Here is a 57,671-nt window from a genome sequence, read left to right on the forward strand (position 1 = left end):
CGCTAGAGCTTGCTGATAGCAATAACACTGAGGTCGACTTACCTGCTGACGAGACTGCGCTAGAGCTTGCTGATAGCAATAACACTGAGGTCGACTTACCTGCTGACGAGACTGCGCTAGAGCTTGCTGATAGCGATAACACTGGGATCGACTTACCTGCTGCCGATGAAATCGCCGAAGAACTTACCGATAATGACGATTCCGCAGATGATTTACCTGTCGATGAGACAATTGAGGAATTTACTGACAGCGACGTTACTACGGACGTTTTACCTACCGAAGATACAGCTAATAACCTGACTGCTATTGATATCTCTGTTGAAAACCCAACTACCGTTGATTTTACTGAGGATCTAACAGATATTGATAACATCGAAGACTTACCTAACCTCGAGATGACTGACGTTCATCCTACCCTTGACAGCACTGATAACGACTTACCGAGCCATATTATAACTGACGAACACACTCCTACTGATATTTCCGAAAACGAATCCTTCAATACATTAGCTGAAGAGCTGCCTGCAAATGATGATTTAGAAGATGATAAGTAACCCGCTAAAAAACCCCCTACTCCCTTTTATTCAAGAATAGTGTGTTAAGGCAAGAGCCTCGGACATATATTCTATAGACATCATCGTTACAATTCAGGGAGGCGGTTCAACTATGCAATGGTATATTAAGGTGTTAAAAAATTATGTAGGTTTTCAAGGCCGAGCAACACGTCAGGAATATTGGATGTTTATTCTAATGAACTTTATTGCTGCCTGTATTCTTTCCATTGTGGAGTTAGTTCTTGGCATTCCTGGTGTTTTGACAGGAATATATGGCTTGGCAGTTTTCCTACCTTCGTTAGCCGTTCTTGTTCGAAGATTACATGATATCGGAAAAAGTGGCTGGTGGTTCTTGATTTCCTTCATTCCATTTATCGGTACCATTGTATTGATCGTATTTGCCTGCCTGGAAAGCCAGCCTGGAGAAAATCAGTATGGACTGAATCCAAAGCATTCCTATTAATTATCTTCTTACGACTATACCGCCTGAACTAGAGGCGGTTTTTTTATGCAGCAAAAAGGCTTACAGTTTAGCCTGCAAGCCTGCTCAAGCGATTAGCTTCTTAGTATGATATTACTTAAATCCTTCTCCAAGGATACTGGCATCTTTTCTCTCAGCTGAGCCAATTAGTTTTTGTTTAAAAATATTTTCCTTTTGCTCAATTAGTGCATCCCGCTTACCTCTGTACACATACTTCTTTTTTAGAATCTGTTTTTTCTGATTATAGAATAGAACAAATCGCTTCAATGGTAGATTTGGATTTGTATTAATCCAATTAATTTTAAATGTGGATGCACCTTCCCATTCTTCTACTGAAAGCATATGGGCCAGAATCCGTAGTTGTTTTAAATTAAACTCAGGAGTCAACCGCACTTCCCTTTCAAGCAAAAGAGTTGGATCTTCAAGTTCAAGCGGCTGTTTCAATATGACATCCTCATCCTTAATCTTTTGTTCTAATTGTGAAAATTCGATTTTTGGATACAATTTTCCAATCAACTCCTCATAACATTTAGCCTAATAGCGTAAAGGGTTATAATCAACTATTCAAAATGGATAAATAATTTTATTATGATAATCGTTCATAAATGCAACTTTCATTACATTCTTTGTATCATCCAATGGACTAATAGTTGTCATATTTATTATCATAATATACTTTATAGAAGTTACCAACTCTAATGCATCAGATTAATACGTATTGTTTATTTATTTACACTTCACGATTGTACACTGTTTATTATTCATATAGCAATATTTCAAACGAATGATTTATGAAAAAAAATAAGATTAAAAGATCAACCCTTATGTTAACCCGATTTATTAAAGATTTACTTAACTAAGACAATTAGAAAAGGCAGTACAATAAAAGAAATAAGCGTTGTCCAAAGAATACTTTTCGTTACAATTTTAGGAGAAGCATCAAACTTTGCGGCTAATATACCTGCATTCACGGCAACCGGCATACATGCCAAAATGAGTAAGACCGAAAATAAAAGTCCTTGAATTTTAAGTATAGATAGACAAATCAAAGCGATTCCAGGTGCAATAAGTAATCTCATCCCCATACCCAACCAATAGGCTGTATGTGTTTTTCTATCCAGCTGCTCCGTTTTCACATTCATCATCTGAGCACCTAAAATAGCCAAAACAATGGGTGAATAGGCATCAGCAATCATCGAAAATCCGCTCGCAATACCACTGGGTAACGGAAGCTCAAAACTACGAAATAATAATGCCAGCATAGCTGCATAAATGGCGGGTAACGAAAATACGGATTTAATGGCATTTTTTATTGAAAAGTGCGAACGGGCGGCGAAGTAAATTCCTACCGTATTCACAATAATCATTTGCAGGACAATAAAAACCGATGCCTTGTCGAGCCCTAATTGGCCAAAGCCAAGTAATATCAAAGGTATTCCATAGTTGACACAGTTGGTAAATGCCGAAATAAGTGTAAGACCAGCAATATCATTTTGTGATAGCGCAAGCAGCTTCCCTAAACCATTAGCTGTTCCCCATAGTAATAAAAGATTTAACAGCGAGAATGCAAAGGTTAGGTAAATGTCCTGATGAGACACTTCCGCATTCATTAACGTATCAAAGATCACAACAGGAGTAAAATAATATAGAACTAAGACTAAAAGTGGTTTAATATCAAGCTGCTTGAACTTACTAAGTAATGCCCCGGCAATTACTGGTATCGCAAGCGGAACAAGCACGTGAAAAAGGGTAAAAAAAACATTTTGAATCATGATCAATAATTCCTCTCTAACCAGAAAATATAAGTGTAAAAGGGCAATAAGTTGAAATGGAGTTCTATATTCACCATTTTTTACTATATTTCAACATTATACTACAGTTTTCTATAATAATAAGAAATTGTAAGATACTAGCCTACCGAAATTTGATAGAACGACCAATTACATAAAAAACAAATAAAAGACAGTCTCTAAATTGAGACTGTCTTCTATATAAAATAATTATCCTACATTCCATCGAATTAACTGTCCTGCATGTGTTAAACCACCGCCGAAGCCGTATAACAATAGAATGTCCCCATTCTTGACCTTACCTTCACGAACACCCATATCAAGTGATAAGGGAATCGTTGCTGCAGATGTATTTCCGTACTCAACAAGGCTATATAATGTTTTTTCAATCGGGAACCCACTTTTATGGCAGATGGATTCAATCATCCTTAAATTGGCACTATGCGGTATAAACCAATTAACATCACTTAATGGCATTGAGGCTTTCTCCAGAACCTCTTTCATTCCTCTGGGTACTGTTGTAACAGCCCATTTGTAAACCTCACGTCCATTTTGTACAAATTTATTACTCTTCATAAGGTCTTCCTCAAACATGCGAGTTGATAAATCAGAGCAATACAGATTTTTTCCTTTTTTTCCTTCTGTTCCTAAATGGTAGGAAAGGAAGCTAGGCTGTTCCTCATCATACTCTACAAGTACTGCTCCACCGCCATCACCAAATAGAATACAGGTAGACCGATCTTCATAATCCGTAATTTTTGAAAGGGTTTCTGCTCCAATAACGAGAATTTTCTTATGTAAACCGGATGTAATAAGACCGTTTGCAACATGCAGCCCGTATGCAAATCCTGAACAAGCGGCATTAACATCAATGGAGCCGGTTTGTTTGATTCCTAGTTTTGCTTGAACTAGTGAAGCAACGCTTGGGGTTTTGAAATCAGGAGTCATTGTGCAGGCAATAATCATATCAATATCTTCAAGAGATTTATCGTATCTTTCGACCAAATTCAATGCTGCTTTATAACCGATATCACTTGTATGCTCATCTTCTGTTGCAATTCTTCGCGCTTTAATACCTGTACGTTTTACAATCCATTCATCATTTGTTTCAACTAATTTTTCTAAATCATCATTCGTAAGTCTCTTTTCAGGGACATATGCACCTATTGCCGTAATACGAGCTTTTGATAAAATCATTGTATACCCCCTTTAATTCTGAGTTTTCAACTTTTACTCATTTTACCACTTATTACTAAGACTAGATACTAATTTGATGTCAAAATAGAAAAAAAGAGCTGTTTTCTCCATTCATGCTTCCCTATTCATACCTGTTGTAATCAAGTACTATTATTGATTTTGTTTTAGATAGCCCTTACATTTACTCAAACATAAAAAGCCAGGAACGTTATTCCCAGCTTAGTCGATAAAACCATTTTCTTTTAACTGCTCAAAGGCTGCATTTTGATTTTCTTCTTTAATCTGATATTCAAGGTTTCCATCCACAATTTTTGCGCAGCGTCCTCCAAATGGCTTTAAGGTTTCTTTAATGGCTTTAATATCATGGGTCCCTTTTAACTGATAATTAACTTTCACTTTTATCACCTCCATAGATTACTATAAAGAAGTGATAAAAGAATTTCTGTGATAAAACTAACAACAAAAAATTAATTATCGTGCTGGATTATTTAATGATCCTATCATTCAACAGTCTTCTTCATATCCTCAATAAATTCCTGAACCGCCTCTTCTTTAGTTGCCCATGAGGTAACCAAACGAATCGCTGAAGTATCCTGATCTACTTTTTCCCAAATTAAAAAAGAGTACTTCTTTTGGAGCTCGGAGATTAAGGAATTCGGTAAAATCGGGAAGATTTGATTTGATGGTGAATGGCTAAGAAAAGTATGCCCCGCTTTCGTTATTTCCTTTCTCAGCCTATCTGCCATTCTATTGGCATGCATCGCCAATTCATAGAACAAATTATCCCCGAACAGTTCTACAAACTGAATTCCCAATAGTCTCCCTTTAGCAAGGAGTGCTCCCTTTTGCTTCAAATGGAAGCGGAATTCCTCTTTAAGATGGTGATGACTAATAACCAGTGCCTCTCCAAGCAAGGCTCCATTCTTTGTACCGCCAATATAAAAGGCATCGACTAGATTTGGAAGATCACTTAGCTGGAGATCATTTTCTGCAGAACATAAAGCAGATCCTAATCTTGCTCCATCCATATATAAGATGAGGTTGTTTTCCTTACAGAAATGACTTAACTGCTCCAACTCCTCCTTATTATAGATTGAACCGATTTCAGTTGAATTCGATAGGTACACAAGCTTTGGCTTGACCATATGCTCATCGGTATGAAAAATAAGTACATCCCGTAAATGCTTTGTCGTTAGCTTTCCATCAGTGGTTTCAACAGCTATCACTTTGTGCCCTGTTGCTTCAATTGCACCTGTTTCATGAGTAAAAATATGACCAGTACTCGCTGCGATTGCCGCTTCGTGAGGTCTTAAGAAAGCTGAAATTGCGATTAAATTTGTTTGAGTTCCGCCTGATAAAAAGTGAATATCTACGTTTGCCTGGTCTAATCTTTGCTTAATTAATTCGATTGCTTTCTCTGAGTAGCGATCTTCACCATAGCCATTTTCCTGCACAAAGTTTGATTCCATTAGTGCAGTTAAGATTCTTGGATGTGCACCTTCGCTGTAATCATTTTTAAAACTATACATAAGTTAGCTCCCTATTATTGTTTTTTCATTATCGTAACATAATAAATACTCAATTTCCTTCTCATTCTGCTGATGAACTATAATTTCAGTACTCTTTCCTTCTCGAATTCAATAGGATTGTCTTTTAAATATCGATCAAAAAATTGCAGGATGACTTCATTTGTCGTTTCAATACATTCGCGTGCGTCGACTGCTCCTGTTCCCAGCAAATTTGATAAAATAGGTGAAACGATTGGTAAATCGGTAAAATTCATATGCTCTGAATTCCTTATGATTACCTGATAGGAATGATTACTGTTTTTGTGTACAGCATTATTTGGATAATCTGGATTCCCCTTAGTCTCATCTTCATAATGAGATTCATTATAGAAATTTAGAATAGGCTTTGGATATGGCTCATCTGTCAAGAGCTCTTTTCCGTTCATAAAACCGATGACTTCCCCTAGCATTGTTCCATCAAGAACAATCACCGCATCCACAGTTTCATCTATTCTGCCAATTTTTGCAGCCGTTGCTCCACCCAGTGAGTGACCCATAACACCAATACGCTCAAGGTCAATTAGCTGAAATATATTTTCAGTTTCACTACCAGTCATTTTTTTGATTTTATCAATAACAAAGGTCATATCCTCTGTTCTAAGCTTCATCCATGCTTGTTCCATGACAAACAATTCCTTACCCTGTATTTCCCCATTTGTTGCTTTTATCGCATCATTCATAAAATCCATATTGGTTATCACCCTTTTTCCGTCCACCTGCTCTGTCAAAAAAGCATGAAAGGTATGATCAATACTAGCAACTACATATCCATTGCTGGCCAATTCTTGATAAGTAGAATAGTTGCTGGTGCGAAGCCCAAATGCACCGTGAGAAAAAACCACAAGAGGAAACTTTTTATCTGCTTGCTTTGAAGGATACCAAAACTGAACCGTTACTTTTCGATTATCATCAGCTTCCTCTGTGAAAAGCTCTTTTCTTGATTGATCGGTCCAAGTAAAACTTTTTGTACTCACTGAATTTTCACCTGTTGTCTTGATTGGCTCATAAGGAGGGAAAAGCAGGAGAGGAAAAATAGCTAAGGCATAAAGAATAACACGGCCCAAAAAGCCAAGTATCATTTTCGACTTCTTTAATGGTTTATTCCCTATATGTCGGAGAAGTGTCACAAGTCCAAGCAGTGCCTGTACCCCCAAAAGGATGCCAAGCATCATCCAGTTCAATCCCCAATCAATAATAGGACTGATTACCAGCAGTAAAAAAATTGAAAAAAGTACAATACTGAGAATAGATTTACCCCTTTTTACATTTGATTTTTTCAATATGCTTACTACAATCATCCCGATTTCAATTGAAATGAATAGAAGAAACACCATATTTCCTAGCATACTATCGCCTCCCACTTCTACTTCAAACATCGTGGATTCCTTCACAAGGCAAACTTTGGGAAACTTTCATCGAATGACATTTTCATGATTTGAAGAAGTGCTATGCTTAAATTGTTCTCTATTCATTATAGCACCCTAATATGGAAAATAATGTGACTGTCTCTTGAATTTTCCAATTATCTTTACCACAAAAAACCAAATCACATTTCTTTGATTTGGTTTAGGCATACTATGATTTTATTAATGATTAAGAGAAAATTCTTCCTTGTAAATAGAGAAAGTGTTTTTACCTTTTAATTTTGCCTGGTACATAGCTATGTCTGCTTTTTTAATTAATTTATCAATAGCATCCCCATCATTATTATAAAAGGCAATTCCAATACTAGTTGATACAAGAATATCCTGTTGATTTATGATAAAAGGCTGATTGATTTCGCTAAGGATCGTTTCCACTAGCTTAATTGCACTGTGCTTATCTATGTTCGGAAAGAAGCCAATAAACTCGTCTCCTCCTAATCGAGTAATCGTATCGTTTTTTCGTATACAACGTAAAAGACGATTGGCGACCTCCTTTAACAGGAGATCCCCTATTTCATGGCCAAAGGAATCATTCACTGCCTTGAATCCATCTAAATCCATAAAAATAATGGATGCTAACGTTCTGGGAGTATCTGAAAATTGAGGGGATAGGGTACGATGAAAATTCTCCTCAAACTGCCTCCGATTCGGAAGACCTGTTAGCATATCCTTAAACGCTAAATCACGCAGAAGTATTTCACTTCTTTTTCGTTCTGTAATATCCAACATGGAGCCGATGATTTGTGCTTGGCCATCTTTTAGGATGATTGTTCCGTAAATTTCTATATCATACATACTTTGATCCTTTTTAATGCCTCTCACTTCAATTCTCGATGTTTTATCTTCCCTATCCAGTTTTCGTCTGATCGACTCCATTACGACAGGCAAATCATCAGGATGGACTAAGTCTAAAATAGACATTCCAATTAGTTCCTCTTTTGCATACCCAGTCATTTCAATAAATTGCTGATTAGCATACTTGATTTTTCCATCTATTAACGTATAAGTTCCAATTAAGGAGCTTTCTGCTAATACAATATATTTATCATTAACCTGTTTTAGCTTTTTCTGCTGCCTACTCACAATAATCGTGAAAGGAGTTAATATCATCAGTAATACAATACTGTCAATCAGCATTTCTTGACCAGAACTATTTATATTAAAATACCGATTCAATATATCTTGGAGTACAAGCATCTCTGCTTCTTTTATGATAAGTACACCTATAATGATCAAGATGGACTGAAAAAGCCCTCTTCTGTATTTTTTTCTTCGAAAATCCATGATGTCTCTCCTAAAAAAACATATGTCTATACATCCTATTGTATTTCTTCAATCACACCCATACAAGAAAAATATTATAATAATATGGCAGGAAGTTATAGGGCCATCCTCAGTAACCAAAAGTCTTGATTCAGAAACAAGTTCACGCGATAATGAGTTAATTAAGGAATTTCGTAAGGAGTTTAAAAATGAAAAGAATTATTCAAAATTTTATTAAGGGACTTTTAACCATTGTCCCAATTATTTTAGTTGTTTTTGTCGTCTTTAAGATTTTTATGTTTTTAGATGGCCTGCTAGGAAATTATTTAAAACCCTATTTAAAAGAGGATTACATACCTGGGATTGGATTACTTTTCACCTTTATCCTGATTACCATTTTAGGCTGGCTGTCTACAAAGTTTTTTACAGGTACACTATTCCGGGTTATTGACAGATTGCTAGAAAGGATTCCTTTAATAAAAACCATCTATTCGGTTATCAAGGATACGTTTTATTCCTTTCTTGGAGAGAAAAAATCGTTTTCAAAGGTGGCAATTGTAACAATTCCTGGAACAGAAGTGAAGACCATTGGATTTATTACGACAGAAGATCTGGAAGACTTTTATACTCCATTAAAAGATCATGTGGCTGTATATGTTCAACAAACCTTTCAAATAGCCGGTGTTACCCTTTTAATCCCAAAAGACCAGGTTGAAGTGATTGACGTAAAGCCTGAGGATGCAATGAAATTTATTCTTTCTGGCGGAATGACCTCAAATCACGGACAACCCTATAGGAATCAATAACTGAATCCTCTATTAATAGTGAAATCTAAAGAACGCACTTAAATAATAAAGCAAGTGCGTTTTTTAGATTTCATACTTCCTTTTGAATTTCTCCCCTTTTCCACGATATCTTACATGAAGCTTCTTTGATAGCAAAATAGAAATATGCTGTTTAATAATCGTGAAGCTGTACAACCTAGAATTAATATCCTATCCAATACCTTTTTGTAATAGTAATCAAGCTGTGATTGGGATCATTCAAGCTTATAATTTCTATGATAATTTTCTCTTAAGAAGGTGATTATATTGGTATTTCGTGGAGATGCTCATAAGCTGTATAGTAAACTAAACAAAATACAAAGTATTGAATTCATCCAAACGAAGGAATTATCTGAGGTTCAGGAAATTCGATCCTTTTATCGTACAGTTAGTACTGATTTATTAAAATTGGTTTATTATCGTATGATTAAGGAAAAAAACGGTTCTGGAATAATCCCCATTTTTGTCACTGCCATTCCTTGGTTTATTTTTCTCTTTTCAAGTAAGCTACAGGAATTTCTTTTTCGAGAAGGCGGTTTGCTTTGGCTTCCCTTTAGTATTATTTATATTTGTATTCTCATCATCAGTGTTGTGCTGCATTTTCGTGAAAAAGCCTGGGCAGGTCTGCATATTGAGATCATTCAGGATGTAATTGCAGAACGAAATGCTGAAGCATCTCCATAAAACATACTTAATGAACAGTATAATTAACCCTCTGTGTTAAAAAACATCCAATATTCATATATTTAAACTAACCATTATTGGATGGTGACTCTCATCATAGGGGGTATGATGTTGTCCAGAAAAATTGCTGTGGCGATCATTCATGGAATTGGAACCCAAAAGGAAGATTTTGCGTTGAGGATGGAGAAGAAATTAAGGAAGCGGTTTATCAAACAATTAAAGAAATTGAAGCCTAATGTCCAGGAGCCTGAATCACAATTAGTCATTAAGCCCATTTGCTGGGCCGATACCTTTGCAGAACCGGAGAATATACTATGGGAAAAATTTCAATCAGAAAAACTAGATTATAAGCTTTTGAGAAATGCCATGATCCATGTACTAGCAGATGCCATCGCCTATCAAAGATCCCCTTCTCAAAAAAACTTCTATAAAAAAATCCACATGAGAATAGATGAAAAGTTAAATGAATTGGCTTGTGAAACGGGAGACGTGGAGGCACCTTTATGTGTCATTGCTCATAGTCTGGGTACGGTGATCACCAGCGACCATTTTTATGATCTACAGCAAGGAAAAAGGATAGCGGATCCACTTGATAACCCTCTCGTGAAAGGAGAGACCCTTACCCTGTTCTATACAATGGGGAGCCCTATTGCCCTATGGAGTATCAGCTATGACGAATTTGACAAGCCGATTGAAGTCCCGGCAAAAAGGATCAAAGAGTATTATCCAAATACAGGAGAATGGATTAATTTTTACGACAAGGATGATATCATCGCCTACCCCCTCGAGCCATTATATGGAAGTCAATATGTAAAAGATCGTCAAGCAGCTGTCGGCGGACTCTTGACCGGGTGGAACCCACTCTCACACAGTCAATACTGGACAGCCAATCAAGTCATTACACCAATTGTCAACGGACTCATCAAAACTTGGCTGGAGGTAAATAAATAATGAAGCATGGGGACGGTTCTTCTGCTTCCAGTTGGAAGCAAAAGAACCGTCCCCATGCTTTCTCCAGTTTTATAGTAGTCCCACCATTTGAAGACCGTGGTAAATTCCATCCTCTTCTACGGATTTTGTGACAAATTTAGCTGCTTTTTTTACTGTCTCTTCTGCGTTCCCCATGGCAATACTGTTTTTAACGGCTGTAAGCATTTCAATATCATTTAGTCCATCACCAAAAGCATATTGACGCTCCGCTGGAAAACCTAGCTGAGCTATGATTTTCTGAATACCCTGTGCTTTAGATCCACCTTTTGGCAGAACATCCACTGAAACAGGATGCCATCGAACAAAGTCAAAATCATGAAATTCCTGTTCATATTGTTTTTCTTCCCCTTCTGTACAAAAAAGAAGAGTCTGATATAGTTCACGTTCTTTATAATAATACGGATCATGCTCAGGAAAACGGTCTATCTTTAAGGTAGCAATACTTTCCTTTATATAGCTATGCTCTGGAACATTCGCTTTCATATCTTCATGGTCCATAAAGACAACGGGATGATTGTTTTCAAGAGCTGTTTCAGATAATTCCACCAGTGATGGAATTTTCAGAGGATTCGTATCTAAAACCTCTCCATTTAACACGACAAATTGTCCGTTATAACTAACATATGTATCAATATCTAATTCCTTTCGCAAATCCTCAAACATAAAAGGAGCTCGTCCTGTTGCAATAGCAACCACATGTCCAGCATCCTTCAGTTGAAATACTGCTTCTTTTGCAGTTTGAGGTAATTTCTTATCATGATTAAGCAAGGTTCCATCTATATCAAAAAAAATAACACTCTGTTCAGTCATTATTTGTCCTACCTTCCGAATAAGATTTAAAATCATCTGATTGTTACAAGTGTAACTTATGAAACCCGTTTCAAGTCAACTCTTTTGTAACAATTCTCACTTAACTAGTTTTTTATAACAGCAGTTAAGCGAATCATGGGGACGGTTCTCCTGCTTCATGGAAGCAAGAGAGCCGTCCCCAAATCTTAATTATTATCGTTCTTTTGACTAGGATTTGGGTTTGATTTATCAATAATTTGTTTTATTTCTCCCTCGTCCCCTTTTGCGTTGATGATTTCCATTATTTGATTGAGGCCCTCACTCGTTTGGTCAGTGTTATTTTTCATGGATAATCCTTCCTTCCTTTTTCTACTATTATTTTCATTATTATCAAATATTATCAACTGCAAAAGTGTGGGAGCTTTCTCAAATACTACCGTTACGTAAAAAATGTGAGATTAGCAGTCATTACAGGACAATGAACCGGCTTCTTTTCTTATTGGTTATCATTGTTTTTATTGGTCTGAAACATATTTTTTGACACAGCATTCAGCTTGTTGACAAATCGATTGAAACCGAACCCAACGAAGAAAGCGATACTTATTTGAGCATATGGAGTATCTCCATAATCAATAAATTCGATAAGTAATAAACCGCTGTCAATTAAAAAAACGGATATGACGGCGGTACCAGTTGCAAAGATGGGATAAAAAATATACATGATCCACTCACGATAGTTTGTTAATTCACCTTTCATGTAGTGGGAGCAAAACATATAAAGATGGCGTAAGGAACCTCCAATCGCCCCTGCAAAAAAATAATACAAAAAAATCTTGATATGAGAAATAAAAGGCAGTGACTTTTCCAAAGTTCCCACCCATAATGTACCCCCAGCAATAAAACTGCCGAAAAACAACAGGGAAAGATAAGCCAGTATAAATACTTTCAACGACTTCTTCACACAACATCACCCCCGCTTTGAATAATTTATCCTATGAGTCTTGGGCGACGTTCGTTCCATATGTAAACGGAGGGACAGTTCTATTGCTTTCTGGAAGCAACAGAACTGTCCCTCTGATTTTTGCAAAATAATTATCCAACTTGAATGTCTTTTGTTTGCTTTTTGTCTTTTTGAAAATCTACTGCTTTTTTACCATGTACTAAATAATACAGTAGGATTCCAATAAAGACGATGACTGCCATACAGAAATACAAGCTGCGAAATCCTATTAATGGCAGAATAAATCCTAATATGAAAGGACCGACGCCAATTCCAAAATCATAAAATACAAAGAAGGTAGATGTGGCTAAGCCCGTTCGAGTCTTCGGAGCTAGGTTGACTGCAACGGTCTGAGCACTAGATTGAAACGTTCCAAATCCGATACCAATCACAGCACCTGCAATTAGCAGGGTAATTGCGTGTTGGGCCTGGCTTAAAATAATCAACCCTGCACCAAATAGAAAAATTGATGGATAAATAATCATATTTTCTCCTTTTATATCAAACCATTTTCCTGTAAATGGTCTTGACACCAAGAGAAACGCTGCGTACATCACAAAGAAAAAGCTTGCTGCATTTACTAAATTAATTTCTTCAGCGTACGAACTTAAAAAGGATAAAATACTGGAGTAAACAAATCCAAAAACAGCCACAAGAATAGCGATTGGTATCGTACTTTTTTCAAAATAATCGCCAAGATGAAACCCACTCTTCGTTTGAAATGTTTTTGCTTCAATGCTCGTCTTTGGTATAGCTAAAAAGAGCGATGTGACGATTGCTACAACTGCAAATACAGTTGTGACGAGAAAGATAACAAAGTGATCGAAGTTTTGACTGATAAATAATCCGATAAAGGGACCCACTGCCATTGCCAAATTCATACTCGTTGCAAAATATCCCATTCCCTCTCCTCGTCGTGACATTGGAATGATATCGGCCGCAATTGTCCCGGTTGCCGTGGTGGCAATTCCAAAAGCAAACCCATGAAGAAAACGAATGAGAAATAATAACGGTAAGCTATTAACCGGAAAATACAATAACATGATAATAAGAAATAAACTTAGCCCTAGAAGCAACAGCCTCTTTTTGCCTACCCGTTCAATCATTTTCCCCGCTATTGGTCTTACGATAACCGCCCCGAGGACAAAGATACTAGAAGCAAGCCCCGCTTTACTTTGGGATGCATGAAACTTATCAATTGAATAAACGGCTAATGTGACCATTAATATGTAAAATGAGATAAATAATAAAAAGTTCGAAACAGAAACCATAATAAAGTCTTTTGTCCATAATTTATGTTCTTGATTCATCTGTTCTCCTTCCCTCTTACCTTAATTTCTCCTTTAAAACCTGAATCGTACGTAACGTTGTTTCTAAATCCTTTATGGCAATTTCATCGAGTAACCGATATTCGAATTCTTCAACAACCTTTATTGCCTCCTGAAAGGCAAGATCCCCCTTGTCAGTTAGTTGAATCCTCCGTTCCCGTTTATCTTTACTCGGAACCTTCTCAATCAGTTGTCTCTCTTCCAATCGATTCACCGTACGTGTAATAGTCGGCTTTTCAACATCTACATATTGGCTGATCTCAACCAATGTAGAGGCACCGAATTGCTTTAAATAGTACACAATAATCCATTGGGAATGATATAAACCAACACTCCCTAACTGTTCATTTAATTTTTTAATAAAAGACCTGGAAAACTGTAAATGCTGGTGAAAAAATGAAAGTGCCAAAATAAACCCTCCGGCCAAATTTAGTTATCTAGGTAACTAATATACTCTTATTTTCACAATTTGTCCATAAATAGAGGTCAAATCAATTACTCCGTTAAGAGCAATTGATTTGACCCCTGATTTCTTATCCAATGAAATTCATATATAATCCATTCATCTTAACTTCTATGTTAATGGTTCAAAATTAGTCACTTTACTTAGTTTATGGGCAATTAAATAAATGATCACATAGATGGGGAAAGAATAATAGATATGCCAATCTGTCATGACATAAAAACCAAACCATAAAAATAAAGGCTCCCCTATCCATGTATTCACACCTGCAAAAATCAAACTCTTTAGGAACGGAGATAATCTAGGTTTTATTTGAATTAATGTCATGACAAAAACAGGAAGTATAAACCAATCCCACGGTACATAGGAAGGGATAGTAGGAATTACTTTTCCAGTATAATACCACTTACCAAGTTGCACCCCTAAAAAATCAAGCCATGAAGAAATAATAAAAACAAACATCCCTGAGAATAACAGGCGATTCGAACTTTCTTTTTTTCGAAACCTAATCCAGAATATGATTGGCAGTAATGTAAATAAAAGGGATACCCAAAAATCCCAGTGAAATAAAGTATCTTCCTTCCAAATTTTAAAATATTCTTGATTTGCTGTCGAAACCTTATCATATATTTCATTAACCTCTTCTATCTTTTGTTTTGATTGTATTGGTTTCAACTTTATCGTTCCTTACTATTTTTTTATTAGTATTTGATAATGAAGTATAGTTATTCAACCAACCATTCATAAAAAATAACAAATACAGCTTGTTGTAAAAGCTTGTATAACAGAAATATATTTAGGGGGATAATAGGTTGTGAAAATTTCAAAGTTAGGAGGCTAATCGAATTGAAATCAAACAAAGAGCAAAAAAATACTAAACTAAATCGTAAGGAAAAGGGATCAAATAAATACAATGACAATCAAATGGACGAGAATGTTCCTGCTCAAAAAGATGGCTTTCGCTATGACTATAATGACAATATCTAAAGAGGATGCACATCGTTGCAATATAAAAAGAGAGGCACAGAACATGCTTGTGCTTCTCTTTCACCAATTTTAAAACCATTTTTACCACATAATAAAATCTATATAATTTCCCGTTCCTTTAATGATGGAAATTCCTTTATTTTGTAATTCTTGCCATATAGTTCGGTCAAGTTCAAATGGATCTTTCTTTTGGAGGGTTTCCAGCATAATTTCAGAAAAATTCATTTCATAATACTCCTCATGAATTTTGACGACAAATTCATAGTTTTCCAGCTTCATGACTATCACTTCGTAATCAGGATTCCATTCCTGCAGCTGCTTCTCAATATCCGTTGCTACCTGGATTAGGAACTCCTCCGATGACATAGCATCGGCCATACTCCTTCTTTCAGGTCTATTAATTTCCATGAATACTCTCTCCTTTTATAAAATTCAGACTATTAAAATTATGATAAATTTATTTTATATAGGGATAAATTAGGGATTATAGTAGGTATATAAGACTAAATTATATGATTAATTATACAACTTCAACGTCCATTATAATAGTATAATATATTAAAATTGTTTTAAATTTTGGAAATAAAATTCCTCTAAAAAAAATGGGACCGTTCTATCGTTTAATAGAACCAGTCCCGTTTTTATTTTAAAGAATAGCACCTGTCGTCATTACCGCTAATCCAGCAGCAAGTAATACACCAATTCCTGTAAAAATAAATTTCATCCTTTCCATTGTTTCCATCGATAGACCACCTTTTTATCATTATTGCTTAAAATATATTCGAAATATGGAAATTTTATGAAAATGATTCAAAATATATTGACAGGATTTTCTTTTACGCTAAAAAAGCGTGCCCCCTATACCTTTAATTATGGGTATAGGAGCCACGCTTTCTTACATTTGAGAACTTTGATTAATACACATCACGCTGATAACGGCCTTGCTTCTGCATATCCGTTAAATAGGCTTCAGCTTCTTCACGGGACATGGAACCTTCTTTTTCAATTACATCAATCAGTGCTGTGTGAACATCCTTCGCCATTCTCTGCTTATCGCCGCAAATATAGAAGTATGCACCATTGTTGATCCAATCAAACAACTCTTTACTGTTTTCGAGCATTTTATTTTGCACGTAAACCTTTTTCTCCGTATCACGAGACCATGCAGTATCTAACTTTGTCAATACTCCATCTTTTTGATAGGCTTCTAATTCTTCTTTGTAAATGAAATCAGTAGCTTCATGTTGGTCTCCAAAGAATAACCATGTTTTTCCTGATGCTTGATTCACTGCACGCTCCTCGATAAAGCTACGGAATGGTGCAATGCCTGTCCCAGGACCAACCATGATAATGTCTTTTTCTTGATCTTCAGGAAGGTGGAAATGCTTATTTGGCTGTACAAATACTGGCACTGTATCTCCTTCTTGAAGACGCTCAGCTACTTGTACAGAGCAAACACCCTTGCGATCGCGGCCATGAGCCGTGTAGCGTACAGCACCGATTGTGAGGTGAACTTCACCTGGATGTGCTGCAATACTGCTTGCGATTGAATACAGACGTGGTGTCATTTTTCTTAATAGAGATACAACATCCTGTGCAGTTGCATTCCATGGCCCGAAGTCACGAAGCATATCAAGTAAATCACGTCCGTTTGTATACTCTTTTAGTTGATCTGCATTTTCTGCCAAGATTAATGTTTTCAATTCTTCATTTTCTGTTAATGCCGCTGCTTGTAGCAATATTTTTTTCGATAACAACGTAATTTCAAAGTAAGTTGTCAACGCTTCCTTCAATGATAGTGTTTCTCCCTGCTTACCAACGACAACATCAGCTGCTGCATCCCATTTCATTTCCTCTATAATGGCCGAAACCAACTCTGGATCATTTGATGGAACAACACCAAGTGCATATCCAGGAGCATAAGTTAAACCTGAGCCTTCTAATGATAACTCAATATGTCTTATTTCTTTCGCAGAGCCCTCACCATTTAAATTTATATTTTTAAGAACCTTTGCAGGAAATGGATTAGTTCTAGAATAAGCCATTTGCGTTTTTGTATTTTCAGCGTTTACTACTGTGTTTTGCATGATCTTCACCTCAAAAAATTATATAGACATAGGATAACATAGGATTACAAAATTCGATATATTTTTTCGTTCAATTCGAAATAATTCATATTACTTAATTAGTGTGTTAATACTATTATTATACATACATGTTTACTATTGCTCAAACAAAAAAGGAATACAAAATGAAATATAAGACAATTTTCATGCTTAAAAAGCCTTTATTAGGAAATTTTTTATCATTTCCTCTACGTATTAAGTATTCGCTACCGAAGAAATAATACCCCTCTAAAAAATTTAGAGGGGCTTATTATGTCAGTTTATGGCGAAGATTTATTTAACTGTATCATGCTGAAAAAAGACGGCTCCCTGCCCCTTTCAAATGAAAAGGAAGCAGAAGATGAGCTGACCCCCAAAAGTTAAAGTTTTTATTATGCAACTAATTGGCTGGAATGGACTCGAAATTGAACCGGACTCATTCCCGCCAATTTTTGCTTAATACGTTTGTTATTATAGTAATCTATATATCTCTTAATTCTCTCACTTAACTCTTCAACCGTACACAATGCCTTTCCATAATACATCTCTTGTTTTAGTATGCCAAAAAAGTTCTCCATTGGGGAATTATCCAGACAGTTTCCTTTTCGTGACATGCTTTGAAAAACCTTATTTTCCTTAAGTGTCTTGACCCACTTTTTATGTTGATATTGCCATCCTTGGTCAGAATGAATTGTTGTCCTAAACTTTGAGTCTTTTACAATCCTTATTGCCTCTCTAAGGGGTCTGATCGCAAGATCCAGGGTTGGACTAGGACCTATTCCATAAGAAAGAATTTCGCCGTTAAATAAGTCCAGAATAGGACTGAGATACAGCTTTTTACCATCTAAACACTTAAATTCTGTAATATCAGTTGTTAATTTCTGATGGCATACACTGGTTTTGAAACGACGATTAATACGGTTCTTCGCAACTTTCCCTACATTCCCCTTGTAGGAATTATATTTACGTGTCTTTCTACTGAATTTACTACATTTTAGACCGAGTTTCCCCATAATACGCTGCACAGCTTTATGGTTAACTTTGTATCCTTTGTTCTTTAACTCTAATGTGATTCGACGGTACCCATAATTACCATCATTTTCATCAAATATAGACTGTATATCATCCTCTAGTTTTTGCTTTGGGTTTTCCTTATTCATCGCTTTTATTTGATAGTGATAAGTAGATTCCGGAATCCCAACGACTTGTAAAACGTCTTTTAATCTGAACTTTTCTTTGAGTTCGAATGAAATTGCTGCTTGTGCTTTTCGAGATAGCCTTTCGGATCCATCTGAAAAGCTCGCAACTTTTTTAAATATTCTACCTCCAAACGAAGGAGTTCGTTTTCTCTTTCCAGCTTTTGTTCGTAAGTCATTTCCTTATCTTTTTTCTTGTTTTTAGACATGGGAGGCCTTCCTTTATGTATATTCAGGCCTTCATCTTTTCCCTCCAAAATGGCTTTCTTCCACTTACCTATAATAGTAGGTTCTGTTATTCCAAAGTGAAGGGCTGTTTCCGTTTCTGAAAAACCTGTTCTCTTCATAAAGCTTAATACATCTAGCCTAAATTGAACAGAATAGGTTTTCTTTTTACTTGTTAATCCTTCGGCGCCAAATCTTTCATATACCTTTATCCATCTTTCAACTACTGACTTTGATCTGATCCCATGCTTCTTGGCAAGGGGCCTGATTCCTAGTTTCCCCTCTTGGTACTCTCTAACTACCGTTAATTTCAAATCATCACTATATTTTTTGGCCAAAATGAACACCCCAAAAGATTAGATTTTGACTCTAACTTATAGGGTGCATCCCAAGAACCGTCCCCGTGCTTCAAAAAAATCGCTTTTTCCAAAAGATAACTGCTGTGATGCTGGATAATATGAATGAAATGATGATTGCAATGACAAATGAGTAGTGATGGCCTTGGAATGGAATCGGAACGTTCATCCCATAAAAGCTTGCCACCATCGTTGGTAATGAAAGGATGATTGTTATTGACGTTAAAAACTTCATAACGATATTGACGTTATTAGAAATAACCGAAGCGAATGCATCCATTGTCCCGCTTAAAATGGATGTATGGGTATCAGCCATTTCAATTGCCTGCTGATTTTCAATGATGACATCCTCTAGTAATTCCTGATCATCTTCATACATTTTTAAGTAATTACTTTTCAACATTTTTTGCATCACGATATTGTTTGATTTAAGTGACGTTGTGAAATAAACTAAGCTTTTTTGTAGATTAAGTAAGGAAAATAATTCTTTATTTTTCATCGATTCATGTAGTTCTTTTTCTATCGTATCTGTTTTTTTGCTGATTTGTTTCAAATATCTGAGGTAGCTAGTTGCCATGGAATAGAGCATTTGAAAGGAAAATCTTGTTCTTTTATAGGTGAAGAAATTCTTTACTTTTCCTTCTGAAAAAGAATGAAAAATTGGATTGTCCTTCAAACAAACCGTCACAAAGCAATTTTTCGCGATAATCATTCCCAACGGAATCGTGTCATATATTGGCATATCGTTTTTGTCCAATGTCATCAACGGAACATTTACGATGATGAGGATATTGTCACCGTCCTTTTCAATTCTTGACCGTTCCTCTTCATCTAATGGGTCTTTTAAAAATTCACAGGGAATGTCTAATTTACTTGAAAGATATTGGATTTCCTGCTCTGTTGGTGCGAGAACATGTATCCAGCACCCATTTGAGATACTATCTATTTCGCGGATAACTCCTTGTTCATTGGATAAATAAATATTTAACATGGATAAAACCTCCTCTAAGTTTGAGGAAGTCAAAAATCTCTGCCATACAAAGTTGAATTTTTACCAGTATTCAAACTTTTAAGGAATGGTGCATTCATGACTTCCTTTTTGTTCGAATCTGGTTCAGGTTCGTTTACATATTGACTACTCATAAAAACTCAACTCCTTGTTTTGAAAAAAGTGACTACCAACATATTGTACGTTAAAAACCTAATTTTGTAACTAGAAGAATCCATAATCCAATTTTTCAGTTTACCATTCTAAGAAATAATCGTAAGTATATCAAATTCATCGGTTCATTCTATGTATTTCCCGCGCCATTGCCTCTAAAAATGCTACAATGGAGAAAAATTGTAAAAGGAAAAAATGAAAAAACATGCTGATCAAACTAATCTGATCAGCATGTTTTTATTATTGATTTCCTTTTTTTACCCATTCAGCTACAGTAACCGTTCGTTTTGCCTGGTGCTTGACCGCGGCTTGAACGTCCTCTACCATTTTTCCATTTTGGTCCACTGATACGCTTGTTCCGTATGGATTTCCTCCCGCTCCAAAGAGTACTGGGTCTGTATAACCAGGAGGGACAATAATCGCACCCCAGTGCATCATTGAAGTATATAAGGATAAAATGGTTGCCTCCTGTCCTCCGTGCGGGTTCTGTGCAGAAGTCATGGCACTGACTACTTTGTTGACTGTTTTACCTGTCGCCCAAAGTCCACCTTGAATATCTAAGAATTGCTTCATTTGTGATGGCATGTTACCAAATCGTGTTGGCACACTAAAGATGATCGCATCAGCCCATTCAATATCGGCACCTGTTGCGATTGGAACATCCTTTGTTGCTTGGACTGTGTTTTTCCACACTTCATTCTTATCAATAATAGATTGTGGTGCTAATTCTTCTACCTTTAATATTCTTACCTCTGCCCCAGCTTCTTTTGCGCCCTCTTCTGCCCATTTTGCCAGCTGATAATTTGTTCCACCCATGCTGTAAAAAATAACTGCTAATTTTACATTTGCCATTTTTTTTGCCTCCTTTAATGTTGATTTTCCAAATAACTTGGATAAAAAACCCACTCTTTCCACCACCTATTGTTTCTGATCGAAGGGGTACCTATTCATTTTTTCTATAGTAATAACAGTTAACTATTTTTCATCTTCAACTATGCGAAGGAATAATCTATCTTATTATTCCTTTTAAACTAATATTCTTTAATTCAAGATATTTTATAATAAAAATGTATCCAATGCATATTGTCCAGGACCGATTAACGCGATACCAATCGTAACAGTAAGTACTGTTAAATTATATTCATAGCCATTTGATGTAGACCATAATCCATTGGCCCCATGCACCTTGGCAATGGCCATAATCATCGTACCCGCAATCATAATACCCGCTAATGGAGTTAATAATCCTGCTGCAAACAAAATACCGCCAATTAATTCAGTTAATCCTGCTAAGAGAGCCAACTTTACTCCCGGTTTCATGCCGATGGATTCGAACCAGCCTCCAGTTCCCTTTAATCCATAGCCTCCAAACCAACCAAACAATTTTTGCGCTCCGTGACCAATAAATAGTAATCCAATAACCAGACGGATAAGTAATAATCCTAAGCTAATCATAAAATATTTCCTCCTAATGTGTGTTATTTTATCTCGAATTCGAGATATTTAGGTAAAAAAATAATTAATTTTCTACTTTTTCTTTTATTTTTTGTAAGATTGTAACAATGATTTCTTTCTCACCATCCTCTAAGGAATCAAAGATAAAATCAACTAGCTCCTGATGTTCGGGCATAATTTTCTCTAGCAAGTTATTCCCATCATTTGTTAATGTCACGTGTATGGCTCGACGATCGTTCGGACAGGCAATTCGTTTTAATAAGCCTCTGTTTTCTAATTTATCAATTACATACGTCATAGAGCCGCTTGTGATTAGTACTCTGTTTCCAATTTCATTAATGGTTTGTCTTCCTTTATGATATAGCACTTCTAATACAGAGAATTCAGTGATACTAATGTTATTTTTTGCCAGCTCCAGTCTCATTCTTTCCTGTACGGCTTTGGAAGTTTGCATTAATAATAAATAAGGTAAATTGCTGCATTTTCTCTCCAATTAAATTTGCACCTCCTGGAATGTTATTTTAAATTTTATTATCTTTAATTCGAGATAATTGTATTACGAATAATTTGTTCTGTCAATATCTTTTAGAAAAATGATGTAAGATGCACTAATTAACCTAGCAATCTAAGCTAAGTTAATTAGTGTATGAGTAACTATTCATTTAATACTGCGACTGCTCGAATCGGAGCGCCATCAGCATTTTCATATTTCATTGGCAAAGCAAAGAAGGTAAAAAGTTCGCCACCGATTTCACCTAATCTTGTCAGATTTTCGATAACAACGATTTCGGTTTCAGCAAAGAGCTTATGGTGAATGGTCAGATTTTCATCTGTAATAGGATCAATTCCAATTACATCTAACCCAACCCCTTTTTTCTTGGTATTGATTAGATAATCAGCAACCTCTTCATTGATAGCTGGATAATCGCCAAAGTAAGTATTTGTCCCCCAATGCTTCTCCCACCCAGTATAGAATAATAGAAATTCAGCCTGGTTTGCTTTTTCTTTTACAGCATGAATATGCTCCATCGTTATTCTTTGACCTTCTTCAACATCACTGCAATCAATGACTAATCCTTTTCCGATGAATTGATCGACCGGAAAAGCATCCAATGTTGTGCGATGCTTAAATATATGTGATGGCGCATCCATGTGGGTACCTGTATGGGAGAATAATGTAAGAAGCGTTTCCTTGAAGCCATTTGCCTCATATGTATTTGCCGTCACTAATTTTGGTGTTTCAGTACCCGGATATACCGGCATATTCTCTGATATGGTATGAGTTAAATCTATGACTTTCATGTAAAAGCCTCACTTTCAAATTTGAATAATCTTATCTTGTTTTTTTAATTTTCACACGATTATTATATCACCCTACAAGAAAAAACAAGCACCTGACATCCTCCAGAAACTAGCAGGAGCTTGACACCTGAACAGTCAAAACCCTTATTAACGCCCATTTTTGTAATTTTGATAAACAAGTTTTATGTCAGCAGCATAGTTTAGTAATGAACAAGCACTTATAGGAGGTGAATGATATGAGCCTATCTTCCTCCAGTACTTTTGGAATTTTCCTGGGCTTTTTAACAGGTGTAATCTGGTTATTCCTTGCCGTATCTGGGACTATTACTGGCTTTTTAGGATTGCTTCAACTAACTGGAATACTAGTAACAATTATTAACGTCCTACTGGCGCTTCTCGGCTTTCTTTGCTCATTAGTTTTCGGACTATACATTTTTAAGAGAGCATGGCACTATTGCCGAGACTAAATTTTTAGTCCAACTAGATTCCAACAGTCTCTTTAATAGAGGCTGTTTTTTATCATTGAATATTGCCAACATTAAAAAAGCTGGCCTCTGTATATGAGAACCAGCTATATTTAATCAATCAAGGATACCAAAATTAAAGGGTCTCCGATTCAAGCTTAAATCCTTCTACAATAACATCCTCATCAACTTCCAGCAGGAGGCACCGTTTTCCTTCAAACGTAATATATTTAATATACTTCAGATCCTTCGGGCTAATCGATACATTTGCTACCTTTGTTTCAATTTTAATCGTCTTCGGCACTAGGCTGCTTGCTTTGAATTCATGTGTTTCATCATCTACGACCGCTTTAAAGGCATGTTCGACTTTTGCTGGACTGACGTCCTCAACGCCGCTGACCGTTAGGATGCGTTCGATATCCCGGTGATCCAGCATTGGGGCTTCAGGTTCTGCCTGTGCTTCTTTCTCATCTTCTTCCTTCTCCTGCAGCATTTTATCAATTTCCTCATAGACATTGGAGATGACCCTTGTGTCCACCTCGTCCCCTATGACATTCTTTAAGATTAGCTCGAAGCAGTCCTTCTCTTCAGCTGCCGTTATGAACTCCTCACAATTCAGCACCTCATCGATAAAGCCAAAATCCGGCTGATTGGCTTTTCCTGCAGAATAGAGCAAATGATTGACATCTGCTGAATTGTCCGTAAAGGCTGGAAATAAAAAGCCTGATAATGGTGAAGCAATATTAATGATTGGATCGACGGCATGATTTGGTTTGAATTCCTTCTCTATATAATCAAACAAGAGTGATCTTTTCGGCTGATCAATTTTGTTCAAGCTGCAGAGGATGAATTGGCTTGTATAAACCTCATCATCCCCACCTTCTTCCGATTCCATATCCCGTTTGCGGGTCGGCTTACGATATTCCCCCCGGATAAACGTCACAACTGTATCAAAATCGTAGATGGTATGCGTGAACATTTTCATGACAATTTCAAGCATATATTGTGTCCAATCATCCGTCGTTTCCGCATGTAATCCTTCATAAAGAATGGCCTGTGTGCTATCCTCTACATCCCGCTTAAATTTCACCTCAAACAATTTGGAATCCAGCTGTCCTGTTAAAACCTTTTTAAAGTTGTCTAGAAACAATTCCTGGATTTCCTGCTCCAGCATTTGAAACGGCTGGCTGACATAGTGGTAAATCTCACCTGATTCACTTTTTACATAGACATTAAAGATTTCGCGAATATTCAACTTGTAGTTATCTAGTTTAAATTCCTTACGGATATTTGCAATGTCTTTCTTATTCATAATATGTATCAACTCCCATTCCTTGATTATACTGTTCAGACAAGAAAATAGTAATACTTGAAATTTGAACAAAAAAATTATAGCTATCGTTAAATTCTTTTCTGTTTTCAACCACAACTTTCACATTAGATAGGAGATATAATTTGTGATACGATAGCGTTGTAGGCGTTTACAACACAAAGAAAGGGATTTACGATGAAGGTTAGAGACTTTATGATTACAAAGGTTTTCACTGTAAAACCTTTCACTACTGTCAGGGAATTATTACAGCTCTTAAGTTCAAATCGAATCGGAGGCGTGCCGGTTGTTGATGATAAAGGTCAATTACTTGGTATGATTTCAGATGGAGACGTATTGCGTTACCTTGCTCCAAAGCCTCTCGGTATTGCTGGTCTCGTCTATATTATTGAAGATGGGGAAATAGAGGATGTCATAAAAGAAAAGCTTGATACACCAGTAAAAGAAATTATGAACAAACGGAATATCCTCTACGTTTCGCCTGAGGAAGAGTTTGACAAGACTATTCGTTTATTATCCCGGCAACACTACAAAAAGCTTCCTGTTGTGAATGGGGCCGGACGAGTCATTGGTGTTATTAGTCGAGGAGATATCATCAATAATATTTCAACAAAGATTATTTCAACATGAGAAAAAGAAATCATTCGCAGAAATATACTTTTGCGAATGATTTCTTCATTTTCATCTAGTTTTCAACAATAAAATCTGTAACTAACGTTTCTACTGTTCGCGTACAGGTTGTGTTGCTTTCACAGCAGCATGCGATTTTTCCTTTTCTGTGCTCGGCTTTGTCATCAATAACGAACAGATGAATGAAATGGCCGAAATACCTGCAACAAAGTAGAATGTATATTTTACGCCAGCCGCTAAAATTTCACCTTGTGTAGCATCCGGTGTGCCAGCAGCGAAATTGGTTTGACCAACTGTAAGCAGCGTAATCGCAATCGCAGTACCTGCTGCCCCAGCAACTTGGTTTAAGGTATTCATTGCTGCAGATCCATCGCCATATAACTCTCGCGGTAAGGCATTAAGTCCATTTGTTTGAGATGGGATAGTTACCATCGTTATTCCAAAGAAAAATATCATAAATGCTGTGACAATCTGCCAAGCAGGTGTTGCTGCTGAAATAGTGAAAGCAAAGATTACATTACCAATTAAGACGATTATGGATCCAACAATCACTAGTATACGTGGTCCGATTTTATCAAACAGCGTTCCGACAATCGGTGACATGATTACGTTAACAGCATTACCAGGAAGCAATAATAAACCCGCTGCTGCCGCACTAAATAATAAAGAACCCTTTATATACATCGGTAATAGAATGGAAGTTGATAAAATGACTAGAATACTTAGAAACATCATAGCTGTTCCTAATGTGAACATTGGGTACTTGAAAACCCTTAAATTAACCATTGGCTTATCCATCATATTTTGACGAATCCCAAATAATACGAGGGCAATCACTCCTACAAGTATAGGTGCCCATACGATAGGAGCAGTAAAAGGAGCTCCTGCCATTGAAGCCAGCCCATAAATTAATCCACCAAAACCTACTGTTGATAAGACAATTGATAAGACATCGATTTTAGGTTTCGTAATTTCACCTACATTTTCTATCTTTACAACTGCAGCAAGTGTCAAGAGGACATATAAAACAGCGCTGAACCAGAAAATATAGTGCCAGCCTAATGTACTAATAACCACCCCTGAAATGGTCGGTCCCATAGCCGGCCCTAATGTAATGACAAGACCCATAATCCCCATTACAACACCGCGTTTATGAATTGGGAAAATGACTAAAAGAACACTTACCATGACTGGCATTATAATACCGGTTCCCATTGCTTGAACAATACGGCCAGTTTCCAAAATGATGAAATTGGGAGAATATGCGGCAAGAATAGCTCCTGCCAACGAAATCACTAGTCCCCCGATAACTAATTGACGAGTACTGAACCATTTCATTAATAAAGCTGAAATGGGTACTAAAATAGCTAGGGTTAATAAATATCCGGTTGTCAGCCACTGCGCAGTAGCCGCTGTCACTGAAAATTGACCCATCACATTTGTTAATGCCATATTTAAAGCTGTTTCACCGAATAAGCCAATAAAGGCACTCAGCATTAAAATTGCTGCCATTATTTTTGGACTTTTTACTTGAATTTGTTCGCTCATGAAAATCTCCTTTTTACTTGTAAATTGAATTTAAGTCAGTGGTACACCTCCACATACCAACTGGTCTGTTTACCACTATATCAATAGTTCTTTTAAAAAATCAAGAACTTTTTAATCATGTATATAAATTGATTTTAAAATAAATTTTCTTTTACAAATTCAGCTGAACCATAACAAAAAAGACGTATTCTAGTTTAAAATACGTCTTTTAAATCTGAAATATAATATGTCTATATAATAGAAGGAAATCGTTTTCAACGTGATTCTCTAGTTTTCTATCATGTGAGATTCTAGGAAATTGACTGAGTGATCATATGGTTTACCCTGTTTTCAATTTCCTCAAAGGACAGATCCAATGACAACGCTATTTCCTTATACAATATTGATTGAATCGTGTGTAGCAGCTTCCGATCCTGATCATAGATTCTCTTATTATTCATTTTCAGTTCAAGGTTTTTCCGCATCAGGGTATTCGCTATTTTGGCAATTTCCATACGATTTCCTGTTTTCACAAGATTGTTGTATTTCATGCTGCGGTGTTTAGCATCTTCAATCCAATCAATCCCTGGCTGATTAAAATAATCCAAAATTTCTTCTGCTTCTTCACAATTCATCGGCTTAAGCATGACGACTTTATCATTATCAACTGGTGTACTTATTGTTAAGGTCGACTGCGCTAATGGATGTAAAACATAATAGGTCCTTGTTACCCCCGAGATTGTCTTATCACATATTTCATCTATCTGACATAGCCCGTGCTCTGAATAGACAATCACATCTCCAATATCAAACATGTCATATCTCCTATTTAGTATATTATCAACTTAGTTTACAAAAATAAGTATAAGCCTTTTTTTGCTTATCGTCAACCAAATTGACATTATTGATTGTCTTATGTATAGTAATAATCGAATACCATACTAGGATCAGATTAGATGGAATACAGGATATTCTGAGAAATATTCCACTCAAATGATGCTTTATCTAGTTGATAATTAACGTCTTTTAGTTCCTAAAAAAAGAAAGGTGTGAATTTGTTGAGTACTGAATTACAGCATCTAGACTTAGTTGATATCCTAAGTGAACGCCATTTTCTTCTACGCAGCATTACCGAAAAATTATGGAATGAAAGCAGTGAAATATATATATCAAACTCTGAATGGTTTATTATGGCTAGAATTTATAAAAAACAGCCAACTATCGCTTATGTATCCAAAAATGTAGATATTTCACGACAGGCAACTCATAAGTTTATCAAAAATCTTGAATCAAAAGGATTAGTTGAGATTCATAACATCGAACATAATAAAAAGGAAAAATCGGTACGCTTAACTTCATTAGGCGAAGAATGCTATGAAAAAAACGAAGCATTAAAAGCTACTTTGGAGAAAAAAATCGAAGAGAAAATTGGAACGGGAAATCTGTCCCTTTTAACAGAGATACTGAAACTAGATTGGGGATTATCAATTTCGTAAGAATTCCCCTCCTGTGCTGTTGTTCCATCCTGCATGCGGCGTTTTCCAAGACTCCTTTTATATACTAAAAAAAGGGTGCTCCGGTTGGAACTCCCTTTTACGATTCTGCACCAAGCACTCTAGATAGAGTTAGTCCGTCACCAACTGGAACAAGCACAGACTCTACTCACTTATATCCGTTATTTCACTTTCCTGGATTTCAAATAATTGACTAAATTCGTTTATGACCATATCAATGGCTTTTAATTCCCCAACAAGCACTTGCTGTATTGATTGAAACTCTGGCTTCTCTAGCTGCTGCAAAATGGTGGAACGCTTCATATTCATTCTCTCTAAAAAAGCTATCGCCCTCCCGCGACGGAAGGTTTTAGCCCCATGGTGACGGGAATGCTCTTTTCGACCATCACCATCAAGATTCCTTCTTCTAGGATTCTCCTTAAATTCTTCGTTTCTCATTTCTAGTCTCCTAACGAGTATACAAAGGTATACATAAGATTATTTCAAATTGTATACCTTTGTATACACAAAGTCAAACTTAAAATCCAAGTATTCAGAAAAAACACAAAGGATAACAATATACCCTCTAGGCTTTCTTTTTGCAAATTTTTAAAGCTATATTTATCCTTTAATTATAATCCATTAAAAAAATTTATATAATTCACAAAATTATCATTATTTCTAATAAAATATGCTCAATGGTAGTATAATAAAATAGAAAGATGTGTTTATAAACTATCACATGCTTGCATATATAGGTTATATCGAAATGAAGCAAAAACAGAAGAATGTATTGACTTTAAGTAACGTGAAAGCGCTTCATACCATTCAGTGTTTACCGTTTATATATTGGAAGCAAGCAAACTATGGACCAATCATTGAAGCAGAAGGAATCTAGAATTCAACTACTGCTTTTCTACCATGAGGAGGATTTTGATGAGAATGGCGTCAAGGATATGTCATGATGAACTGAAAATAAACTCGATTCTTTCACGTACACAGACGGGATATTTAGGGTTATCTACCAGTAATATGCCGTATATTGTACCGTTAAATTATGTATGGTATGAAAGAAATATATATTTTCATGGGGCCGCTGAAGGGAAAAAGGTGGACATGATTCGAGAAAACGCCAATGCGACCTTCGTAGTGAGCGAGAGTTATGGTACTCTAGCCAATTCCACACCAGCAAACACGGACACCGCTTATTTAAGTGTGATGTTATTTGGAAAAATAGAAATGGTAGAGGATATAATTGAGGCAACTGCAGTCATGCAGTGCTTGCTGGATAAATATGTTCCAGGCTATTATAATACTCCGCTCTCTCCGCATCATGTGACGAAATATCAATCATCATTAGGCAGCCATACAGCGGTATACAAGTTTGTTCCTTCAGAGATAACAGCAAAAGAAAATGCTTCACTAGAAGAGAATGCATACTACATCGGCGGAGAAGTGAAAATGAATTCCAAAGTAATAAGCTAATCGTAATCACAATTAAAAAGGAACAGGGTGTCTTTAAGACCTCCTGTTCCCTCTGTTTTATTAAGCTTCTTCCTTAAATTTAGGGATATATAGCATAGCCTTAAATAAATCTCCGTCCACTCTAATCAGAAATTTCCCCTTTTGTATTTCAATTAAACTTTTCGTAATGGATAGTCCCAATCCACTGCCTTCACTTAATCTAGATTCGTCACCTCTTGTGAAGCGCTCCATCAATTCATCTGCAGAAATATTTAACTCATAGGCAGAGATATTTTTGAAGGTTATAAGGATCTCGTTCCCTAAATCTTCGATATCAATATACACTCTCGAGCCTTTCAATGCATATTTAAAAATATTGGACAATAGATTTTCTATGGATCTCCATAGTAACCTGCCATCTGCTGAAAGATAGATTTTTTCCTTTGGATGATTAATTTTAACTACTAATTCTGAGGCTTCTATTTTATCACTGACCTCTCCCAGACCCTGATTGAGTAAGGATAGGATATCTATTTTCTCAAATTGAACCGGGATACTTCCGCTCGAGGCTTTTGCGGCTTCAAAAAGGTCATCTGTTAAGACCTTCAGTCTCTTGGACTTTTGATCCAGCACCTCAATATATTCTTCTATTTTGAAAGAGTCTTTTTCATATTTTAATAAATCTACATAGGTAATGATGGAAGTTAATGGCGTTCTTATATCATGAGAAACATTGGTAATGAGCTCAGTTTTTAACCGTTCACTTTTCAATTCATTATCGACCGCTTTGTTCAATCCATCTGTGATGCTGTTTATATTCGCTGCCAGTCTGCCAAACTCGCCTTTTCCTCCGACTTCTATACTATGGTGAAGATCTCCGTCCTTTATTTTCTCTACCCCTTCTTGGATCGCCTGAAATGATTTAATTTTCTTTAAGGCAAGCCAAGCTGCAAACCCTATTGTTACCGGGAACATGAAAAAGGTTAAAGCAATCAGTATCGGATAGCCAACAACAAGTAAGACTGTTTTTACTCCAATACTTCCGCTAGCATAGACATCTTTAATAAAGGTAACGAATTTAGAAAGTATCACAAAGATGAAGGAATGCTTGATAAATGTTTTATACTTCAAATGACGTATCAGCGAAAGAACAAACGCTAAGCCAGCTGCTGCAATTGGAAGGGTCACCGGAAAGATTATTTTTCCGATTGTTTGAGACGGAACCGTTTGCAACAATAAAACCCACAGCCATATAAGTCCTAAACAGAGGATACCATTTATATCAGTATATAATTTATCTAATCCATTCAAGTGTACTTCTTCATCCTGGAAGGATTTTCTTCCATTCACATGGACTAAGTAGAAAAAGGTTAGGATTAACCCTAGGATAAAGCCTACTAATTGATATAAGCTAGCAGTAGCTGCTTCTTTATTTTCCTTCCATTCTGATATTTTTCCTTGTAAAAACTTCTGGGAAAAAGCGATATACATCACATGGTTTCCAGGGCTATCCATGTATCCTAGATTATTCTGCAGATATTCATTCTGCTCTACTGCTTTTGGATAAAACTCATTTTTATAATTCTCAAAGATCATGTAAGACGGATAGCTTTTAAATTGATCCTTTTCAACCCTTGTACTGTTTGTATAGGTAGTTACGCCATCACTAACATAGAAAATAGGATCCTTTATTTCTTCTATACGTTGTCGTAATTGATGAAATACCTTTAAATCATCTGTTATAAATTGTTCCTTTAGCTTAGCGATCCTTTCCGCGTATAACTCCTTAAACATTTCACGGTTTTTTGCATCACTTACCTCAGGATTATAGCTGATCGAATTAGCCTGGAAGTCATAATAAAGATTTTCTTCTTCTGTTCTAAGTTTTTCTTCACTAATGGTGCCTCCATTTAAAATATGTTCTTCATTTTTATATTCACCGATTAGACTTCTCAGGTCGCTAATAAGAGGCTCACTTTCCCTTGCGTACGAACGACTTTGATAGTAGTCTTCTTCAAACACAATACCGAAATCACCATCATTTACTACTTCTACATCAAAAAATGCTTTTATCACACCTGTAAAGCATAGAATGACCATCATAAAAACAATTATTTTCGTTATAATCGAATGGCTATAATTTTTCAACCTTGTACCCAACTCCCCACACCACCTTTAAATATCTTGGCTCTTTCGGATTAATTTCAATTTTTTCACGTATTTTTCTAATATGAACAGCGACCGTATTTTCCGGACTAAAGGCCGTTTCATTCCACACCTTTTCGTATATGTCTTCTATAGAGAACACTCTTCCAGCATTTGCAGTCAAAAGCTTCAAAATCTTATATTGTACCGGGGTAAGATGGACTTCCTCTCCATCGACCGAGATCGTTTTACTTTCATCATCAATCACGAGCCCACCTGATTGATATACATTGCTTTTACTCTCTAAGCCGCCTAATGTGGTATACCTTCTCAGATGTGATTTTACCCTTGCAATCAGCTCTAATGGATTAAAGGGCTTCGTGATATAATCATCTGCACCAATATTTAATCCTAATATTTTGTCATAGTCCTCCGATTTTGCAGAAAGCATAATTAACGGTATTTTATTTTCCGCTCTTATCTTTATGGTAGCTGTGATTCCATCCATTTTTGGCATCATGATATCCATGATAATCAGATGAATCTCCTGATCATCAATTAACTGCAAAGCCTCAACTCCGTTAAATGCTTTGAATATACGGTAGCCTTCATTTTCTAAATAGATTCCAATCGCATCAACAATTGCCTTATCATCATCACAAACCAAAATGTTCATGAAATTTCACTCCTATAAATGAATTCGTACATTTTCGATCACCTCAACATTATCAACTAAGAGAATCATATCAAGCAAATCTTAACAAACTCCTTATGTAAATCTTAAGATTTTCTTACGATGAAAATTGACCATAAAAAAAGGAGCCAGATGACCTGTCCCCTTGGTTCGCTATTTATTCCTCTGGAACGATTGACACTTCCATTTCTTCATAGGGCTGTTCCGTATAGCACTTTATTAATCCGTATTTGATTAAATCCGGTTTGGGAATGACCTTTTGTTTGATTTTAACCGTGACAGTTCCATCAAAAGGAAATGGACGAACAGAAACGGTATGCTTATTACGCCAGTGCAGCGTCATTTGCGTTATTTTCTTATCTTCCAATTCCACCGGGAGTTTGATTCCATTTTGAAAAAAATAATGTTCTTTTTCCTTTGAAACACCTGGTTCATTTAAGCATAAATAGAGAGAGATGTCATCTCCAAACCGCAGCAGCTCATAATGATAGTTAAATAAAGAAGAATCTAGTACTCCCAGTGATTCAACAATCCGTTGCTGTCGATTCCTTTCTTGTTCGATAAAAGCAGCAGAGTAGCTGGATGTATCATTAAGTAAAAATCGAGAATAATGCCTGCTGCACAAAAGCGCTGCATACGGGTCGTTTTTTTCCACGAAATCGATACCGAAAGTATAGATGATTGTCTTGGGTGAAATCGGATAATTCGCAAAGGTATAGGGAGCCTGTCTGCATTCATTCCAAAAGGGTTGTTGATCAAATGGTTTCCATCCATAATCATGATATTTTATGGCATATTGTACAGACCTCCAATGCTCGCCTTGAAAAAAAGAAGATATCCAATGCTCCATTATTTTACCCGATACGATCGCATGGTTATCTTGTTCTATCAGAATAAACGCATCCTTTTGTTCTCTAACGATCAATTTACTCTCCTCACATTCACTGCCATCATCCCTTTCGATTATTCTTATTAAATTTTATGTTGATAGGAGCAGATTAACAACATCCCCTATATAATCTCTTTCACTTCTTGTATTTCTCCAATTGACAATGAAGGTCTTCTTTTCATTCCCTTTATTGCATATAGTATACGAATGACGTTTCAAGGAAAGACCCTTCTAGCAAAATATGGTTGATTTTAGCTTTTTGATGTTTCACCTTACAGTAATGGATCTGGAGGGATTCAATGGATTTAAAAACATTCGTTAGTTTATATCTAGAATTTTTAAAGGAATGTGAGCAAAAGGGATGGAAGATTGAAATACTTATTGAGGAATTTGGAAATTATCTTTCATCCATCGAAAATGATGAAGGTATTGAGGTTCAATTTTTTATGGAGCTGGATGTAGAAAATAGTGAAAAAATAAGTGACACAGTCAAACAAGGTAAACTAAATTATGGCGTAATTAGAAATAAGGGGGAAGGTGATGTATTTGCGAAAGAAGTCCTAGATGCCTTTCATCAGTATTGGTCAAAGCATTCACCAAAACGAAAATCATTTTTTATCTACAAGCCATAATTCATTTTTCCTTGCCTATCTGCCATAATTGGAACAAGAAAAAAGTGGTTCTTCTATTTGAAGAATCACTTTTTTTGTAGCCTACAGCTGCTCAATTTATCAATAAGTAAGGTCGTCATATTGAGTATACCTTTTTATCTTATCTACTAAATACTGAACGCCATATAATAAATAAGCCTTATAGTGCAAGTAAATGAAAAATTGTATATGGCTTAACCCATTTAGCTTTAAGATTTTTAATTTTTTTAGGATATTGATAAAAAAGAAAGCAAAGAGTCCATCTGCAATCACATTTAACATAATAAACTTTTTAAAGTTTCCATATGAATATTTAAGCAGCCACATCGAAAGTGGCATATATGGACCAATACTATATGGGAGCTCATCTCTTATGAAGGATCTGCGTGGTTCAAAAAACTTCCACCACTTCCTCTTGTGACCATATAAATGATTAATAATCTCAAAGATAACAATAAAAACACCCGCTAGCGAATATCTTTTAAAACTGCGTTTTCCTATAAATAACAACGTTAACCACGGAATAACTATTATTAATGTATTAAAAACTGAGTGCCTCTTTGTTGCCATTCGCCACTTCACCTCAACCTGCTTTTTCAACTCCTTCTTAAGATAGCCAAAAATTAACAAAATGAAACCTCTATTTAGTCATTCATCGTGATTTCCTTTTTGTTAAAAAACAAGCAATCGGTTAGCTAAAATTCTTTTCCTTTGACTACGGACAGGTGGATTTCATCACAAAAAGGCGATTACTGTTCTACAGCAATCGCCTATCTCCTTATGTAAACCACTCAATCATGGACTGTTCTACTCTTCGAATATCCTTCCCATTCGGCTAATTCCTTTTTCAGCCTGATTTATCATTTCATCGAACAATTCTTGAACTGTAGGAATACTGTTAATCAACCCGATCACCTGACCAGCCCATCCAAATCCCTCTGATTCATTTCCATCGTAGATATACCTGCAATTGGCCATACCGCTTATCATCTCTTTCAAATCTTCATAGGTGGCACCTTTTTGCTCACGTTCAATAATATCCAGTGCATATCCAGTTTTCAGAACTCGCCCAGGTGAACCTAAGGATTTCTTAATAATAATCGTATCTGTCTCTTTTGACTGAATAATGGCCTGCTTATATGCTTCATTTGCATGAATGCATTCCTGGGTAGCGATAAAGCGGGTACCCATTTCAATTCCTTCCGCTCCTAAGGCCAAAGCTGCCAATAGCCCACGTCCATCACCAATGCCTCCACTTGCCAAAACAGGAATGGATACAGAATCAACTACACGTGGGATTAGCACCATTGTGCCAATATCATCACGTCCTAAATGTCCTCCACCTTCTTGACCCACTGCCATAATCGCATCCGCACCAAGTTCTTCCGCTTTTTGAGCCTGTCTTACTCCTGAAACAAGTACAAGGGTGCGAATAGTTTCTCCTTTAATCCTGTCAAAAACAGGCTTTGGGTTCCCTCCTGTTATCGAAATAGCAGGAACCTTTTCCTCAATCGCCACTTCAAGCAGCTCTTGATAGTTCCCATCGTGCCTTGCAATCGCAAAGTTTACCCCAAACGGTTTATCTGTAAGAGTTCGTAGTTTACGAATTTCCTCGCGAAGGCTTTCAGGTGTGCGAAGCGTTGCCGCAGTAATTTGCCCTAGTCCTCCTGCATTCGAGACTGCAGCAGCTAGTTCAGCATATGCCAGATAGGCAAGTCCGCCTTGTACAATCGGATATTCTATTCCAAAAATCTCGGTTACGCGCGTTTTCAAACGATCTCTCACTCCTTTTCACAACTTGTCAGCTAATGTCAGCTATACGATAACATATTCGACTTAAGAGAAAGGATTCCTGTCATCGATTTTAAAAGGAAATGAATAATATTTTTCGTTTTCGTAATATGCTGATCCATTTTGGTTCAAAAAAAAACAGACTCTCAATAGAGAGTCTGTTTTTAAGCTAAATTAAGCTTTTTGAACGTTTGCAGCTTGTGGGCCACGTTGTCCTTGTTCAACATCAAACGTTACAGTTTGACCTTCGTCTAAAGATTTGAAACCTTCGCCTTGGATAGCTGAGAAATGTACGAATACGTCTTCTCCTGCTTCACGCTCGATGAATCCAAAACCTTTTTCTGCATTAAACCATTTTACTTTACCTGTTTCCATTATTGTTGCCTCCTAGTGTGGATATCCACACATTTTGTTACTATCCTTGCTCAAATACTTTAGACGAAAAACAAAATTCCCAATCTGTTGTAGAACAAAAATAATTCTTATTTAGAATAACAGATAAAGAATGAAAAAGCAAATCATATCGCCCTTATTTCTGTTATTATACTATTCAATCTATTTGCATTCTATATTGTTAAGGTCTATAGCATACTTATTACGACTAAAAATAGGATAAAAAAAACAGACTCTAAAAACAGAGTCTGTCGGAATGTTAGTATTACGCTTTACGAACGTTAGTAGCTTGTGGGCCACGTTGTCCTTGTTCTACTTCAAACGTTACACTTTGACCTTCGTCTAAAGATTTGAAACCTTCGCTTTGGATAGCTGAGAAATGTACGAATACGTCTTCTCCTGCTTCACGCTCGATGAATCCAAAACCTTTTTCTGCATTAAACCATTTTACTTTACCTTGTTCCATTATTGTTGCCTCCTAGTGTGGATATCCACACATTTTGTTACTATCCTTGCTCAAAACTTTAGACGAAAAACAAAATCCTATTCTCAATCTGAAAAAGAACAAAAATAATTCTTACTTAGAATAACAGATAGTTATAGAAAAAGCAAATATGGTTTCTGCTGCTATTTTCACCTACAGCACTACCAGGATTCCCAAAACAGACAATAGGAGTCATTTACTTAGAAAATAATATTACTTAACAAAATAAAATGAATCTATACAAGTTAATTAATGGGCAACTTACTTGCTAGAATAATATACTCACGTTAAAATTAAATTTTGTGAAAAACAGCTTTGTTATATCATTTTGTAGTAAACCATAGGAGGATTTAAATGAACGTCATCGAAGTTCAGAATTTACGGAAGGAATTTAAATCGCATTCAAGCCGCTCAGGTCTATCCGGGGCTTTTCGAGACTTGTTTACGAGAAACTATAAAATCCATGCTGCTGTTGATAATATTTCTTTAACGGTTAAGCAGGGAGAAATGGTCGGCTACATCGGGGAAAACGGTGCCGGCAAATCAACAACCATTAAAATGTTGACGGGTATTCTTACACCTACATCAGGATCGATTATTGTAAATGGGATGAATCCACACAAACAGCGGGAGGAATTTGTAAGAACGATAGGAGTGGTATTCGGACAGCGGTCCCAGCTTTGGTGGGATATTGCCGTTCAAGAATCATTTCGTTTATTGAAAAAGGTATACCGTGTTTCAGATGAAGATTATAACCGGCATATGGGCCACGTCATTGAAACATTAGAAATCGGTCCATTATTAGATAAGCCTGTACGTAAGCTGTCACTAGGTCAGCGCATGCGCTGTGAATTAGCTGCCGCTCTTATACACAATCCTCCCCTTCTGTTTCTTGATGAGCCAACAATTGGACTGGATGTTTTAGTAAAATTAAAAATTCGTGAGTTTCTTAAGGAAATTAACGAGCAATATAAAACAACGATTCTGTTAACGACACATGACTTAACAGATATCGAAGCCCTTTGTGAACGAGTTGTTCTATTAGATGAAGGGAAAATCATTTATGATGGAAAGCTTAATCAGCTTCAAGCCCATGCAGTAGAAGGAAAACAAGTGGAATTTGAATTTTTAGCAGAAATGCGAAGAAGCAGTCTGCCAGGTACGGAAAAGATCCAATGGGAGCAAAAGGACGCCACCACATGGCTTGCTTATATAGATGGTGACGAAAGGGTTGTTTCTCAATTAATCAGTGATGTCGTACACAAAAACCCGATTAAAAATGTGAGAATCAACGAGATTTCAACAGAAGAAATTGTCCGCAAGATTTATGAAGAAGGAATGGCCCTCTCATGAGTATGTATATAGAAATGATTCGGGTTCGTTTTTTAATGATGCTCGCCTACCGGACAAACTATTATAGCGGCATTCTCATTTACAGTATTAATATTGGCGCATATTATTTTTTGTGGTCTGCGATTTATGGCGGGAAAGAGGAGATTCAAGGCTTATCCATTCTACAAATGACCACCTATGTGGCAGTTTCTTGGATGGCGAGAGCTTTTTATTTTAATAATATTGACCGCGAGATTGCAGCTGAAATCAAGGATGGGAAAGTGGCCATTGAAATGATACGCCCCTATAACTACTTGGGGATGAAAACGATGCAGGCTCTTGGTGAAGGAATTTTCCGCATCTTGTTTTTCTCTGTCCCCGGTCTGATTATTGTTGCGTTGATTTTTCCAATCAGCTTTTCTACGAACCCTTCTACGTGGTTCTTTTTCTTTCTGTCACTCATCTTCAGTTTTATTGTGAATACACAAATCAACCTGCTGACGGGTATTATGACGTTCTTTTTATTTAATAACGCAGGTTTAATTCGCGCCAAACGGGTTGTCATCGATTTGTTCTCAGGACTGCTGCTCCCGATTTCCTTTTATCCGGGATGGGCCCAAAGCCTGATGACCTATTTGCCGTTTCAAGCCATCAGCTATGTCCCTAGTATGATCTTTACAGAAGGCTTCGCCGGCTCTGAGATTACAAACGCTATTCTGCTTCAGGCCGTCTGGGTGGTTATCCTGCTGGTTCCGATCCGCCTGTTATGGTCTCTTGCGAAAAAACAATTAATTGTACAAGGAGGCTAAGGTATGTTTTATGTTTCCATGTTTTTTCAATATGCCTCTCAATATTTAAAAACAAGGTTCACCTACCGTGTAGATACGGCTGTTGAAATTCTTTCTGATTTATTGAATCAAGCCGTGAATTTAATTTTCATTTTAGTCGTGTTTGGACATACTACCCTGTTAAGCGGTTGGAATCGCGACGAGATTATTTTCATTTATGGCTTTTTCCTTATACCATATGCGTTATTCTCAGCCTTCTTTAATATTTGGGATTTTAATGAACGCTATATTGTAAAAGGAGAAATGGACCGTGTTTTAACCCGCCCTGTCCACAGTTTGTTCCAGATTATTATGGAACGAATGGAGCTCGAATCCTTATTCGGAGTGATAACCGGACTTGCCGTTATGGCCTATGCCGGTATGAATCTAAGCATAACTTTCACCTGGTATGATGTTTTGATTTTTATTGTCATGGTGATCGGGGGAATGTTTATATATGCAGGTATCTTTCTTTCCATTGCAACGATTGGATTTTGGTCAGACAGCCGAACCGATATTATGCCTACGATGTATAATATCAGCAATTACGGCCGTTACCCCGTTAATATTTATAATAAAATTATTCAATTTGTATTAACCTGGATCCTCCCCTTCGCATTTGTCGGTGTTTATCCGGCTTCTTATTTTCTCGGAAGGAATGAATGGTATGGATATGCTTTTTTAACCCCTGTTATGGGAATCATATTCTTCGCTATGGCCGTTCTGTTATGGAATACAGGAGTTAAAAAATATCGCGGTGCTGGAAATTGATTCAGGGAATGTTGTAAAACGAGCTAAGGTTTACGTGACCTTAGCTCGTTTTTTTACATATTTTTCAGAATTTAATTGTCTACCTATGCAAATTGCTTGCTTAGATGAATAATCCTGAATCATAATTGAGAAGTTAGTAAGGTCTCAAGATCATGCATTTATCTATACAACCCTGTCTGTCGACTATTTTATATTAAATTCCTTTTTAAAATAACTTTAAATAAGGATTGACAAAACTTGAGTAATATTTAATAATAATAACTAGTTAATAATTATTATAATCTGAGTTAATGACATGACCTTGACAAGGATTATTGCTATAAAAAACTTATCCAGGTGAGGTTTACTTTAAGCCAAACCTTGGTTTTATTTTAAGGAGGAATTCTAAATGCTACTTGATGCAGATATCAAAGCCCAATTAAATCAATACCTTCAAATGTTGGAAGGTCCTATTGTACTGAAAGTAAGTGCTGGAGCCGATGAGGTTTCTACTAATACACTCGAGCTTGTTAATGAATTAGCTTCCATGTCAGATAAAATTACGATTGAACGAACTACTCTTCCAAAAACACCAAGCTTTAGCGTCAATCGCCCTGGCGAAGATACTGGCGTTACTTTTGCCGGCGTTCCACTTGGACATGAGTTTACTTCATTAGTATTAGCCCTATTACAGGTAAGCGGCAGAGCACCAAAAGTGGATCAAAAAATCATTGATCAAATTAAAAATATTGATGGTGAATACCATTTCGAATCCTACATCAGTTTAACATGCCATAACTGCCCTGATGTTGTTCAAGCGTTGAACATCTTAAGTATTCTTAATCCAAATATTACACATACTATGATTGATGGTGCGGCTTTCAAAGAGGAAGTAGAAAGCAAAAATATCCTTGCTGTTCCGACAGTATACCTAAATGGTGAAGAATTTGGCGGAGGCCGAATGACAATTGAAGAAATCCTTGCCAAAATGGGAACTGGCCCAGATGCTTCCGAGCTATCTGATAAAGACCCATTTGATGTCCTTGTTGTCGGCGGTGGCCCTGCTGGTGCAAGTGCAGCCATTTATGCAGCACGTAAAGGAATCCGTACAGGTATTGTGGCGGAACGCTTTGGCGGTCAAATCATGGACACATTAGGAATTGAAAACTTCATTTCTGTCAAATATACAGAAGGTCCTAAGCTTGCTGCCAGCCTTGAGGAGCATGTGAAAGAATATAATGTTGATATTATGAATACACAGCGCGCTAAACGTTTAGAGAAAAAGGATTTAGTCGAAATTGAACTTGAAAACGGCGCTGTATTAAAGAGTAAAACAGTTATCCTTTCAACAGGTGCCCGCTGGAGAAATATCGGCGTACCTGGAGAGGCAGAATTTAAGAACAAAGGTGTTGCTTACTGCCCGCATTGTGACGGACCGTTGTTTGAAGGAAAACACGTTGCGGTTATTGGCGGCGGTAACTCAGGTATTGAAGCGGCAATTGATCTTGCGGGGATCGTAAGACATGTTACGGTTCTTGAATTTTTACCTGAGCTAAAGGCTGATTCTGTACTTCAGGAGCGCCTTCACAGCCTACCGAATGTAACAGTTATTACGAATGCACAAACAAAAGAAATTACTGGTAATGAAACAGTAAACGGAATTTCCTACATCGATCGTGCTACAAACGAAGAACACCATATTGAATTAGAAGGTGTATTTGTTCAAATCGGTCTTGTACCTAATACAGATTGGTTAGAAGGGACAGTTGAACGTACCAACAGAGGCGAAATTATTGTCGATGGCCATGGTGCTACAAATATTCCTGGTGTTTATGCTGCTGGGGATTGCACAAACAGCGTGTACAAACAAATCATTATCTCAATGGGATCGGGTGCAACAGCAGCACTAGGTGCGTTTGATTATCTCATTAGAAATTAATAACTAGAGAAAGAGCTCCTAGCAATCGCTGGAGCTCCCCTCTTTTTTCATTTAGCATGGGTTAATTGTGTATATTTCGTTACATTTAGATATAATTAGACTGAATCTTACCTTTTTATTTGACAATTTCTTTATATTTATAGATAATAATAATTAGTTAATAATTAATATAGTTTATAGGTCATCATGACTTATTTACATATAATATATTTTTAGGAGGAATTTTTACTATGTCTCTAATTGGAAAAGAAGTACTACCATTTAAAGCGCAAGCATTCAAAAACGGTGAATTCGTTGAAGTATCTGAACAATCTTTCAAAGGTCAATGGAGCATCGTTTGCTTCTACCCAGCAGACTTTACATTTGTTTGCCCAACTGAACTTGAAGATTTACAAAACCAATATGAAACTTTCAAGCAATTAGGAACTGAAGTATACTCTGTATCAACAGATACTCACTTCGTTCACAAAGCTTGGCATGATTCTTCTGAAACAATCAAGAAAATCACTTACACTATGATTGGTGACCCTTCTCACGTAATCAGCCGTAACTTTGATGTTCTTATCGAAGAAGATGGTGTTGCTGACCGTGGAACTTTCATCATCGATCCAGATGGTGTTATCCAAGCTCTTGAAATCAACGCTGGCGGAATCGGCCGTGACGCAAGCACACTTGTAAACAAAATCAAAGCTGCGCAATATGTACGTAACAATCCAGGCGAAGTTTGCCCTGCTAAATGGCAAGAAGGCGGAGAAACACTTAAGCCAAGCCTTGATCTTGTAGGTAAAATCTAATTGAAATAACTTTTACTAATAAATAAGAGAGGAAGCTGGTATTATGCCAGCTTCCTCTCTTTGTCTGTTTTGTGCCCTTATTTATAGTTATGATATTCCCTCTTCATTATTAGTTCAGTGTTTATTATAGACATCTTAATGATTCCTATTAAATATATAGCTCCTTATTAATTGGAATACCGTGTTCACGACAGTAGCTTTCATAGTGATTGATGTACCACCAGACATCACAGGTTTCAAGGAAATTGGCATCCTCGTCGTAAAACTCGATTGCTCCATTGAGCCAGCCAAAAAGCTTCACACCATCTGGGTGGTCTGTTACAAGTGTATGTGTCTGACCAGGTGTTTCGTAGATAAAGCCTCCAGGTCCTGCCACCCAGTCGTATTCGAGGTAGCGGACGCTTCCTTCCAGACAAAGCATTACCACCGTACCCCTGTGCTTGTGTGTACCAATTACACCAGGTGATTTGATCCATAGAATATTACTGAAGGTGTTGTTGCGAACATCGAAGGCAAGGTGTTTAATGGCAGCATTATCTCCGAACGGCACCCATGGGCTATCCTCGTCCGACACGAATTTACCTTCAACACCATAGCGCTGGATCTCATCTGCATAAAGTTCTGGAACATCGACAATTTTATATGCGCTCCCTGGAGCTGTCATTCTTTTTAAATTATTTGTTGTTTCTGTCATATTTTTTTCCTCCTTAGATATCATTAATATTTATGATTAATATTTTACTAACACACAAGAAATGGTAATTCCCCTACTAATTGCTTCATTTAATCCTAAATCTATTGAGCGCAATATCCACCATCAACGAAGAGCTGACTTCCTGTTGTGAACTTGGATTCATCTGAAGCAAGATAAAGAATTCCATTTGCAACGTCTATTGGTTCTCCGAAATGTCCCACCGGAAGTAATGATTTGACGTATTCGACATCCTCAACATTTGCCATCAATGGAGTTTGAATATATGCTGGATGTATAGTATTCACCCTAATGTTCAAGCCAGCTTTTGCGCAATAAAGAGCAGCGGACTTTGATAATTGATCTACTCCACCCTTGCTTGCGCTATATGCGACTAGTCCTGGATCACCAACCTTTGAAACGATGGATGAAACATTGATAATGGATCCCTGCCCCGATCGTTTCATTGCTTCAATTCCATATTTAGTGCCTAAAAAAGGACCATCAAGGTTAACGCTAAGAATTTTATGCCACAATTCAAATGTTGTATCTTCTATTGATGCAAACGTTCCTATCCCTGCACAATTTACCAATATATCAAGCTTATTATAGTTTTGGAGGGTCGTTTGGATGACTGACCACCATTCTTTTTCCACTGCCACATTATGCTTTAAAAATAACGCTTCGCCATCATTTGACTGAATAATCTCCACTACTTCTTTTGCCATCTCTTCATTGATATCTGTTAAAACAACTTTTGCACCTTCTCTTGCAAATAAAATGGCTGTTTCTCTCCCAAGACCCGATGCGGCACCCGTAATCAATGCAACTTTTTCTCGTAATCTCATTCCTTTCAATCCTCTCAAAAAATAGTTCAATTCATATTATTACTTTTAGGTGTTACTAGAATTTTCGAGTGGGATTTGTCTGTTAAAAGGGTGTTAAACCCTTCTTCTACTATTTGATCTAATGTAATTTTTTTAGAGATCAATCCCTTGGCATTTATTTTTCCATTTGCTATTAAAGAGATGACCTCTGGAAAAACGTGCCGGTATGCACAGGAAGATCGAATCTTCCGTTCCTTTAAAACGAGCAAATTAGGATTAAATGTTACAGGGTTTTCCCATAAACTTACAATTACTGTTTCGCCATCCGGCTTTACGCTTTCAATAGATTCCAAGAACGAGGCCTCTACTCCAGCGGCTTCATAACTTACATCCACACCTCGATTACCGGTAATATGATGAATCATATCCACGGTTTTGTCCGTTTTGGGATTAATTAAATGAGTGGCGCCGAGTGCTTCCGCTTTTGTTAACCGGCTTTCGGATACTTCCACGGCAATAATTTTACTGGCACCTGCAGCTTTAGCCGCTTGAATGAGAAGCAATCCAATTGGACCTGCACCAAAAACAGCACAGGTATCTCCCACCTTTAGACCACTTTGGCGAACAGCATACACAGCCACTGCTGCTGGTTCTGCGACCGCGCCTTCCTCAAACGACATGTTATCAGGCAGTTTATGCACCAATTGAGCCGGTACGGTTGTATATTCCGAAAATCCTCCCCCATTTGAAGTAAGGCCATGAAATCCTAACTTTGGACAAAGATTATAGCGGCCAGCTTGGCAATAAATACACGTGCCACAAGTTAAGACGGGTTCAACCGTTACTCGGTCACCAACTTGAACATTTGACACCCTATCACCTATTTCAACCACTCGGCCTACAAACTCATGACCGAGAATGACCGGCGCTAACTGTCCTGTCAATGGATGCGGTTCCTTTACTGGGATTGTCATTGGACCCGATACATATTCGTGAAGATCACTCCCACAAATCCCGCCCCACTCTACCTCTATTTTAACCATCCCTTCACTTACAACAGGTTCTTCTACTTCCTCTACCCGGATATCTTTTAACCCGTACCACCTTGCAGCTTTCAACTAGATCCTCTCCTCTTCCACGGTTAATTGAATTTTAGATATGAGTCGGATTCTCTGAAACAGGAGGAGTTTGTAACTCTTCTCTTTTTTTCAACTTAATTGGTGATGTTTCTGTTAAGAACAGTCCAATAACAGCACTTATAAGAGCAAACGCAGCTGCCATCAATAGTGGAGTCGCAATCCCATAACTGTCGGCAAGGACACCACTCAATGAAACAATTCCAACACCTCCGATTAATTCACCGACACCCATAGTCAATCCCACAGCAGCTCCAATATATTTAGCTGGCAGGGCTTCAGACGGAATAATGGACATATAGAGAGCCATTGGTCCTGGTCCGGCACACCCGATAATAACAAGTAACATCAACAGCCAAAATGGTCCGTTAAAATATAAGATGGATAATGGTCCTAACATCGAAATTAACGAGAATATTATCATGGCCGGCTTTCTTCCCCACCGGTCAGACAAGGCAGGTACAACAAATCCCCATACGGCTGCACTTAGACCAACTGCCGCCATAACATAACTCATAATATTAGGAGATACTCCTTTGACTTGAACCAAATACAGTGGAGCAAAAGCAAATAACAGCGTATACCATGGGATTAAGAATATTCCAATTAGAGTACATAACATGATATTTTTGTTTTTTAGCAGCTCCGTTAGACGAACCTTCTCCCCTTTGTTTTGACTAACTGTTGACACGCTTTCATTTGCCGGTTTTGGTTCCTTGACATATTTCCATATTAAAAGTGCTACGATAATACCAGGAACTATTGTTAACAAGAAAGTAGTTCTCCAGCCTATTGAAGCGGCAACAGCAACAAGAACGATCGGCCCCAAAATCCCGCCTAAGAAATTAGATGAAAAGTTTTGCAGAAATCCCAAGTTGAACCCTCGTCGAGATTCGGATGATTCCACAGCTAAAATGGATGTACCCGAAGGAAAGAATGGCCCTTCAAATAGCCCCATGGCCATCCGTATAATGAGTAAAGACATGAAAGATGTTGCGATACCTGTTGTAAATGAGCAAAGAGAAAATAGCAGTACCGTGAAGACTAATACTGTTTTTCTTTTTCCCATTCGATCTGCTAAAGAGCCTCCAAAATATCCACCAAGCGCCCATGTAAGGGAAAAAGCAGCAGCAATCAAGGTGATTTGGGTGTTTGTCATTTGAACATCTTCAAGAATAAACGGCATTAAATAATTTAGTCCGAGTCGATCAAAAAATAGAAATCCCCATCCCAATGATAGAATTAGAAGCAGCCTATTTTCGTAATTCCAAAACTTCCTTCTTTCCATGCCTTTTCACCCTTTCATCACTCATTTTCTTTTCATCCTTTGTGTACAAGTTTGTTTTTCTTGTTATTCCATCCTGCTTGTTTGTTTCCGCTTTCATTTTATAAAAACCCTTTTTTATCTCTTATCGATGACCTCCTTCTTGCTTATGAATTAGCTTTAAATTGTTTTCTGTATTTTCAATATTATTTGAATTTTCTAATAAATAATAGTGCATAATGTGTCAACATACATGCCCTCTTTTAGCAATAACTGCTTCTAAGAAAAATATGAGTCTAGCTAAATAAGACGCAAAGCTTTCTGAAAATAAAAAAAGGCCAGATTGCTGGCATTTTTAATCACAAGGGATTGTATTTGTTATTTAGTTAAATTTCATCATTCCTAAGAAAATGTATACTTGGACGGCCAAATGAGCATCAAAAAAGTCTTGGCTATTTGTTAAATCCAAATGACTTAGCTCTTGAATTCGTTTCATTCGGTACCTGATGGCCCCCATTGATATATTTAACTCGCGGGAAGTTCTTTGCATATTTCCTTGATTCTCAATAAAATAATAAAGCGTCTTTAATAATTCCGAGTTATATTGCTCATCATAGGCCTTTATCTCATTTAACAACTCACAGGCATGATTTTCAAGGTCAGCTAAATTCTCAGAACAGAAGATTTTTCCAATGGATCCAAGCTCACCAAAAAAAATTACCCGCAAAGGATTTCGCTTTAGTTTTAAAATCTCAATGGCTTTTTCTGCTTCTTCGAATCCCTTTTTCAACGTTTTTATCTGTTTGCAAAGGGAGCTAATTCCCAACATGATGTTTAAATCTCCATATCTATTCCTAATGCTGTTAAGGATAGATCGGCCGAATTGTTTTACCTCAAGCTTGGATCTTTTGATTATTTCATGAGGGATTAGAAGGACAATTTGATTTAAATTTGTTGACATAAGACAAGGTTGTCCAATATTTTTTCTTACTTGAGTATCAATCATTTTAGAAATTTTTTTCTTTAACTTAATAAGATATTCTTCATCTCCTTTGAACTCATCCGTATACTCTAAATTAAATAAGAACACATAATGTTCTTGCTTGAGGTTGTATCCTAAAATTTGTATGCGATACGTGATCTCTTCTTCATTAGATGAACCTCTTATCAGTTCATTGAGAAATTCACCCTTTATTTGTTGGATCGTTTCAATGGCTGTTCGTTCGTTTAATAGATGAATGGCACAGATCGTTGAGGCTCTCTCTAAGGAGATGTATTCCAGCTCCTCATAATTTCCATTTTCTTTAAGGAAAGATATGTAACCCAAAATTTCATTTTTTATGATGATGGGTGAGATAAGCCTTTCGTGCAGCCAGCCGAATTGATCAGGAATAGTCATATGTACCGTTCTTTTATCATTTATTACCTGATTAATTTGTTTTCTTAAGGTTTGATCATGTTTCGGAAACTTGATAAATTCCTGAAAGTTATGATTTTTATATCTTCCATTGGATTCTAGTATATTAAAATTTTTATCTTCTATAATCACAGAATGATTTAATTCATCTCCCAAAACTTTCACAACGGATTGCAATCCACCCCCTGCCAGCAATACTTTCGATAGTTTTTCAATAATTTTTAATGCCCTTTTAAAAGCCTCTTTTTGTTTTTCAATTCGAAGGAAGGCACGATCCAACTCCTGTGCTAGATTTTCCTCCTCATAATAATGCAATTCAGTGACAATCTCCGCTCCCCAATCTTCAATTGGTTTTCCAATCAAACGGCAGCGTAAATCACCTTTACCTACACATTCAATTTCCTTAAAAATGATCTTTCGTCCCAACTGGGCACTAACATAACCTCCTGCCGTTCCAACAAGGTTAAAACAGACCGGTTCATGATGGTATCCAAAATGTTTAACATGTTGTTCTGCTTCAACAGAATCATACCAGTAGCACTCTGAATAATAGCTCTTTGTAGCAGGATCAAATGTAAGTTCTTTGATCTCTACGGAAACATATCCAGTCATCCCATGTACAAAACCACCTGCGGAAAGCCATTCGATTTCCGAGTCAAAAGGAAGAATTTCTTTTAAATGCTTTGCGACATTGATGCCATAGCTCCATCCGTACCGTAATAAAAATCCTTTTGCCCTGTCAATGCCTAACGAAGCAATGAGGTCTCGTCGCAGAGCGCCATATGCATCTGCCTCCATTAAAATCATCCGTTTGTTGTTTAAATGGATTCTTCCAGATTCAGGGTAGAATTTGATTATTTCTTCAATATTCATTTTTGAGTTGGTAATCATGCATGTAATACCCCTCTCTTAGTCAATAGTAATGTTACATCGGCATAATAAGAGAGTATGAGAAAAGAGAGTACTCAACCGAATACTCTCATTCCGAACACCCCATTAATGTTCTCAGAGTGTGACTTCATAATATATAACTACACATCAGTCAAGTCAGATCAAACATTTAATTAAGCCATTACTCAGGGATATAAGGCAGATCTAATGCTATAGGTACGTTAATAACATGTGAATGGACATTAGATAATAACCCTTCATCACCGTATTCACGTCCAATTCCTGATTGTTTTACTCCCCCGAATGGGAACCTGACATCTAGCCCCATAATGGCGGCTGTATTGATCATGGTTGTTCCAGCCTCTATGCGGTGCGCCACTTTGATAGCATGTTCTTCTTCTCCCCAGACCGAGCTTGTAAGACCGTATATACTATTATTGACCAACGAGATTACCTGTTCTTCATCATCATATGGAAGAATTGGTACAGCAGGCCCAAATTGTTCTTCCACCACTATCCGTTCATGATAATCCGCATTTAAAACCAATGCCGGCTGCATAAAATAACCCTTCTCAAAGACATCCTGATCTAGGATCTTTCCAAGCGGAATAACGTCAGCGCCATGGCTCTTGGCATCATCAAGTAAACCTTTAACAAATTTGAGCTGGGCTGGATTGTTCACAGGTCCCATCGTTGTTTCTTGCTTCAATGGGTCTCCTATACGGATCCACTTATTAGCTGCTTCGATATACTTCTCCACAAATTCTTGATAAATGGAACGATGCACATACACCCGCTTTGCAATCATGCAAATTTGACCATTATTGAGGAAATTGGCAATGACTAATCGGCGCATCGCTTGTTCGTCGTTCACATCAAATTCAGGAAGGAAAATGGCAGCATCATTCCCACCTAATTCAAGTGTCATATTCTTTATCGTATCAGCAGCAGATTTCATAATATGCTTTGCAGTTTCAGTACCACCGGTAAAGGCAATTTTGGCTACCTTCGGGTTTGAGGTTAGCTCCACACCTACATCTGATTCTCCATGCACTATGTTAATGACACCCGGCGGAAACTCTTCAGCCAATAGTTCGATTGCTTGACTGACAGCAAGCGGAGCATACGGACTTGGCTTGAGCACCACTGTATTACCTGTTAATAATGCCGGTGCTATTTTAATAGTGGAAAGTGAAATAGGATAATTCCACGGAAAAATAGCTGAAACTACTCCCATTGGATCATAAGTAATAATGGTTTTGCCATTTTCATGTTCCTGTACTTTTCCCTTTACAACTTCCTTTACTCTATTACATGCAAATTCCATCCACATGATCGATACAAAAAGTTCTCCTTGTGCATCATAGAGGGGTTTCCCATGTTCACGAGAAAGAAGTTCTGAAAGCTCCGGTCCTCTATCCTTCAGCTTTTGAATGGCACGCTGCATCCGTTCAATCCGTTCATCTATCGATGTTAGTGACCATGATCTGAACGCATTTGAAGCTGCATCAATAGCAGCTATTGCGTCCTCCCTTGTATTAATTGGCGCATAACCAACGATCTCCTCAGGGTTTGCTGGATTCTCACGAGAAGATCGTTTTTCAGTTTCTACTTTTTCCCCGTTTATGATGGAATGAACAACAACCAGTGTTTTATTTTTCATAGAACACACCCTCCGTAATTCTATTTATTTATTAACCAAACAAACTAGGAATCCATAGAGTGACAGCTGGCACATAAGTTATTATTGCTAGCGCGACTAGGGCGACCCCGATAAATGGAATGAGCGTTCGAGACAATCTCTCAATTTTGATATTACTCATCGATGACGCGATAAATAAAGCGGTTCCAACCGGAGGAGTGATTAAACCAATCGTCAGATTCACGCAAAGGATAATCCCAAACTGAATCGGGTCAATTCCAAATTGCACTGCCACCGGTAATAATATCGGAACTAGGATAATCATGGCCGCCATTCCGTCCAAGAACATACCAACAATTAAAAAGATAATATTGATTAATAGTAAGAATACAAATTGGCTGTCAGAAATGGAAATTAAGAGGTCCGCAACCTGATTCGGTATTCTTTCAAAAGTTAAAATCCAACTGAACAAGCTTGCCATAGCCACAATAAACGTAACAATGGCTGTATTCAACGCTGTATTCATTAATATTTTTGGTAATTCCTTCAGCTTCAGTTCTTTATAAAGCAGCCAGCCAATTAACAGGGCAATTAAAGCAGCAACAGCAGCTGATTCAGTTGCCGTAAATATGCCTGACAGAATTCCGATCAGAATGATGGCAGGAATACTTAATGCTGGAATGACATTAAAAAAGCTTTTCATGACTGTTTTAAAGCTGGCTCTATCAGCTTTGGGGAATTTTTCTTTTTTCGAGATAACAGCAATTAAAAGGATAAGTCCTCCGCCAATTAGAAACCCGGGAATAATTCCTCCCAAAAACATTTTGGCAATTGATGCTTCAGCCGTAACTCCATAAATAATAAAAACAAGGCTTGGAGGAATAATGGGTCCCAACAATGCCGATGAAACCGTTAAGGCCGAACTGAACTCCTTTTTGTACCCTTCTTTTTCCATAGCAGGAACCATCACCCTGCTCATCATGGCTGTTTGAGCATTAGCAGATCCTAAAATAGAGGCCAAGAACATGTTTGCAACAACATTTACATAGGCTAATCCGCCGCGGAAATGCCCTAGTATTACTTGACAGAAAGCAATCAGTCTTTTCGTAATTCCGCCGGAATTCATTACTTCTCCAACAAAGATAAATAGCGGGATCGCCAGCATTCCAAAGTTTTGAATGCCTGAATAGACCCTATGGGAGGCTGACTCTAGTAAAAGCATATCGCCGCTGAACAAAATATAAAGAAGGGAACTGATACCGAGCACATAAGCGATCGGAACCCCTAAGAAAAGAAGAATTACAAACGACAAAAACATGATAAGCAATTTACTCCACCCCCCATTCTTTTTCTATACTTTGCTGATAATCAGAAACTGTGGTTGTTGATTCTGTTTTTAATAATTGAACAATATTACTGATACAGAATATGATCGTAAGCAGCGTCGATAACGGAATAATGGAATATGGAATCCACATCGGAATCTGCAGTGCTGACGATAAGGTACTTTGCACATTCGGTGCCGTGATCCAATTAAAACTATAATAAAACAGAATACAAGAGAAAAATAAGACGAACAGTTGGATAATGATTTGAACGGAAGTACTAACATGTCCTTTTAACCGCTCCAAAATGACTGTAATAGCAACCATGGAACCCTGTTTGATGCTTAGACTGGCACCAAGAAACGTAATCCACGCAAGCAGAAAAAGAGCAATTTCTGACGTACCCACTAGCTGAACTTTAAAAATCCGGAATAATACAGCAATGTTCAGGTCGAGGATTAATACCCCGACACTGACCTGAACAATAAAAATGACCATCTTCTCAAATATACGACTGATGTACTCAATCCAATTAAGATATTTCATCATGTCAGGACCTCTTTCTTATTAATCAATTTCCAACATTAATTGGAGTTGATCTCTTTTGCCTTCTCAACGAATGCCTTAATTTTTTCATCTTTACCTGCATATTTTGCAATAAATTCTTCTTGTACTTTCTGTAACTCTTCATCCATCTTTATTTCTGTAAATTTAACGCCTTCTTCTTTCATTGCTGCCATCGCTTCATCTGCTAATTCTTTATAAATAGAAATGTTTTGTTCTACTGCCACATTCATTGATTCCTCAATAATGGATTTCTCTTCATCTGATAAGCTGTCCCAAAACTTATTGCTAGCCAGGATGGCTGAGTTAAAAGCCATATGATTGGTTGTCGTATAATTTTTTCCGATTTCATAAAACTTACCTGATGACATCCCTGTAGATCCGGAATCGATTGTATTTACAACACCTGTCTGGAAAGCACTGTAAAGCTCTGCAAAATCAACCGGAGTAGGATTGGCCCCTAATGTCTCCCAAAAATCAACAATCGCGGGACTCGGGGTTACACGAATATTAAGTCCTTTAAAACCATCGAGACTTTCAATCAATTCTTTGCTTGATAAAACATCACGCATTTCGATCAAGAAATAACCAAGCGGATGAACACCAGCTTCTGATAAAGTATCAAATAGTGCCTTAGCTTCGTCTGTTTTTCCCATTTCATAAGCTTCTTCAGCATTATCAAATAAAAATGGCATAAACCAAGCATTAAAACTAGGAGAATGATTGGCTAATTCCCCTGAAATAATCGCAGCCATATCGACAGAACCGGATTTCAATTGACTCATTGTTTCAGCATCGGTACCCAATGTATTGTTCGGATAAAGTTCAACTGAAATTTTTCCATCCGATTTTTTTTCCACTTCATCTTTAAAAATTAATGCTGATTTATAGTGAATATGTGATTCCGCACCACTAAAGGCAAATTTAATCGTTTTTGCACCATCTGAAGAAGTCTTGCTGCTGCCTCCACCTCCACAAGCAGATACAATAAGCATAAGGAACACGGTTAACATGACTAATAATTTTCTTTTCATTTGATTCACCTCAATCATTAGATTTCGTTTTTAACTTCCTAAATAACAATCTTCTAAATTTTCAGTTATTTCTTGAGGCATTTCATCCATTTCTATCCCTTTAATTCGACCTGCATGAGTATAAATATTAAGTGATTCTCCTCTAACAAATCCAACTGTCGTTATGCCTAAGTCTTCAGCAAGGTCGAGGGCCAATTGAGTTGGGGCGGACTTTGAAATAAGAATTTCACATCCGACTTTAGCACATTTAATTAATATTTCAGATGAAATCCGCCCGCTGAAAACAAGCACTTTATCAACTAAAGACAGATTGTTTTTTAAACAATAACCATAAATTTTATCTATGGCATTGTGTCTCCCTATGTCCATTCTGGAAACAACGAGACCATCTTGATCACAGAGAGCGGCATTATGCACACCGCCAGTTTGGTGGAACATAACCGCTGATTCCTGAAGTTGCTTCATCATATGGAAACAATCGTCAATTGAAATAGATAAAGAATATTGGTTAAACACTTTGGCCGTTCTGGCATCATTTAAAAAGTAAAACCCCGTCCGGCCTTTTCCGCAGCATGAAGTGATATATCTTTTCGCGAAAAACTTTTTATGAAATTCATTCACTCTTACAGCATCCACATGTGCTGTACCTTGTTTTTTGTCAACTCTAATAGAGCGAATATCGTTTATACGTACTACAATTTTTTCTGAAATGAGAAAACCAATGACTAATTCTTCGATATATTCAGGCGTACATACAATAGTGGTATATTCTTCTCCATTCACTTTGATCGTACAGGCAAATTCCGTGGCAACCTGATCTTCTGTCCAAGTTCCTCCACCATTTTTATAGGAATAAATCTTTCGCTCTACAACAGGTTTTATGTTCAAGCTTTCCACTTCCTTCATGTTCCAGTTTCATCAGCCATTTCAAGACATTTATTGTACAGGCTTTATCTTTACAGCACAGGCTTTGAATTCCGCTGTTCCTGCGATTGGATCGGTTGCTTGAATGGTTAACACATTCGTGTTCGTTTGTTCAGGAAAATGGAAGCTCATAAAGACTAATCCCTGGTATACTTTATTACTAATGCGGACTTTAGTTGTAACGGTCCCCCGTCTGGATGAGACCTCTGCCATATCACCATCTTTTAACCCTATTGAAGCAGCATCCTGTTCACTGATTTCAAGGTATTCTTCATTATGTTTGATCTTTTGATAGTCTTGTGTTTGCACACCTGTATTGTAAAAGGATAATCTTCGTCCAGTCGTTAAAAGATATGGATATTGTTTATCCGGCTCTTCAGCTGGCGGTTGATAATGGGTCGGTTTAAAAGGTGCTTTATCCTTCACCTCAGATTCCCATAATCTTGTATGAAGATAGCGTGTACCCGGGTGTGATTCATCCGGACAAGGCCACTGTATACCGCCTTCGTTGTCAAGACGTTTGTATGTAATGCCGGCAAAGTTTGGTGCCACTTCTCTAATTTCCTCCCAAACATCTTCTGCACAAAGATAGTTCCAAGATGCACCCATTGCATTGGCAATGTCCTGCACAATAAAATGATCTTGTCTTGCAGAGCCTGGCGATTTTATTCCAGGTCGGACTCTCTGGATTCTTCGCTCAGAATTAGTGGTTGTTCCATCATTTTCCGACCAGCCTGCAGCAGGTAGAACTACATCTGCCATTTGTGCCGTTTTGGTCATTAAAATCTCTTGAACCACTATGAAATCAAGTTCTTTAAATAATTGTTCCACATGGTTTCCATCGGCGTCGGATTGTATGGGATTTTCTCCAATGACATAGAGGGCTTTAATTTCCTTCTTTTCTATGGCTTCAAGCATAGCAGTCTGGTGTTTTCCAACTTTTTCAGGCACTTCTGTACCCCATACTTTTTTAAATAAGGCCCGGGCTTCTGGATCATCATAATCCCAGCCCCCTGTTAAACGGTTTGGAAGGGCCCCCATATCTCCTCCGCCTTGGACATTATTCTGTCCTCTTAAAGGATTGACCCCTGAACCGTATTTACCAATATGACCTGTTAGCAAGGCCAAGTTAATAAGAGAGAACACATTTTCTGTTCCGTTATGATGTTCCGTAATTCCTAAAGTCCAGTTGATGATCGCTTTTTCAGCCTTTGCATAAAGTCTTGCCACATAACGGATATCTTCTGCCGATACACCTGTAATGTTTTCCACCGCTTCCGGACTATAGGCTTGAACATGTTTTTTATAGCTTTCAAAATCAAGGGTAGTTCTATTAATAAACTCTTCGTTATAGAGACCTTCTTCGATAATCGTATAACCCATGGCGTTGGCCAAAGCAATATCTGTCCCAACCCTTACTGGCAGCCATTTATCCGCCAGTTTGGTTTGATCGATCTTTCGCGGATCAATTACAATAAATTTGGCTCCTTTTTTGACTCCACGTCTCATATGATTAAAAATAATTGGATGACACTCCTGTGTATTGCTTCCCCAGGTAATAATCACGTCCGTATTTTCAAGTTCTTCATATGAAGTGGTAGCAGCTCCCGTTCCAAACACAGTCACCAGACCGGTGACACTAGGTGCATGTCAGGTTCGGTTGCAGCTGTCAATATTGTTGGTTCCAATCACCGTTCGCATAAACTTCGCTGCTAAATAATTTAATTCATTTGTGGAGCGAGAAGAGCTAAAGCAACCAAAAGCATCCGCCCCATATTTTTCTTTAAAGAAAGTAAATTTACTTGCAATCAGCTTTAAGGCTTCATCCCATGAGCTTGGTACAAAACGGCCATCCTTTTTGATTAGCGGTTCTGTCAGCCGTTTAGAACTATGGATATATCCCCAGCCCAATGCCCCTTTTACACATGTTTCGCCATGGCTCGATGGATTGCTCTTGAGACCGCGAACCTTAACAATTTGGTTGTCCTTTGCTTCAACCACCAACCCACAGCCGGTACCACAAAAGCTGCAGATAGTTTCGGTCGTATGTAATAATGCTTCTGTACTCAAATTTCAAACCTCCTCTGCTTTTCCTTAACGGGGAAATAGGCTTTCCCCGCAGGAACCTAAAAAAGTTATCTCACAAGACCATGCGGGTCAATAACAAATTTTCTAGCTACCCCGCTATCAAAAGCTGCATATGCTTCAGGTGCTTGGTCAAGTGAAATGAGGGTTGCATTGACTGCTTTCGCAATTTGAGCCCGTCCATTTAAGATGGACATCATTAAATCCCGATGATAATTCATTACCGGAGTTTGACCAGTAACAAATGTATGTGCTTTTGCCCAGCCTAAACCAAAGCGAACTTTTAACGTGCCATGTTTAGCATCATCATCAATCGCACCAGGATCTCCCGTTACGTACAATCCCGGAATTCCTAACTGCCCTCCAGCACGGGTAACTTCCATAATGGAATTGAGTACCGTTGCTGGGGATTCCGTATGGTTCTTACCGTGGCCATGTGCTTCAAAACCTACACAGTCAATAGCTGAATCGACTTCAGGCACACCGAGAATTTGTTCAATTTGCTCTCCTAAACGATCATGCTCACTAAGATTAACAGTCTCACAGCCAAAGCTTCTTGCCTGTGCTAAACGTTCTGAATTTAAATCACCAACGATAACAACAGATGCACCTAACAATTGGGCTGAATGTGCTGCCGCTAAGCCAACCGGTCCGGCACCAGCTACATAGACTGTGGAGCCTGGTTTTACTCCTGCAGAAACAGCCCCATGATAGCCTGTCGGGAAAATATCGGAAAGCATGGTCAGATCAAGAATTTTTTCCATCGCTTTGTCCTTATCAGGAAATTTCAGTAATTGGAAATCTGCATAAGGAACCATTACATACTCGGATTGGCCTCCAACCCAGCCGCCCATATCGACATAACCATAAGCAGATCCGGGACGATCAGGATTGACATTTTCACAAATATGAGTGTTTTGTTCTTTACAGCTTCGGCAGCGCCCACAGGCAATGTTAAACGGAACCGATACAAGATCCCCTTTTTTGATAAATTCTACATCACGGCCTACTTCAATCACTTCACCCGTGATTTCATGGCCTAGTACAAGCCCTTCCGGTGCTGTTGTACGACCGCGAACCATATGCTGGTCACTTCCACATATATTCGTTGTCACGACTTTCAGAATAACCC

64 protein-coding genes (1 of these 64 only partly in view) are annotated in these 57,671 nt (G+C 37.4%); 17 read left to right on the top strand and 47 right to left on the bottom strand.

Going from position 1 to position 57,671, the window contains the following annotated elements:
- Positions 1-554, top strand: a 554-nt coding sequence (locus tag ACHUFV_RS09500) for a hypothetical protein (RefSeq protein ID WP_394233473.1), incomplete at its 5' end; no start/stop codon positions are given.
- 112 nt (positions 555-666) lie between these two features.
- Positions 667-1,017 (top strand): DUF805 domain-containing protein, encoded by a 351-nt coding sequence (locus tag ACHUFV_RS09505; RefSeq protein ID WP_394233475.1) that lies wholly within the window; start codon positions 667-669, stop codon positions 1,015-1,017.
- Positions 1,018-1,128: 111 nt separating this feature from the next.
- Here the strand turns inward: ACHUFV_RS09505 and ACHUFV_RS09510 are convergent, their stop codons facing one another.
- The 7 genes from ACHUFV_RS09510 to ACHUFV_RS09540 all read right to left on the bottom strand — a co-directional run bounded on the left by ACHUFV_RS09510 (position 1,129) and on the right by ACHUFV_RS09540 (position 8,298).
- The gene (locus ACHUFV_RS09510; RefSeq protein ID WP_394233477.1) at positions 1,129-1,539 is read right to left on the bottom strand and encodes a hypothetical protein; all 411 of its coding nucleotides are present in this window, start codon (positions 1,537-1,539) and stop codon (positions 1,129-1,131) included.
- 344 nt (positions 1,540-1,883) lie between these two features.
- On the bottom strand, positions 1,884-2,807 hold the full coding sequence (locus ACHUFV_RS09515) for an AEC family transporter (protein ID WP_394233479.1): 924 nt from the start codon (positions 2,805-2,807) through the stop codon (positions 1,884-1,886).
- 228 nt (positions 2,808-3,035) lie between these two features.
- The gene (locus ACHUFV_RS09520) at positions 3,036-4,022 is read right to left on the bottom strand and encodes a ketoacyl-ACP synthase III (RefSeq protein WP_394233481.1); all 987 of its coding nucleotides are present in this window, start codon (positions 4,020-4,022) and stop codon (positions 3,036-3,038) included.
- A 219-nt stretch (positions 4,023-4,241) separates the two neighbouring features.
- Complete coding sequence (locus tag ACHUFV_RS09525) at positions 4,242-4,418, bottom strand: hypothetical protein (protein WP_394233483.1); 177 nt, start codon at positions 4,416-4,418, stop codon at positions 4,242-4,244.
- A gap of 104 nt (positions 4,419-4,522) precedes the next feature.
- Positions 4,523-5,551 carry a threonine aldolase family protein gene (locus ACHUFV_RS09530; protein ID WP_394233485.1) on the bottom strand — a complete coding sequence of 343 codons (1,029 nt, stop codon included), beginning with the start codon at positions 5,549-5,551 and terminating at the stop codon, positions 4,523-4,525.
- A 77-nt stretch (positions 5,552-5,628) separates the two neighbouring features.
- Positions 5,629-6,936, bottom strand: coding sequence for an alpha/beta hydrolase family protein (locus ACHUFV_RS09535; protein WP_394233487.1), 1,308 nt, complete (start codon positions 6,934-6,936; stop codon positions 5,629-5,631).
- Positions 6,937-7,176: 240 nt separating this feature from the next.
- On the bottom strand, positions 7,177-8,298 hold the full coding sequence (locus tag ACHUFV_RS09540) for a diguanylate cyclase domain-containing protein (protein WP_394233489.1): 1,122 nt from the start codon (positions 8,296-8,298) through the stop codon (positions 7,177-7,179).
- 188 nt (positions 8,299-8,486) lie between these two features.
- On the opposite strand from ACHUFV_RS09540, the gene ACHUFV_RS09545 reads away from it, so the two are divergent.
- The 3 genes from ACHUFV_RS09545 (at position 8,487) to ACHUFV_RS09555 (ending at position 10,736) form a co-directional block, all read left to right on the top strand.
- Positions 8,487-9,083, top strand: coding sequence for a DUF502 domain-containing protein (locus ACHUFV_RS09545; protein WP_394233491.1), 597 nt, complete (start codon positions 8,487-8,489; stop codon positions 9,081-9,083).
- A gap of 276 nt (positions 9,084-9,359) precedes the next feature.
- Positions 9,360-9,785 carry a hypothetical protein gene (locus ACHUFV_RS09550; protein ID WP_394233493.1) on the top strand — a complete coding sequence of 142 codons (426 nt, stop codon included), beginning with the start codon at positions 9,360-9,362 and terminating at the stop codon, positions 9,783-9,785.
- Positions 9,786-9,896: 111 nt separating this feature from the next.
- Entirely contained in the window at positions 9,897-10,736 is an 840-nt protein-coding gene (locus ACHUFV_RS09555) for a chemotaxis protein (protein ID WP_394233494.1), read from the top strand.
- Positions 10,737-10,805: 69 nt separating this feature from the next.
- On the opposite strand, the gene ACHUFV_RS09560 is transcribed toward ACHUFV_RS09555, so the two are convergent.
- The 6 genes from ACHUFV_RS09560 to ACHUFV_RS09585 all read right to left on the bottom strand — a co-directional run bounded on the left by ACHUFV_RS09560 (position 10,806) and on the right by ACHUFV_RS09585 (position 15,030).
- The gene (locus ACHUFV_RS09560; protein ID WP_394233496.1) at positions 10,806-11,585 is read right to left on the bottom strand and encodes a Cof-type HAD-IIB family hydrolase; all 780 of its coding nucleotides are present in this window, start codon (positions 11,583-11,585) and stop codon (positions 10,806-10,808) included.
- A gap of 185 nt (positions 11,586-11,770) precedes the next feature.
- A complete protein-coding gene (locus ACHUFV_RS09565; protein WP_394233497.1) occupies positions 11,771-11,911 on the bottom strand; it encodes a hypothetical protein in 141 nt (46 codons plus the stop codon).
- Between the two features lie 149 nt (positions 11,912-12,060).
- Positions 12,061-12,525, bottom strand: a complete 465-nt coding sequence (locus ACHUFV_RS09570; RefSeq protein ID WP_394233498.1) for a hypothetical protein — start codon at positions 12,523-12,525, stop codon at positions 12,061-12,063.
- Between the two features lie 131 nt (positions 12,526-12,656).
- Positions 12,657-13,874 carry an MFS transporter gene (locus ACHUFV_RS09575; protein WP_394233500.1) on the bottom strand — a complete coding sequence of 406 codons (1,218 nt, stop codon included), beginning with the start codon at positions 13,872-13,874 and terminating at the stop codon, positions 12,657-12,659.
- Positions 13,875-13,890: 16 nt separating this feature from the next.
- Positions 13,891-14,301, bottom strand: coding sequence for a MarR family winged helix-turn-helix transcriptional regulator (locus ACHUFV_RS09580; RefSeq protein WP_394233502.1), 411 nt, complete (start codon positions 14,299-14,301; stop codon positions 13,891-13,893).
- Between the two features lie 165 nt (positions 14,302-14,466).
- Complete coding sequence (locus ACHUFV_RS09585) at positions 14,467-15,030, bottom strand: CBO0543 family protein (protein WP_394233504.1); 564 nt, start codon at positions 15,028-15,030, stop codon at positions 14,467-14,469.
- Between the two features lie 171 nt (positions 15,031-15,201).
- On the opposite strand from ACHUFV_RS09585, the gene ACHUFV_RS09590 reads away from it, so the two are divergent.
- Entirely contained in the window at positions 15,202-15,342 is a 141-nt protein-coding gene (locus ACHUFV_RS09590) for a hypothetical protein (protein ID WP_394233506.1), read from the top strand.
- A gap of 81 nt (positions 15,343-15,423) precedes the next feature.
- On the opposite strand, the gene ACHUFV_RS09595 is transcribed toward ACHUFV_RS09590, so the two are convergent.
- The 10 genes from ACHUFV_RS09595 to ACHUFV_RS09640 all read right to left on the bottom strand — a co-directional run bounded on the left by ACHUFV_RS09595 (position 15,424) and on the right by ACHUFV_RS09640 (position 23,143).
- A complete protein-coding gene (locus tag ACHUFV_RS09595) occupies positions 15,424-15,750 on the bottom strand; it encodes a hypothetical protein (RefSeq protein WP_394233508.1) in 327 nt (108 codons plus the stop codon).
- 506 nt (positions 15,751-16,256) lie between these two features.
- Positions 16,257-17,429, bottom strand: coding sequence for a sulfite reductase subunit alpha (locus ACHUFV_RS09600; RefSeq protein WP_394233510.1), 1,173 nt, complete (start codon positions 17,427-17,429; stop codon positions 16,257-16,259).
- Between the two features lie 410 nt (positions 17,430-17,839).
- On the bottom strand, positions 17,840-18,766 hold the full coding sequence (locus tag ACHUFV_RS09605) for an IS3 family transposase (RefSeq protein ID WP_394234439.1): 927 nt from the start codon (positions 18,764-18,766) through the stop codon (positions 17,840-17,842).
- The gene (locus ACHUFV_RS09610; RefSeq protein ID WP_394233512.1) at positions 18,667-19,206 is read right to left on the bottom strand and encodes a helix-turn-helix domain-containing protein; all 540 of its coding nucleotides are present in this window, start codon (positions 19,204-19,206) and stop codon (positions 18,667-18,669) included. The genes ACHUFV_RS09605 and ACHUFV_RS09610 overlap by 100 nt, the downstream gene beginning before the upstream one ends.
- A 70-nt stretch (positions 19,207-19,276) precedes the next feature.
- Positions 19,277-20,215, bottom strand: a complete 939-nt coding sequence (locus tag ACHUFV_RS09615) for a magnesium transporter CorA family protein (RefSeq protein ID WP_394233513.1) — start codon at positions 20,213-20,215, stop codon at positions 19,277-19,279.
- A gap of 29 nt (positions 20,216-20,244) precedes the next feature.
- Positions 20,245-20,367 carry a hypothetical protein gene (locus tag ACHUFV_RS09620; RefSeq protein ID WP_394233515.1) on the bottom strand — a complete coding sequence of 41 codons (123 nt, stop codon included), beginning with the start codon at positions 20,365-20,367 and terminating at the stop codon, positions 20,245-20,247.
- Between the two features lie 259 nt (positions 20,368-20,626).
- On the bottom strand, positions 20,627-21,238 hold the full coding sequence (gene wrbA, locus ACHUFV_RS09625; RefSeq protein ID WP_394233517.1) for an NAD(P)H:quinone oxidoreductase: 612 nt from the start codon (positions 21,236-21,238) through the stop codon (positions 20,627-20,629).
- Positions 21,239-21,442: 204 nt separating this feature from the next.
- Positions 21,443-21,841 carry a DoxX family protein gene (locus ACHUFV_RS09630; RefSeq protein WP_394233518.1) on the bottom strand — a complete coding sequence of 133 codons (399 nt, stop codon included), beginning with the start codon at positions 21,839-21,841 and terminating at the stop codon, positions 21,443-21,445.
- Between the two features lie 64 nt (positions 21,842-21,905).
- A complete protein-coding gene (locus tag ACHUFV_RS09635; RefSeq protein ID WP_394233520.1) occupies positions 21,906-22,334 on the bottom strand; it encodes a MarR family winged helix-turn-helix transcriptional regulator in 429 nt (142 codons plus the stop codon).
- A gap of 161 nt (positions 22,335-22,495) precedes the next feature.
- Complete coding sequence (locus tag ACHUFV_RS09640; protein ID WP_394233521.1) at positions 22,496-23,143, bottom strand: cyclase family protein; 648 nt, start codon at positions 23,141-23,143, stop codon at positions 22,496-22,498.
- Positions 23,144-23,379: 236 nt separating this feature from the next.
- Here ACHUFV_RS09640 and ACHUFV_RS09645 point away from each other — a divergent pair, with 236 nt between their 5' ends.
- Positions 23,380-23,610: an ABC transporter gene (locus ACHUFV_RS09645; protein ID WP_394233523.1), complete on the top strand. Its 231-nt coding sequence runs from the start codon at positions 23,380-23,382 to the stop codon at positions 23,608-23,610.
- Between the two features lie 133 nt (positions 23,611-23,743).
- On the opposite strand, the gene ACHUFV_RS09650 is transcribed toward ACHUFV_RS09645, so the two are convergent.
- Positions 23,744-24,919: a DUF4317 domain-containing protein gene (locus tag ACHUFV_RS09650; protein ID WP_394233525.1), complete on the bottom strand. Its 1,176-nt coding sequence runs from the start codon at positions 24,917-24,919 to the stop codon at positions 23,744-23,746.
- A gap of 213 nt (positions 24,920-25,132) precedes the next feature.
- On the opposite strand from ACHUFV_RS09650, the gene ACHUFV_RS09655 reads away from it, so the two are divergent.
- Positions 25,133-25,567: a CBS domain-containing protein gene (locus ACHUFV_RS09655; protein WP_394233526.1), complete on the top strand. Its 435-nt coding sequence runs from the start codon at positions 25,133-25,135 to the stop codon at positions 25,565-25,567.
- 90 nt (positions 25,568-25,657) lie between these two features.
- On the opposite strand, the gene ACHUFV_RS09660 is transcribed toward ACHUFV_RS09655, so the two are convergent.
- Together ACHUFV_RS09660 and ACHUFV_RS09665 are read right to left on the bottom strand one after the other, a co-directional pair.
- On the bottom strand, positions 25,658-27,115 hold the full coding sequence (locus ACHUFV_RS09660) for a DHA2 family efflux MFS transporter permease subunit (protein ID WP_394233528.1): 1,458 nt from the start codon (positions 27,113-27,115) through the stop codon (positions 25,658-25,660).
- Positions 27,116-27,405: 290 nt separating this feature from the next.
- Positions 27,406-27,909 carry a CarD family transcriptional regulator gene (locus ACHUFV_RS09665; protein WP_394233530.1) on the bottom strand — a complete coding sequence of 168 codons (504 nt, stop codon included), beginning with the start codon at positions 27,907-27,909 and terminating at the stop codon, positions 27,406-27,408.
- Between the two features lie 243 nt (positions 27,910-28,152).
- On the opposite strand from ACHUFV_RS09665, the gene ACHUFV_RS09670 reads away from it, so the two are divergent.
- Complete coding sequence (locus ACHUFV_RS09670) at positions 28,153-28,590, top strand: MarR family winged helix-turn-helix transcriptional regulator (RefSeq protein WP_394233532.1); 438 nt, start codon at positions 28,153-28,155, stop codon at positions 28,588-28,590.
- A gap of 162 nt (positions 28,591-28,752) precedes the next feature.
- On the opposite strand, the gene ACHUFV_RS09675 is transcribed toward ACHUFV_RS09670, so the two are convergent.
- Positions 28,753-29,046 (bottom strand): hypothetical protein, encoded by a 294-nt coding sequence (locus ACHUFV_RS09675; RefSeq protein ID WP_394233534.1) that lies wholly within the window; start codon positions 29,044-29,046, stop codon positions 28,753-28,755.
- A 283-nt stretch (positions 29,047-29,329) separates the two neighbouring features.
- Here ACHUFV_RS09675 and ACHUFV_RS09680 point away from each other — a divergent pair, with 283 nt between their 5' ends.
- Positions 29,330-29,485 (top strand): hypothetical protein, encoded by a 156-nt coding sequence (locus ACHUFV_RS09680; protein WP_394233536.1) that lies wholly within the window; start codon positions 29,330-29,332, stop codon positions 29,483-29,485.
- A 44-nt stretch (positions 29,486-29,529) separates the two neighbouring features.
- Positions 29,530-30,072, top strand: a complete 543-nt coding sequence (locus ACHUFV_RS09685) for a pyridoxamine 5'-phosphate oxidase family protein (protein ID WP_394233538.1) — start codon at positions 29,530-29,532, stop codon at positions 30,070-30,072.
- 60 nt (positions 30,073-30,132) lie between these two features.
- On the opposite strand, the gene ACHUFV_RS09690 is transcribed toward ACHUFV_RS09685, so the two are convergent.
- From ACHUFV_RS09690 to ACHUFV_RS09700, 3 genes are all read right to left on the bottom strand, one after another.
- Complete coding sequence (locus tag ACHUFV_RS09690) at positions 30,133-32,211, bottom strand: HAMP domain-containing sensor histidine kinase (RefSeq protein WP_394233540.1); 2,079 nt, start codon at positions 32,209-32,211, stop codon at positions 30,133-30,135.
- The gene (locus ACHUFV_RS09695) at positions 32,186-32,872 is read right to left on the bottom strand and encodes a response regulator transcription factor (RefSeq protein WP_394233542.1); all 687 of its coding nucleotides are present in this window, start codon (positions 32,870-32,872) and stop codon (positions 32,186-32,188) included. The genes ACHUFV_RS09690 and ACHUFV_RS09695 overlap by 26 nt, the downstream gene beginning before the upstream one ends.
- 175 nt (positions 32,873-33,047) lie before the next feature.
- A complete protein-coding gene (locus ACHUFV_RS09700) occupies positions 33,048-33,815 on the bottom strand; it encodes a DUF3891 family protein (RefSeq protein ID WP_394233544.1) in 768 nt (255 codons plus the stop codon).
- A 263-nt stretch (positions 33,816-34,078) separates the two neighbouring features.
- Here ACHUFV_RS09700 and ACHUFV_RS09705 point away from each other — a divergent pair, with 263 nt between their 5' ends.
- Complete coding sequence (locus ACHUFV_RS09705) at positions 34,079-34,411, top strand: hypothetical protein (RefSeq protein WP_394233546.1); 333 nt, start codon at positions 34,079-34,081, stop codon at positions 34,409-34,411.
- A 99-nt stretch (positions 34,412-34,510) separates the two neighbouring features.
- On the opposite strand, the gene ACHUFV_RS09710 is transcribed toward ACHUFV_RS09705, so the two are convergent.
- The 4 genes from ACHUFV_RS09710 to ACHUFV_RS09725 all read right to left on the bottom strand — a co-directional run bounded on the left by ACHUFV_RS09710 (position 34,511) and on the right by ACHUFV_RS09725 (position 37,079).
- Complete coding sequence (locus ACHUFV_RS09710; RefSeq protein WP_394233548.1) at positions 34,511-34,999, bottom strand: hypothetical protein; 489 nt, start codon at positions 34,997-34,999, stop codon at positions 34,511-34,513.
- Between the two features lie 237 nt (positions 35,000-35,236).
- On the bottom strand, positions 35,237-36,202 hold the full coding sequence (locus ACHUFV_RS09715; RefSeq protein ID WP_394233549.1) for an NAD(P)H-dependent flavin oxidoreductase: 966 nt from the start codon (positions 36,200-36,202) through the stop codon (positions 35,237-35,239).
- A 192-nt stretch (positions 36,203-36,394) separates the two neighbouring features.
- Positions 36,395-36,595 (bottom strand): cold-shock protein, encoded by a 201-nt coding sequence (locus tag ACHUFV_RS09720; RefSeq protein ID WP_071394327.1) that lies wholly within the window; start codon positions 36,593-36,595, stop codon positions 36,395-36,397.
- A gap of 283 nt (positions 36,596-36,878) precedes the next feature.
- On the bottom strand, positions 36,879-37,079 hold the full coding sequence (locus ACHUFV_RS09725) for a cold-shock protein (protein ID WP_394233554.1): 201 nt from the start codon (positions 37,077-37,079) through the stop codon (positions 36,879-36,881).
- Between the two features lie 372 nt (positions 37,080-37,451).
- Here ACHUFV_RS09725 and ACHUFV_RS09730 point away from each other — a divergent pair, with 372 nt between their 5' ends.
- From ACHUFV_RS09730 to ahpC, 5 genes are all read left to right on the top strand, one after another.
- The gene (locus tag ACHUFV_RS09730) at positions 37,452-38,450 is read left to right on the top strand and encodes an ABC transporter ATP-binding protein (protein WP_394233556.1); all 999 of its coding nucleotides are present in this window, start codon (positions 37,452-37,454) and stop codon (positions 38,448-38,450) included.
- Positions 38,447-39,238 carry an ABC transporter permease gene (locus ACHUFV_RS09735; RefSeq protein ID WP_394233558.1) on the top strand — a complete coding sequence of 264 codons (792 nt, stop codon included), beginning with the start codon at positions 38,447-38,449 and terminating at the stop codon, positions 39,236-39,238. Before ACHUFV_RS09730 ends, ACHUFV_RS09735 begins: the two co-directional genes overlap by 4 nt.
- A 3-nt stretch (positions 39,239-39,241) precedes the next feature.
- Positions 39,242-40,027: an ABC transporter permease gene (locus tag ACHUFV_RS09740; RefSeq protein WP_394233560.1), complete on the top strand. Its 786-nt coding sequence runs from the start codon at positions 39,242-39,244 to the stop codon at positions 40,025-40,027.
- Positions 40,028-40,415: 388 nt separating this feature from the next.
- Positions 40,416-41,945 (top strand): alkyl hydroperoxide reductase subunit F, encoded by a 1,530-nt coding sequence (gene ahpF, locus ACHUFV_RS09745; RefSeq protein ID WP_394233562.1) that lies wholly within the window; start codon positions 40,416-40,418, stop codon positions 41,943-41,945.
- A 230-nt stretch (positions 41,946-42,175) separates the two neighbouring features.
- Positions 42,176-42,739: an alkyl hydroperoxide reductase subunit C gene (gene ahpC / locus ACHUFV_RS09750; protein WP_394233564.1), complete on the top strand. Its 564-nt coding sequence runs from the start codon at positions 42,176-42,178 to the stop codon at positions 42,737-42,739.
- A 148-nt stretch (positions 42,740-42,887) separates the two neighbouring features.
- Here ahpC and ACHUFV_RS09755 read toward each other — a convergent pair whose 3' ends face one another.
- From ACHUFV_RS09755 to fdhA, 13 genes are all read right to left on the bottom strand, one after another.
- On the bottom strand, positions 42,888-43,457 hold the full coding sequence (locus tag ACHUFV_RS09755; RefSeq protein ID WP_394233566.1) for a 2,4'-dihydroxyacetophenone dioxygenase family protein: 570 nt from the start codon (positions 43,455-43,457) through the stop codon (positions 42,888-42,890).
- Between the two features lie 77 nt (positions 43,458-43,534).
- Positions 43,535-44,278 (bottom strand): glucose 1-dehydrogenase, encoded by a 744-nt coding sequence (locus tag ACHUFV_RS09760; RefSeq protein ID WP_394233568.1) that lies wholly within the window; start codon positions 44,276-44,278, stop codon positions 43,535-43,537.
- A 26-nt stretch (positions 44,279-44,304) separates the two neighbouring features.
- Positions 44,305-45,375 carry a 2,3-butanediol dehydrogenase gene (locus ACHUFV_RS09765; RefSeq protein ID WP_394233570.1) on the bottom strand — a complete coding sequence of 357 codons (1,071 nt, stop codon included), beginning with the start codon at positions 45,373-45,375 and terminating at the stop codon, positions 44,305-44,307.
- A gap of 34 nt (positions 45,376-45,409) precedes the next feature.
- On the bottom strand, positions 45,410-46,681 hold the full coding sequence (locus ACHUFV_RS09770) for an MFS transporter (protein WP_394233572.1): 1,272 nt from the start codon (positions 46,679-46,681) through the stop codon (positions 45,410-45,412).
- Positions 46,647-46,778: a hypothetical protein gene (locus ACHUFV_RS09775; RefSeq protein WP_394233574.1), complete on the bottom strand. Its 132-nt coding sequence runs from the start codon at positions 46,776-46,778 to the stop codon at positions 46,647-46,649. The genes ACHUFV_RS09770 and ACHUFV_RS09775 overlap by 35 nt, the downstream gene beginning before the upstream one ends.
- Positions 46,779-47,039: 261 nt before the next feature.
- Positions 47,040-48,965: a XylR N-terminal domain-containing protein gene (locus tag ACHUFV_RS09780; RefSeq protein WP_394233576.1), complete on the bottom strand. Its 1,926-nt coding sequence runs from the start codon at positions 48,963-48,965 to the stop codon at positions 47,040-47,042.
- Positions 48,966-49,146: 181 nt separating this feature from the next.
- Positions 49,147-50,628 (bottom strand): aldehyde dehydrogenase family protein, encoded by a 1,482-nt coding sequence (locus ACHUFV_RS09785; protein ID WP_394233578.1) that lies wholly within the window; start codon positions 50,626-50,628, stop codon positions 49,147-49,149.
- A 31-nt stretch (positions 50,629-50,659) separates the two neighbouring features.
- A complete protein-coding gene (locus tag ACHUFV_RS09790) occupies positions 50,660-51,925 on the bottom strand; it encodes a TRAP transporter large permease (protein ID WP_394234441.1) in 1,266 nt (421 codons plus the stop codon).
- A 10-nt stretch (positions 51,926-51,935) separates the two neighbouring features.
- Positions 51,936-52,481 (bottom strand): TRAP transporter small permease, encoded by a 546-nt coding sequence (locus ACHUFV_RS09795; RefSeq protein WP_394233580.1) that lies wholly within the window; start codon positions 52,479-52,481, stop codon positions 51,936-51,938.
- A 35-nt stretch (positions 52,482-52,516) separates the two neighbouring features.
- Positions 52,517-53,530, bottom strand: coding sequence for a TRAP transporter substrate-binding protein (locus ACHUFV_RS09800; protein ID WP_394233582.1), 1,014 nt, complete (start codon positions 53,528-53,530; stop codon positions 52,517-52,519).
- 30 nt (positions 53,531-53,560) lie between these two features.
- A complete protein-coding gene (fdhD, locus tag ACHUFV_RS09805) occupies positions 53,561-54,412 on the bottom strand; it encodes a formate dehydrogenase accessory sulfurtransferase FdhD (protein ID WP_394234443.1) in 852 nt (283 codons plus the stop codon).
- Positions 54,413-54,466: 54 nt separating this feature from the next.
- A complete protein-coding gene (gene fdhF / locus ACHUFV_RS09810) occupies positions 54,467-56,524 on the bottom strand; it encodes a formate dehydrogenase subunit alpha (protein ID WP_394233584.1) in 2,058 nt (685 codons plus the stop codon).
- Between the two features lie 65 nt (positions 56,525-56,589).
- A protein-coding gene (gene fdhA / locus ACHUFV_RS09815) for a formaldehyde dehydrogenase, glutathione-independent (RefSeq protein WP_394233585.1) crosses the window boundary here: on the bottom strand, positions 56,590-57,671 show its 3' portion. The gene runs 133 nt beyond the window's last position; the window shows 1,082 of its 1,215 coding nt (coding positions 134-1,215); its start codon lies off the right edge, out of view; it ends in the stop codon at positions 56,590-56,592.

The organism is Niallia oryzisoli, assembly GCF_043641075.1.
Classification (GTDB): Bacteria; Bacillota; Bacilli; order Bacillales; family Cytobacillaceae; genus Bacillus_BD; species Bacillus_BD oryzisoli_A.

Coding starts and splice junctions, on each gene's coding strand:
- ACHUFV_RS09505 (WP_394233475.1), top strand. CDS start 667: ATGCAATGGTATATTAAGGTGTTAAAAAATTATGTAGGTTTTCAAGGC.
- ACHUFV_RS09515 (WP_394233479.1), bottom strand. CDS start 2,807: ATGATTCAAAATGTTTTTTTTACCCTTTTTCACGTGCTTGTTCCGCTT.
- ACHUFV_RS09520 (WP_394233481.1), bottom strand. CDS start 4,022: ATGATTTTATCAAAAGCTCGTATTACGGCAATAGGTGCATATGTCCCT.
- ACHUFV_RS09530 (WP_394233485.1), bottom strand. CDS start 5,551: ATGTATAGTTTTAAAAATGATTACAGCGAAGGTGCACATCCAAGAATC.
- ACHUFV_RS09535 (WP_394233487.1), bottom strand. CDS start 6,936: ATGCTAGGAAATATGGTGTTTCTTCTATTCATTTCAATTGAAATCGGG.
- ACHUFV_RS09540 (WP_394233489.1), bottom strand. CDS start 8,298: ATGGATTTTCGAAGAAAAAAATACAGAAGAGGGCTTTTTCAGTCCATC.
- ACHUFV_RS09545 (WP_394233491.1), top strand. CDS start 8,487: ATGAAAAGAATTATTCAAAATTTTATTAAGGGACTTTTAACCATTGTC.
- ACHUFV_RS09560 (WP_394233496.1), bottom strand. CDS start 11,585: ATGACTGAACAGAGTGTTATTTTTTTTGATATAGATGGAACCTTGCTT.
- ACHUFV_RS09565 (WP_394233497.1), bottom strand. CDS start 11,911: ATGAAAAATAACACTGACCAAACGAGTGAGGGCCTCAATCAAATAATG.
- ACHUFV_RS09575 (WP_394233500.1), bottom strand. CDS start 13,874: ATGAATCAAGAACATAAATTATGGACAAAAGACTTTATTATGGTTTCT.
- ACHUFV_RS09595 (WP_394233508.1), bottom strand. CDS start 15,750: ATGGAAATTAATAGACCTGAAAGAAGGAGTATGGCCGATGCTATGTCA.
- ACHUFV_RS09600 (WP_394233510.1), bottom strand. CDS start 17,429: ATGCAAAACACAGTAGTAAACGCTGAAAATACAAAAACGCAAATGGCT.
- ACHUFV_RS09615 (WP_394233513.1), bottom strand. CDS start 20,215: ATGTTAAATATTTATTTATCCAATGAACAAGGAGTTATCCGCGAAATA.
- ACHUFV_RS09620 (WP_394233515.1), bottom strand. CDS start 20,367: ATGAGTAGTCAATATGTAAACGAACCTGAACCAGATTCGAACAAAAAG.
- wrbA (WP_394233517.1), bottom strand. CDS start 21,238: ATGGCAAATGTAAAATTAGCAGTTATTTTTTACAGCATGGGTGGAACA.
- ACHUFV_RS09630 (WP_394233518.1), bottom strand. CDS start 21,841: ATGATTAGCTTAGGATTATTACTTATCCGTCTGGTTATTGGATTACTA.
- ACHUFV_RS09640 (WP_394233521.1), bottom strand. CDS start 23,143: ATGAAAGTCATAGATTTAACTCATACCATATCAGAGAATATGCCGGTA.
- ACHUFV_RS09645 (WP_394233523.1), top strand. CDS start 23,380: ATGAGCCTATCTTCCTCCAGTACTTTTGGAATTTTCCTGGGCTTTTTA.
- ACHUFV_RS09650 (WP_394233525.1), bottom strand. CDS start 24,919: ATGAATAAGAAAGACATTGCAAATATCCGTAAGGAATTTAAACTAGAT.
- ACHUFV_RS09655 (WP_394233526.1), top strand. CDS start 25,133: ATGATTACAAAGGTTTTCACTGTAAAACCTTTCACTACTGTCAGGGAA.
- ACHUFV_RS09660 (WP_394233528.1), bottom strand. CDS start 27,115: ATGAGCGAACAAATTCAAGTAAAAAGTCCAAAAATAATGGCAGCAATT.
- ACHUFV_RS09665 (WP_394233530.1), bottom strand. CDS start 27,909: ATGTTTGATATTGGAGATGTGATTGTCTATTCAGAGCACGGGCTATGT.
- ACHUFV_RS09675 (WP_394233534.1), bottom strand. CDS start 29,046: ATGAGAAACGAAGAATTTAAGGAGAATCCTAGAAGAAGGAATCTTGAT.
- ACHUFV_RS09680 (WP_394233536.1), top strand. CDS start 29,330: ATGCTTGCATATATAGGTTATATCGAAATGAAGCAAAAACAGAAGAAT.
- ACHUFV_RS09685 (WP_394233538.1), top strand. CDS start 29,530: ATGGCGTCAAGGATATGTCATGATGAACTGAAAATAAACTCGATTCTT.
- ACHUFV_RS09695 (WP_394233542.1), bottom strand. CDS start 32,872: ATGAACATTTTGGTTTGTGATGATGATAAGGCAATTGTTGATGCGATT.
- ACHUFV_RS09705 (WP_394233546.1), top strand. CDS start 34,079: ATGGATTTAAAAACATTCGTTAGTTTATATCTAGAATTTTTAAAGGAA.
- ACHUFV_RS09710 (WP_394233548.1), bottom strand. CDS start 34,999: ATGGCAACAAAGAGGCACTCAGTTTTTAATACATTAATAATAGTTATT.
- ACHUFV_RS09720 (WP_071394327.1), bottom strand. CDS start 36,595: ATGGAAACAGGTAAAGTAAAATGGTTTAATGCAGAAAAAGGTTTTGGA.
- ACHUFV_RS09725 (WP_394233554.1), bottom strand. CDS start 37,079: ATGGAACAAGGTAAAGTAAAATGGTTTAATGCAGAAAAAGGTTTTGGA.
- ACHUFV_RS09730 (WP_394233556.1), top strand. CDS start 37,452: ATGAACGTCATCGAAGTTCAGAATTTACGGAAGGAATTTAAATCGCAT.
- ACHUFV_RS09735 (WP_394233558.1), top strand. CDS start 38,447: ATGAGTATGTATATAGAAATGATTCGGGTTCGTTTTTTAATGATGCTC.
- ACHUFV_RS09740 (WP_394233560.1), top strand. CDS start 39,242: ATGTTTTATGTTTCCATGTTTTTTCAATATGCCTCTCAATATTTAAAA.
- ahpF (WP_394233562.1), top strand. CDS start 40,416: ATGCTACTTGATGCAGATATCAAAGCCCAATTAAATCAATACCTTCAA.
- ahpC (WP_394233564.1), top strand. CDS start 42,176: ATGTCTCTAATTGGAAAAGAAGTACTACCATTTAAAGCGCAAGCATTC.
- ACHUFV_RS09755 (WP_394233566.1), bottom strand. CDS start 43,457: ATGATATCTAAGGAGGAAAAAAATATGACAGAAACAACAAATAATTTA.
- ACHUFV_RS09760 (WP_394233568.1), bottom strand. CDS start 44,278: ATGAGATTACGAGAAAAAGTTGCATTGATTACGGGTGCCGCATCGGGT.
- ACHUFV_RS09770 (WP_394233572.1), bottom strand. CDS start 46,681: ATGGAAAGAAGGAAGTTTTGGAATTACGAAAATAGGCTGCTTCTAATT.
- ACHUFV_RS09775 (WP_394233574.1), bottom strand. CDS start 46,778: ATGAAAGCGGAAACAAACAAGCAGGATGGAATAACAAGAAAAACAAAC.
- ACHUFV_RS09780 (WP_394233576.1), bottom strand. CDS start 48,965: ATGATTACCAACTCAAAAATGAATATTGAAGAAATAATCAAATTCTAC.
- ACHUFV_RS09785 (WP_394233578.1), bottom strand. CDS start 50,628: ATGAAAAATAAAACACTGGTTGTTGTTCATTCCATCATAAACGGGGAA.
- ACHUFV_RS09790 (WP_394234441.1), bottom strand. CDS start 51,925: ATGTTTTTGTCGTTTGTAATTCTTCTTTTCTTAGGGGTTCCGATCGCT.
- ACHUFV_RS09795 (WP_394233580.1), bottom strand. CDS start 52,481: ATGATGAAATATCTTAATTGGATTGAGTACATCAGTCGTATATTTGAG.
- ACHUFV_RS09800 (WP_394233582.1), bottom strand. CDS start 53,530: ATGAAAAGAAAATTATTAGTCATGTTAACCGTGTTCCTTATGCTTATT.